At 32.8% G+C, this 50,087-nt stretch carries 47 protein-coding genes; 44 read left to right on the top strand and 3 right to left on the bottom strand.

What is annotated here, in order from left to right; translation table 11 throughout:
• The first annotated feature begins 200 nt into the window (after positions 1-200).
• The 5 genes from CWS20_RS25590 (at position 201) to CWS20_RS25570 (ending at position 8,026) form a co-directional block, all read left to right on the top strand.
• Positions 201-1,052, top strand: a complete 852-nt coding sequence (locus tag CWS20_RS25590) for a heteromeric transposase endonuclease subunit TnsA (RefSeq protein ID WP_066192396.1) — start codon at positions 201-203, stop codon at positions 1,050-1,052.
• The gene (locus CWS20_RS25585) at positions 1,043-3,202 is read left to right on the top strand and encodes a TnsB C-terminal domain-containing protein (RefSeq protein ID WP_066192397.1); all 2,160 of its coding nucleotides are present in this window, start codon (positions 1,043-1,045) and stop codon (positions 3,200-3,202) included. Before CWS20_RS25590 ends, CWS20_RS25585 begins: the two co-directional genes overlap by 10 nt.
• Positions 3,195-4,841, top strand: coding sequence for an ATP-binding protein (locus CWS20_RS25580; RefSeq protein WP_066192398.1), 1,647 nt, complete (start codon positions 3,195-3,197; stop codon positions 4,839-4,841). Before CWS20_RS25585 ends, CWS20_RS25580 begins: the two co-directional genes overlap by 8 nt.
• A gap of 6 nt (positions 4,842-4,847) precedes the next feature.
• Entirely contained in the window at positions 4,848-6,746 is a 1,899-nt protein-coding gene (locus CWS20_RS25575; RefSeq protein ID WP_066192400.1) for a TnsD family Tn7-like transposition protein, read from the top strand.
• Positions 6,747-6,874: 128 nt separating this feature from the next.
• Positions 6,875-8,026 (top strand): phospholipase D-like domain-containing protein, encoded by a 1,152-nt coding sequence (locus tag CWS20_RS25570; RefSeq protein ID WP_066192403.1) that lies wholly within the window; start codon positions 6,875-6,877, stop codon positions 8,024-8,026.
• A gap of 196 nt (positions 8,027-8,222) precedes the next feature.
• Here CWS20_RS25570 and CWS20_RS25565 read toward each other — a convergent pair whose 3' ends face one another.
• Entirely contained in the window at positions 8,223-8,639 is a 417-nt protein-coding gene (locus CWS20_RS25565) for a very short patch repair endonuclease (protein ID WP_276328342.1), read from the bottom strand.
• A gap of 199 nt (positions 8,640-8,838) precedes the next feature.
• Here CWS20_RS25565 and CWS20_RS25560 point away from each other — a divergent pair, with 199 nt between their 5' ends.
• Positions 8,839-9,939 carry a DNA cytosine methyltransferase gene (locus CWS20_RS25560; RefSeq protein ID WP_066192408.1) on the top strand — a complete coding sequence of 367 codons (1,101 nt, stop codon included), beginning with the start codon at positions 8,839-8,841 and terminating at the stop codon, positions 9,937-9,939.
• 69 nt (positions 9,940-10,008) lie between these two features.
• Here CWS20_RS25560 and CWS20_RS25555 read toward each other — a convergent pair whose 3' ends face one another.
• Positions 10,009-10,803 (bottom strand): hypothetical protein, encoded by a 795-nt coding sequence (locus CWS20_RS25555; protein ID WP_066192410.1) that lies wholly within the window; start codon positions 10,801-10,803, stop codon positions 10,009-10,011.
• Between the two features lie 139 nt (positions 10,804-10,942).
• On the opposite strand from CWS20_RS25555, the gene CWS20_RS25550 reads away from it, so the two are divergent.
• Positions 10,943-11,692 (top strand): uracil-DNA glycosylase family protein, encoded by a 750-nt coding sequence (locus tag CWS20_RS25550; protein WP_066192412.1) that lies wholly within the window; start codon positions 10,943-10,945, stop codon positions 11,690-11,692.
• A 67-nt stretch (positions 11,693-11,759) separates the two neighbouring features.
• Here the strand turns inward: CWS20_RS25550 and CWS20_RS25545 are convergent, their stop codons facing one another.
• A complete protein-coding gene (locus tag CWS20_RS25545; RefSeq protein ID WP_066192414.1) occupies positions 11,760-12,992 on the bottom strand; it encodes a hypothetical protein in 1,233 nt (410 codons plus the stop codon).
• Positions 12,993-13,120: 128 nt separating this feature from the next.
• Here CWS20_RS25545 and CWS20_RS25540 point away from each other — a divergent pair, with 128 nt between their 5' ends.
• The 37 genes from CWS20_RS25540 to CWS20_RS25355 all read left to right on the top strand — a co-directional run bounded on the left by CWS20_RS25540 (position 13,121) and on the right by CWS20_RS25355 (position 49,488).
• Positions 13,121-13,639, top strand: coding sequence for a hypothetical protein (locus CWS20_RS25540; protein ID WP_066192415.1), 519 nt, complete (start codon positions 13,121-13,123; stop codon positions 13,637-13,639).
• Between the two features lie 109 nt (positions 13,640-13,748).
• A complete protein-coding gene (locus tag CWS20_RS25535; RefSeq protein WP_066192417.1) occupies positions 13,749-14,129 on the top strand; it encodes a hypothetical protein in 381 nt (126 codons plus the stop codon).
• A gap of 321 nt (positions 14,130-14,450) precedes the next feature.
• Positions 14,451-16,280: an AAA family ATPase gene (locus tag CWS20_RS25530; RefSeq protein WP_066192419.1), complete on the top strand. Its 1,830-nt coding sequence runs from the start codon at positions 14,451-14,453 to the stop codon at positions 16,278-16,280.
• A 26-nt stretch (positions 16,281-16,306) separates the two neighbouring features.
• Entirely contained in the window at positions 16,307-17,584 is a 1,278-nt protein-coding gene (locus CWS20_RS25525) for a hypothetical protein (RefSeq protein WP_066192422.1), read from the top strand.
• Positions 17,585-17,975: 391 nt separating this feature from the next.
• Positions 17,976-19,517, top strand: coding sequence for a DNA primase family protein (locus CWS20_RS25520; RefSeq protein ID WP_066192424.1), 1,542 nt, complete (start codon positions 17,976-17,978; stop codon positions 19,515-19,517).
• Between the two features lie 436 nt (positions 19,518-19,953).
• A complete protein-coding gene (locus CWS20_RS25515) occupies positions 19,954-20,304 on the top strand; it encodes a hypothetical protein (RefSeq protein ID WP_066192428.1) in 351 nt (116 codons plus the stop codon).
• Between the two features lie 162 nt (positions 20,305-20,466).
• Positions 20,467-20,853, top strand: a complete 387-nt coding sequence (locus CWS20_RS25510) for a hypothetical protein (RefSeq protein ID WP_066192430.1) — start codon at positions 20,467-20,469, stop codon at positions 20,851-20,853.
• Between the two features lie 23 nt (positions 20,854-20,876).
• The gene (locus tag CWS20_RS25505) at positions 20,877-21,362 is read left to right on the top strand and encodes a crossover junction endodeoxyribonuclease RuvC (protein WP_066192432.1); all 486 of its coding nucleotides are present in this window, start codon (positions 20,877-20,879) and stop codon (positions 21,360-21,362) included.
• A 252-nt stretch (positions 21,363-21,614) separates the two neighbouring features.
• A complete protein-coding gene (locus CWS20_RS25500; RefSeq protein WP_241504266.1) occupies positions 21,615-22,613 on the top strand; it encodes a hypothetical protein in 999 nt (332 codons plus the stop codon).
• 5 nt (positions 22,614-22,618) lie between these two features.
• Entirely contained in the window at positions 22,619-24,142 is a 1,524-nt protein-coding gene (locus tag CWS20_RS25495; protein WP_066192434.1) for a DISARM anti-phage system protein DrmE domain-containing protein, read from the top strand.
• Positions 24,143-24,161: 19 nt separating this feature from the next.
• Positions 24,162-27,683 (top strand): helicase-related protein, encoded by a 3,522-nt coding sequence (locus CWS20_RS25490; protein ID WP_066192436.1) that lies wholly within the window; start codon positions 24,162-24,164, stop codon positions 27,681-27,683.
• Positions 27,680-29,578 (top strand): DUF1998 domain-containing protein, encoded by a 1,899-nt coding sequence (gene drmB / locus CWS20_RS25485; protein WP_066192438.1) that lies wholly within the window; start codon positions 27,680-27,682, stop codon positions 29,576-29,578. The genes CWS20_RS25490 and drmB overlap by 4 nt, the downstream gene beginning before the upstream one ends.
• A gap of 67 nt (positions 29,579-29,645) precedes the next feature.
• Entirely contained in the window at positions 29,646-29,933 is a 288-nt protein-coding gene (locus CWS20_RS25480) for a hypothetical protein (protein WP_066192440.1), read from the top strand.
• 1,070 nt (positions 29,934-31,003) lie between these two features.
• A complete protein-coding gene (locus CWS20_RS25470) occupies positions 31,004-31,231 on the top strand; it encodes a hypothetical protein (RefSeq protein ID WP_066192443.1) in 228 nt (75 codons plus the stop codon).
• Between the two features lie 150 nt (positions 31,232-31,381).
• Positions 31,382-31,609, top strand: a complete 228-nt coding sequence (locus tag CWS20_RS25465; protein ID WP_066192445.1) for a hypothetical protein — start codon at positions 31,382-31,384, stop codon at positions 31,607-31,609.
• Positions 31,610-31,716: 107 nt separating this feature from the next.
• Positions 31,717-32,040: a hypothetical protein gene (locus tag CWS20_RS25460; RefSeq protein WP_066192448.1), complete on the top strand. Its 324-nt coding sequence runs from the start codon at positions 31,717-31,719 to the stop codon at positions 32,038-32,040.
• A gap of 56 nt (positions 32,041-32,096) precedes the next feature.
• A complete protein-coding gene (locus tag CWS20_RS25455) occupies positions 32,097-32,303 on the top strand; it encodes a hypothetical protein (protein ID WP_066192450.1) in 207 nt (68 codons plus the stop codon).
• A 440-nt stretch (positions 32,304-32,743) separates the two neighbouring features.
• Positions 32,744-33,202: a hypothetical protein gene (locus CWS20_RS25450; RefSeq protein WP_066192452.1), complete on the top strand. Its 459-nt coding sequence runs from the start codon at positions 32,744-32,746 to the stop codon at positions 33,200-33,202.
• A gap of 35 nt (positions 33,203-33,237) precedes the next feature.
• Positions 33,238-33,411: a hypothetical protein gene (locus tag CWS20_RS28270; protein ID WP_157090497.1), complete on the top strand. Its 174-nt coding sequence runs from the start codon at positions 33,238-33,240 to the stop codon at positions 33,409-33,411.
• Between the two features lie 212 nt (positions 33,412-33,623).
• Positions 33,624-34,523 (top strand): tyrosine-type recombinase/integrase, encoded by a 900-nt coding sequence (locus CWS20_RS25445; RefSeq protein ID WP_066192457.1) that lies wholly within the window; start codon positions 33,624-33,626, stop codon positions 34,521-34,523.
• A 1,033-nt stretch (positions 34,524-35,556) separates the two neighbouring features.
• The gene (locus tag CWS20_RS25435) at positions 35,557-36,117 is read left to right on the top strand and encodes a hypothetical protein (RefSeq protein WP_142385422.1); all 561 of its coding nucleotides are present in this window, start codon (positions 35,557-35,559) and stop codon (positions 36,115-36,117) included.
• A gap of 74 nt (positions 36,118-36,191) precedes the next feature.
• Positions 36,192-36,581 carry an AbrB/MazE/SpoVT family DNA-binding domain-containing protein gene (locus tag CWS20_RS25430; RefSeq protein ID WP_066192463.1) on the top strand — a complete coding sequence of 130 codons (390 nt, stop codon included), beginning with the start codon at positions 36,192-36,194 and terminating at the stop codon, positions 36,579-36,581.
• A 73-nt stretch (positions 36,582-36,654) separates the two neighbouring features.
• Entirely contained in the window at positions 36,655-37,005 is a 351-nt protein-coding gene (locus tag CWS20_RS25425; RefSeq protein WP_066192465.1) for a hypothetical protein, read from the top strand.
• 151 nt (positions 37,006-37,156) lie between these two features.
• On the top strand, positions 37,157-37,372 hold the full coding sequence (locus tag CWS20_RS25420; RefSeq protein ID WP_066192467.1) for a hypothetical protein: 216 nt from the start codon (positions 37,157-37,159) through the stop codon (positions 37,370-37,372).
• Positions 37,373-37,618: 246 nt separating this feature from the next.
• Positions 37,619-38,083, top strand: coding sequence for a hypothetical protein (locus CWS20_RS25415; protein WP_066192470.1), 465 nt, complete (start codon positions 37,619-37,621; stop codon positions 38,081-38,083).
• A 619-nt stretch (positions 38,084-38,702) separates the two neighbouring features.
• Positions 38,703-39,140 (top strand): hypothetical protein, encoded by a 438-nt coding sequence (locus CWS20_RS25410; RefSeq protein ID WP_066192472.1) that lies wholly within the window; start codon positions 38,703-38,705, stop codon positions 39,138-39,140.
• A gap of 70 nt (positions 39,141-39,210) precedes the next feature.
• The gene (locus tag CWS20_RS25405; protein WP_066192474.1) at positions 39,211-39,666 is read left to right on the top strand and encodes a hypothetical protein; all 456 of its coding nucleotides are present in this window, start codon (positions 39,211-39,213) and stop codon (positions 39,664-39,666) included.
• Positions 39,663-39,935 (top strand): hypothetical protein, encoded by a 273-nt coding sequence (locus CWS20_RS25400; protein WP_066192475.1) that lies wholly within the window; start codon positions 39,663-39,665, stop codon positions 39,933-39,935. Before CWS20_RS25405 ends, CWS20_RS25400 begins: the two co-directional genes overlap by 4 nt.
• Positions 39,925-40,155 (top strand): hypothetical protein, encoded by a 231-nt coding sequence (locus CWS20_RS25395; RefSeq protein ID WP_066192477.1) that lies wholly within the window; start codon positions 39,925-39,927, stop codon positions 40,153-40,155. Before CWS20_RS25400 ends, CWS20_RS25395 begins: the two co-directional genes overlap by 11 nt.
• 288 nt (positions 40,156-40,443) lie before the next feature.
• Entirely contained in the window at positions 40,444-42,291 is a 1,848-nt protein-coding gene (locus CWS20_RS25390) for an ATP-dependent nuclease (protein ID WP_066192478.1), read from the top strand.
• A gap of 5 nt (positions 42,292-42,296) precedes the next feature.
• Complete coding sequence (locus CWS20_RS25385; RefSeq protein ID WP_066192479.1) at positions 42,297-43,853, top strand: UvrD-helicase domain-containing protein; 1,557 nt, start codon at positions 42,297-42,299, stop codon at positions 43,851-43,853.
• Positions 43,850-44,551 (top strand): hypothetical protein, encoded by a 702-nt coding sequence (locus CWS20_RS25380; protein ID WP_066192482.1) that lies wholly within the window; start codon positions 43,850-43,852, stop codon positions 44,549-44,551. Before CWS20_RS25385 ends, CWS20_RS25380 begins: the two co-directional genes overlap by 4 nt.
• 399 nt (positions 44,552-44,950) lie before the next feature.
• A complete protein-coding gene (locus CWS20_RS25375; protein WP_066194186.1) occupies positions 44,951-45,514 on the top strand; it encodes a class I SAM-dependent methyltransferase in 564 nt (187 codons plus the stop codon).
• 25 nt (positions 45,515-45,539) lie between these two features.
• Positions 45,540-46,157 carry a CadD family cadmium resistance transporter gene (locus CWS20_RS25370; protein ID WP_066192484.1) on the top strand — a complete coding sequence of 206 codons (618 nt, stop codon included), beginning with the start codon at positions 45,540-45,542 and terminating at the stop codon, positions 46,155-46,157.
• A gap of 167 nt (positions 46,158-46,324) precedes the next feature.
• The gene (locus CWS20_RS25365; RefSeq protein WP_066192486.1) at positions 46,325-46,693 is read left to right on the top strand and encodes an ArsR/SmtB family transcription factor; all 369 of its coding nucleotides are present in this window, start codon (positions 46,325-46,327) and stop codon (positions 46,691-46,693) included.
• Entirely contained in the window at positions 46,686-48,815 is a 2,130-nt protein-coding gene (locus tag CWS20_RS25360) for a heavy metal translocating P-type ATPase (protein WP_066192488.1), read from the top strand. The genes CWS20_RS25365 and CWS20_RS25360 overlap by 8 nt, the downstream gene beginning before the upstream one ends.
• Before the next feature lie 211 nt (positions 48,816-49,026).
• Positions 49,027-49,488 (top strand): putative iron-sulfur cluster-binding metallochaperone, encoded by a 462-nt coding sequence (locus CWS20_RS25355; RefSeq protein ID WP_066192490.1) that lies wholly within the window; start codon positions 49,027-49,029, stop codon positions 49,486-49,488.
• Positions 49,489-50,087: the final 599 nt, after the last annotated feature.

The following is a 50,087-nucleotide window of genomic DNA, read 5'->3' as shown; positions in this document are numbered from 1 at the left end:
AAACTTTATTCTCATTTAACATTGTTACAAAAATTATTTACGGTAAATATTTCAGTTAAGAGAAGAATGAGAATAATGTTTTCTTAAACTCATAAAAAAGATTGCTGAAGATATTGAATGTACCTAACCGGCCCGTTAGAATCGAGTTACTAAAAATTCACAAGGGCACTAAATCAATATTGCAGTGGAGGAAGTGAAATATGACTAAACGTAATCAATCATGGAATGAGAATAAATATAATCGGTTTATTAAAGAAGGACGGGGACAGGGAGCAGGTAAGGAATATAATCCATGGTTGACTATTCAGGATTTTCCTTCTATGGGGAGAGTATCACGAATACTAGGGTGGAAGAGTGGTAGGGTACATCATTTATTTTCAGATTTGCAGGCTCGCTACTTTTATATGTTGGAGTGGGAGGATACAGTTGTGGACATTCGAGAACATTTTCCCCTATTGGACATTGAAGATACTATTAAACAGAAATCAGATTTGAATTTCAAACTATTTACTGATAAAGAAAGTGGATATCCATATACACTAAGTACTAATTTCCTGATAACGATAAATAGAGCAGATGGAGTTAATTTGCATTTAGCAAGAAGCATAAAAATGGCTTCGGAACTTGAGAAGAAAAAGACATTAGAAAGATTAGAGATTGAACGCCGATATTGGATGGAAAAAGGAATAGATTGGGGAGTTGTTACTCAAAAAGAAATTTCAAATCCGCTTGCAAAAAATATTGAATGGGTGCATTCCTGCTTATATTCATATGCTGAAAGAGGTTTTACACAGGATGAACTGATTTATTTAGGCAATGCTCTAATAGAAAGATTAGTAGATGCTAAGGATTCAATTAGAAAGATTACTGCAGACTTCGACAAAGAGTTTAATTACGATTTGGGAACAGGGTTATTTGTGTTTAAGTTTTTAATTGCTTCAAAACAGATCGGGATAGATATGACTAATCAAATTGATGTTAATCTATCCAATCCAATAATTGAAGTGAAGCCACGAATTACTCATGAGGAGGCAAAAAGAAAATGCTTGTAGTGAATAGTCTAATTTCCTTTAATACGTTAGAAAATGAAAAAGTAGTAGAAAGGGTATTATGGCTTAATAAAGCACATGATTATGGATATTTTTTAGATATTCATAACACCTCTTTGCCCTATGAAAGGAATATTACAGAAGTTGAAGAAGGGCTAAACAAGGGTAGCATAGTTCTAGTTGAAAAGGATCCATTCAGTCGGCTGATAAATGAAAAGTATATTCCTGAAAAACATCTGTCCTTACGTGATAGTGCTTGGGAAATCATAAAGGATATTGTGAAGTTGGAGCCATTTATCTACCACTCAGCAGAAAGAAGAAAATTAATTCTACAAAAGTGTGAAGCCCACAATATTCACGAAAGTACAGTTATTCGTTATTTAAAGAAGTACTGGCAACGAGGTAAAATAAAAAATGCTCTTTTACCTGACTATTATTTGTGTGGAGGTAAAGGTAAGGAAAAGAAGGCAAGTGAGGTAAAGAGAGGAAGGCCTAGAAAGCATGGACAAGTAACAGGAGAAGGAATAAATATTGATGAAAATATCAAAAAAACATTTAGATCTGCTATAAACAAGCATTATTACTCATCTGCCGAAAAATCACTTACTCTTACCTACGAACTAATGTTAAAAGAGTATTTTAGTATAGATAGTAAAGTGAAAGGAAAAGTGGAAATACCAGTAATAAAATCCTACGGAGATATACCATCACTAAACCAGTTTAGGTACTGGTTTGAAAAGGAGAGAGACATTAAAAAAGAAATTAGCCTAAGAAGAGGTCGAAAAAATTATGATCAAAATCATAGAGCAATTATAGGTGAATCAACAACAGAAGCATTAGGCCCCGGTGCAGTTTATCAGATTGATGCAACAGTAGGTGATTTGTACTTGTTATCAAGATTTAATCGTGACTGGATAATTGGACGACCCGTAATTTATTCCGTAATGGATGTTTATAGCAGAATGATAGTCGGTCTTTATATTGGATTAGAAGGTCCATCATGGGCGGGTGCAATGATGGCTTTGGCTAATGCTGCTTCTGATAAAGTTAGTTTTTGTCAGGACTTCGGAATTGAGATTGAAAAACATGAGTGGCCAGTTGCACATCTTCCAGAATCGATTTTGGCTGACCGAGGGGAATTAGAGGGAAGTAAAGTGGAGCCCCTAATTAATAACTTCGGAATAAAAGTTTTAAATACACCCTCTTACAGGGCTGATTTAAAAGGAATAATTGAACAACATTTTAGATTGACCAATTCAAGAACAAAGGCTTTTCTGCCGGGGGCAGTTAAGCCTGTTAAAGAACGTGGGGATCGTGATTACCGATTAGAAGCACAATTGGATATTTACCAGTTTACTCAAGTGATTATTAAATGTGCTTTATACCATAATAATCAACATTATCTTACGAACTATCAACGTGAAGAAATGATGGTGGAGGATGGGATAGCACCTATTCCAATACAACTCTGGGAATGGGGGATAAACAACAAATCAGGAAAGTTACGTCACGTTTCAGAGGATATTGTTAAACTCAATCTTATGCCTACTGGTAAGGCTACAGTAACTGCAAAGGGAATTGCATATAAAGGATTGCTATATGGGTCAAAACAGTCATTAAAGGAAAGATGGTTTGAAAAAGCACGGAACAGAGGCACTTGGAAAATTGAAATAAGTTATGATCCGAGAAATATGGATTATTTATATTTACGAGATGAAGACGGTTTGGGATTTGATAAATGTTTTTTATTGGAACATCAACAACGGTACAAGGGAAAGGTAGTTGAAGAAATTAATAATTTACTAGAATACGAGAAACAAACAGCGAAGCAACACAAGGAGAAAACAATACAGTCAAAAGTTGATTTAAACACTGAAATCGAAGAGATTGTAAAACAGGCTAAAATGGAAACATCTCAAAAACAAACGGATGTAATTAGTAAAAGGAGCAGAATAGGTAGCATTCGGGATAACCGTGCTGTTGAAAAAATGATTCAACGCGAAGGAGAGGCCTTTGAATTAAAAAAAGTTAATATAAATAACTCTGAAGTTGTTCCTTTTTATCAGTCTGAAAGTCAAGAATTTATGGGAGATACAGGGTTTGATTTGTTGTTGAGAAAGCAGAAGGAGGCGTTAAATAAGAAAGATGAATAGAGTTATCATTCCAAATGGCAGTGATGCTGTTGTTGCTGAATACGGTGAACAGGTTATTGAGGAATATAGTGGGAATCCTTTCATTGAAGCACTTCCTTCTATACTCTCTACAGAGGTGGCCATTGAAAAAATGGCTATATATGCCGAATACAACTCAAAAGAAAGAATGCTAGATAAACATTATCGCATTCATTTGGTACAAAGATTATTCCAATGCTTTCAGCCGTTATGGATACACTTGGACTTAGAAAGTAGAATTTCCAGAGTAATTCGTCAGGGATACTTGGCAAGAAATCCTTTTCGAGCCGGGTATGCACAGGGCTTGCAGGAAGGACATCGAAATATAAAAGGATTGCAAAGTGAATTAAGCAATAACAGTGCTTTTAGAACAACTGCAGCAGGATTTACGATAATCGGTGTGAGTGGTATGGGAAAAACAACTGCTATAAATAGGATTTTGTCCTTATACCCTCAAGTTATCGTTCACAAAGACTATAACGGAATAAATTTCAGTATGTATCAACTAGCATGGCTTAAACTCGATTGTCCTTTTGATTCTTCCTTGAGAGGACTAGCCTTGGAATTTTTTCGAAAGGTCGACGATTTGTTGGGAACAGAGTATCACAAAAAATTTGGGCTTGGTAGAAAAACAATAAATGATATGTTAGTGATTATGTCTCAAATAGCGAGAAACACGGGGCTGGGTGTTTTAGTTATAGACGAGATTCAACATTTAAGCAAAGCCAAAAGTGGTGGGGATCAAAAAATGCTGAATTTTTTTGTGACATTAGTCAATACAATTGGAGTTCCAGTTATATTAGTAGGAACACCTGCAGGCTTGTCTATTTTGCAAAGTGAATTTAGACAGGCAAGACGGGGAAGTGGTCAAGGAGATATGATTTGGGATAGATTAAAAAACAACCAAAACTGGGAGTTATTGATTAATGCGCTTTGGGGTTATCAATGGACCAAGAAACAGATTCCTTTTACAGGTGATTTTAAAAATATCTTGTATGAGGAAAGCCAAGGTATTATTGATATCGCGGTAAAACTTTACGCTATGGGTCAAATTGATGCCATTATGACAGGTAGGGAAGAAATAACACCAGAAACCATTAGTCAAGTGGCTAATAAGCATTTACAACTTGTTAAACCAATGATTCAGGCTTTGAAGTCGGGCAACATAAGTAAGATTGCAAAGTTTGAGGATATCAGTACATTGGACTTAGATTTTTTAGGATTTATGGAAAGAGAAAGGGCTTCTATCGATTTGCAAATGAAAATGGAGGCCATGAAAAGGACGCAAATGAAGAAAGAACAGGAAATGAGGATATCCATAAAAGATAAAGTAATCTTGAAATTGATAGAATTAGATTTTGAGCCGAGAGAGGTACAAAGGGTTATAGAGGAAATTATTGAGGACCAAGGAAATTTAGATATCAATGAACTGGTTGTGAAAGCCATTCAGCGTATATCTGCTTTAAATAAACCAAAGAAGAAGCAAAAGGAAATTTCTGAAGAGAATGATATAAGAATGTTAGTGATTGAAGGACGGAAGGAAAATAGGACAGCCTACGAGGTGCTTGGTAATAATGGTCATATCAAAAGTCATGACAGTGATTTTGGCCAGACAGGATAAAATGAAATGATAACCTTTTTCCCTGTACCTTATAAAGACGAGTTATTGTACAGTGTTCTGGCAAGATATCATATTCGGAGTGGAAACGTCAGTATTAAAGCCACACAACAGGATATATACGGGACTGATAGTATTACCGCAATAATGGACTTGCCTTCTCATATTAACCGTTTAATGGGTAATCTTCCTCTGGAAAATCATTATACACCCGATTATTTAATCACAAATCATACTCTGTATCCATTCTACTCTGCTTTCCTGCCTTTTGAACATGCTTCTAAAGTTAAAGAATCTATGATTGGTGATACTGGAGGCAGTATATATAATAGGATTGGTTTAATGGCAAGTTCAGTAAAATTTAATCAGTACTTTAAATTTTGCCCTAAATGCGCTGAAGAAGAGATGTGTAATCTTGGGGAATTGTATTGGCATAGAATACATCAAATTCCGGGGGTCCTTATTTGTCCAGAGCATAACACTCCGCTATATGATAGCCAAGTCCCTGTTAGGGGTTATAACAAACATGATTATAGATTAGCCGCTCCCGAATTTTGTAAAATATGTACCTCAGAAAAATATTACTCTGATAAAATCATGGAAAAGGCAATCAATATAACAGATGATGTTAAATTTCTGTTAAGTAATATGGTGGAAAGTAAGTCGTTAGATTGGTTTAAAGAGCAGTATTTAAGTAGGTTAAAAGAACTTGGTTTTGCAAATGTAAACGGTAGGATAAGAAAGAAAGAATTGCTATGTGCCTTTTTAGACTTTTATGGTCATGATTTATTGGAAAATATGCAATCAGATATCAATAATAATAACAATTGGCTGAATGATATGCTACTTAGAAATAATAGAACTACCCACCCCATAAGACATCTTTTATTTATGCAGTTCCTTGGAATTTCCGTTTCAGATCTTTTTAATAAAAAAATAGACTATAAACCTTTTGGAGAGAAGCCATGGCCATGTTTAAATCCTGCTGCTAGTCATTATATGAGCCCTGTTATAACCGACATAGAATTAAAGTATGGAACGGATAGTAAAAGTCCCATAGGGATATTTAAGTGCGGTTGCGGCTTTATTTACCTCAGAACAGGACCAGATCACGAGGATAAAGACAGATACCGAAAAACAAAGATTAAGCAATTTGGACCTATATGGGAAGATAAACTAAAACAACTCACTAACCAAAGATTCAGTTTGAGGGAAACTGCAAGACAATTGGGAGTAGACCCAGCCACTGTAAAAAAATATGCAAAAAAACTAGGATTACAAACATATTGGGTGAAGAAAAGTAAAATAATAGAGAAAAATATAAACACGGTTAAGCAAAATTCTACTGTAAAGAAGGTAGGAAGTTACAGAGGAGAATGGCTTAATATAAGAAAACAGTATCCGCTCAGCAGTAAGACAGAATTACGCCAACTTAACAATAGAGTGTTTACTTGGTTGTACCGAAACGATAGGAAATGGTTGAATCAAAACTCTCCAAAATTAAAATCAAAAGTCAATTATAATAATAGGGTTGACTGGGAGCGTCGGGACGAGGAAATTTACAAAAATGTAAGGAGTGCTGTCGATGACATGTTATCCATCGGGAAGCCTTTACGTCTTACTATTAGTTCAGTAGGTAGTAGAATTGCAATGAGACCATTATTGGAAAAACATCTTGATAAAATGCCAAAGACTAAAGCGTTTTTGAATGAGAAAACTGAGAGTACTAATGACTTTCAAATTAGAAGGCTACATTGGGCTGTACAAGAGTTAAAACAAGACGGACAGGATTTAACATTATGGAGACTATACCGTAAGGCAGGTATTAGAGCCAAGTTTCAGATGGAACTTCAAGAAGATGCATTAAAATTAATTGTTGAGAAGGGTAACTGCACGCTCCAACGGTAATAACGTTATACACACAGTAAATTGTGTACTATGTAAAAGTAGAGAGTATAATCTCTGCTTTTTTTTTTGGTCCTTAAATTTTCTTTAACTATTTGATACGATGGTAGTTAGAAAAAGGGGGGAATAAATTGTTTTATGATAATCAAAAAACTAAACAACGCCAAGAGTATATAAGAACATTACAGGCAGTAGGATCTTTATCTAACTTATTCTCTGATAGTGATATTCCTAACTTATATTACAGGGCTGCTGAAAATATTTTTTGTAGATCATTTGATGCAAGAAATTTGTCTCGAAGTGATATTACGTTTGATGCTATTAAAGAAGGCTTAGGTATAGCATTAAAAACCTTTCAACACCGCAACGGTAAATGTGTTGAGAAAATAGCAGAATTTAACGATGCACTTGAAAAATTTGCAGGTCGTTCAGACGAAGAGATAATGCATATTATCTCAAATTTAAGAAATGATCGTATTCAACTTGCATTAGATATGACTGATGCAACTAGTATGATTTACCATCTTGTAACTAGAAAAAATGGTTCTTTTGAAATTCATGAAGAAGAATTGAAATTTATTAATATTAATAAATTAAAAATTGATAAAAAACAGACAACTAAAAAAACAATTTGGTTTTCTGATGGAAGCCACGAATATAAATTTTCAAAATCTAAAAGTACTTTATATAAAAGATTTATAACAAATAAACCATTAGATACTTTTACTGTTGATATCTTAGAAGATCCTTTTTCTTTCCTATTAAGTGAAGAAGCAAAAACTCTTTATCTATCACACGAAGGTTTCGAGGAAAGTTACCCTTCAGTTATCTTACCTCTTTATTCTGCAAAAACTGGTAATGTGGAAGAAAAGAGTGGTTTAAATCAATGGAATGCAGGTGGAAGAGATCGGCATAAGAACGAAGTTTATATTCCTATTCCTTCATGGATTCATAGGGAATTTGAGGGATTCTTCCCATACGATCCTGAAACTGGTGATAAAGAACCGTTTACATTGTTATTACCAAATGGTGAGGAATTAAATGCAAAAATTTGCCAAGGTGGAGGAAAAGGCTTTATGTCTAAGCCAAACAAGGCTTTAGGGAAATGGCTGCTCCGTCATATTTTAAAAATCCCATCCAGAACTTTAGTTACAAAAAAGCATTTAGAAGATGCAGGTATAGATTCAGTTGTAGTTACAAAATTGGATGAATATAAGTTCCAGATTGATTTTGCGGAAACAGGAACATATCAAGAATTTGAAGAAAATAATAAAAAGTATTAACATTTGTTAATGAATAGGCACTTTAGGGCGCAACCAAAAGCATTACGACTTGCTAAATTAACTTATGTCTTATTAAGAACTTGAGTAGACTCTGTAAAAGTAACTAAACTAAACTCAAGTTCAAAATTAATTTTGCAAAGGCCTATGCAGATTTTAGGAGACAAATTTAAAAAATATGTTATCTAGCGGCGGGAATTTAAGAAAGTTTTCTTGCCGCTTGTATTGTACCAACTATTTTGTCCAATACAGAATTTATATCTTCTTTTATCTCATGTTCCCATATTCTCAATATTCGCCACCCATTCTCAATGTAATACTTTGTTACCTCCATATCTCTCTTCTGATTTCCTTCAAGTTTCTTTCCCCAATATGTTTCATTGCTTTTCGGGAGGTTACCGTGTATGGGGCATACATGCCAAAAACATGAATCTATAAAAACCACCACTTTATACTTCTTAATTGCAATGTCGGGTTTTCCGAACAATTCCTTGACATTTTTTCGGAACCTTATTCCTCTTTTCCAAAGTGCCTTCGTAACCAAATCTTCTAGTTTAGATTTTGACTTAATTGCCTGCATATTTTTTCTTCTTTGCTCTTTAGTCAAATTATCCACTAATAATCACACTTTCATTGTTCTGTATTATATAAATTTCCAAGACCGAAGTATATTAAACCATTTATAGTTTCCAATAAATATTTCTACAAAAATAAACTTGGGGGCAGCCAGATTCGACAACTTATGATAAAATAAGTTATTATAACTCATTATCGAGAACGTACATTCGCATAATGAAATAATAGGAGGCTAAAAAATGCCATATACAGTTTCATCACTTTTTGCAGGTATAGGTGGAATTGACAAAGGTTTTGAACAAGCAGGCGCAAACATTATTTGGGCAAATGAAATGGATAAGAATGCTTGCATCACATATAGAGCAAATTTTGAACATGAATTAAAAGAAGAAGATATTCGTAATGTTCATGCAGATGAAATGCCGGATACAGATATTATTACTGCTGGTTGGCCATGTGTTGCGTTCTCTGTTGCAGGTAATAGGCACGGTATGAAGTACCAATGTCATGATTGCGAACATGAACATAGTGTTACTTATGAAGAGTATATTAACGATGCAGTCTGCCCGGAGTGTGGAGGGCATACTGAAGCAAAAGATCCGCGCGGTACACTGTTCTTCGATGTAATTCGTTTTATTCGTACTAAAGAGCCTAGAGCAATCTTCTTGGAAAATGTGAAGAACTTAAAAGGACATGATAAAGGAAATACATTTAGAGTTATCGAGCAAATGTTGCGGGAAAGTGGATATCACATTGACAGTAGAGTAATGAATACTATGGAATATGGAAATATTCCGCAAAACCGTGAAAGAATATTTATAGTAGGCTTTAGAAGTGAAGAGGCTTTAAATAATTTTGTTTGGCCTGACAGAATTCCGTTAACTAGAACAATTGATGATATTCTTGATCGTAATGAACAGCAAGATCCTGCTTATTATTATACAGGGACTAGCCAGTATTACACTATGATTCAGGAGGCAATGACTAGCAGGGATACTGTATATCAACTTCGAAGAGTGTATATAAGAGAAAATCAAAGTAATGTATGTCCGACTCTTACTGCGAATATGGGTACTGGAGGGCATAACGTACCTTTAATTATTGACGATTGGGGCTATCGCAAACTAACTCCAAAAGAGGCGCTTCGGTTTCAGGGTTTTCCAGTTGATGAAGACTATGTAATTCCAGAAGGCATGGCAAACAGTCACCTATATAAACAGGCTGGAAATGCTGTGAGTGTACCGGTTATCCGACGAATCGCAGAAAATTTTATAGCAGCGCTAAATACTGTATATGATAGAACTGAAGTTGATGAAAATGAAAATGCAGTGGCAATATAAATGATTTATATAGGCTTTGTGCTTCTTTATTGTTAAGAAGTAAGACGGGGAAACGAGCCCCGTCTTTTTTTATTCCAATGCTCTAAGTCTTTCAATTAAACCATCAATATGATGTAGATTTCCAGCCTGCATATAATAGTTATCTGCATCCATTCTGTTATTACGCCCCATTCTATTGAGATATGCACCTTGAGGTATAAAATAGTTTCTTTCAATAAGTTGAACCAAATTATTTCTAGTCATATAACCGGGAATATCATAGGTGAATTCTTGTGCCAATATTAATTCTTTAAGTGTATTTCTATCGCAAGTATCGTTGAAATACAATCTATTTCCTCTCAAAATGTCTGCAGCATAGGGTTCTAATCTTACTAAAACAAAATAATGGTAAAGTTCATTATCTGTATTTAAGTTCGGAATGTATAATCCTTCTTCGTTCCAATCTTCAGCCTCAAGTAACAATAACTGTCCAAAAGACTTCGTGGATTTTACGGCAATCTTCCTTCCCATATACTCAAAATCACTAGAATCCCAAACGCCTTCATCATACATTTCAAGATCAGGCATTGGTACTAATAATCCGTTATCATTAAATACTTCCCAGAGAGCAAACTCGGCTAGTTTTCCCTGAAAAGTATCTGCGAATATTTCTCCATTTCTTCTTCTGTTATTTCCTCCTGTTCTATGATTTCGGTGGTGTCCTTCACGGCCAAAACTCATACCATAAGCAAAGTCAAAAACTTCTTCAATAATCTCATGACTAAAGGTATTTATAGGTGCAAATGGTCTTCTATTAGTAAAGGAATAAACATCTTTATACCTGCGATCCTCCGGATCATATTCCCTAGTTCTTTGTAACCGCATGAAAATCCCCTCCAATTTAATAGAATTTTAGATTCTACTCTATTTTATGATGGTTGATGGTAAAATTTCCATATAAAAAGGTATTTTTAGGGAAAGATACTAAATCTATATTCATATATATTTAGGAGGGTATTAGGGAATGGGGGAGAACATTATAGAAATTTTACGGAAACTATCACATATTCATGCGAAATATGATGTGTATAGTGAAAATCAAATAAAGGGTAATGTAAAAGAAAGTATTATTGAGGATATTAGATTAATCCCAAGACTAAAATATCTAGCAAATTACTATGATACTTATTTTGATGAATATCAGAAACAAATAGAGGGAAACTGGAATAACAATACCTTTAAAGGAGATAGTATCGCACGTAGCACTGATCTGCCGTTTATAGGAAGTGATGTTTTAGAGAGTGGGACTGCAAATTACTTGTTTGTCTTTAAAGGTTCATTGCAGAGTATAGAGAAACTAAGTATGACTGTTCTATCGTGTTTTTGGATATTTAATAACAATTTACAATACCAGAACATATTTAATAAATACTGGCCCTCACAAAATTATAACTTATTGTTAGAAAATCTGGGTATAACTCCTGAAATTGCAAAAAAATCTTATGTAACAGATTTTGCTAGAATTCCAAACAATAAAGGTACAAGAGACACAAAAAAGTGCAGGGCATTATTATTAGATGAAATTGAGATATTAAAACCGAATTTGGTTATTCTGGTCGGTGCGGAGCCAAGAAATGTATTTATAAGCGAACTTGAACGAAATCCAGATAAATTTATAACAGTACCCTTTTCATTAAAAGGTGTTCCAAAAAAGACACAAGAAGAGGGGCCGTTAATGTATGAAGATCTTCGTAGCAGATATTCAGGACAATAGTACAACTAGGAAACTACAAGTGGAGCCACAAAATAAATAAGGCTAAAGAGGAAGTTTATTTTCCTCTTTATGCCTTATAAACAGATACTACTTCATTATCTTCTACAGATAGATAAAGTTTTTCAGGTGGTTCAGGTAAACTCTTCTTAATAAAATTGTTTGATATACTGTTTACCTTACTAATCTCCTTTCTTATACTTCTCTGTTTCTCTAACATATAATTGTCTGTAGTAAATCTTGTTTTGAATTCTGATGAGTAGGAATCTAATTCGACTAAAAATTGGCTTTTACTCTCTTCAAATAATTTGATTAATTGATTTGCATTTCCGATAGAATGCTCAATAACTGCCTGTGAATCACCGTAAAGTTCCATTAATTTTATACAACCAGTTACATTCATAAAATATAAGTTTAGTAGATTCTCATAATCGATGTATTCCGAAACTATTTTATTTAAATTAGTTAATTGCTCCTTAGTTTGCCACATCCAAACCTTTTTCTTAAGGACTGACACTTGATTAGTAACATCATCTAAGTCCTTCATGATGGAGTAGATAGAGGATATGTTTTCACGATAGATACTTTCTAATTGAGCCATTACCCTCTCACTAATCTCGTTATTTTGATAAATGGTATATGCTCTTTTGAGGTAGTCATATGTTCCTTTGGCCTGTCCGTAATATTCATTTTTTCTCATTGAGATTAATCGGTCTAAGGATAAGTGAATTTTTTCTAATTCTTTTCTTATTTCTTGTAAATGTTCTTGAGAAACAACAACCGTTAGTGTGTTCATGGCAAGTGCTTTTAATTGTGCAGGATTATATTTTTGGACTTTTAGGTTCCCATGTTCAATGATTCTTCCTCGCTCATTAACAGCCATTGCACGCTGGTAACCTTCCTTATTTACAGAGTCCATAAGTTTAGTTGTACCTTTTTTCAATTCCTCCTGTATTGTTTCAGAGAAAACAACTTCATAGACTTCTTTACCTTTTGATAAATGTGGTGTATTTGATTTGACCATTCTTAATAAATCATTAGAGTATTCCTTTAATTTATTATTTGGCTCAATTATTTTTCCGGATTTTAAAACGGAGGGATCCGTTTTATTAACCAATAATGGAAAATCAATGTTCAATAGTTCTTCTTTTTGTGGAGTAACTTCATTTTTTATGATGTGTTCTTGGCCATTTTTTTCACAATCATATTCGGATATATTCTTTCTTCCCTTTTTTAATAGATAAAAAGTAATAGCAGCAACAGGGATTACTAATAAAAAAATTAACAAATAAGATTCATTCATTAAGAAACCCACTTTCCAAATATTTCTTATAAATATTATACTATATTGGTAGATTCATTTTATAACATTAAAAATATTTCCAGAATTTTAATAAAGGATAGAAATGATATAAGGCTGGTGTTATTTAAATGCAGATAGATCAAATACTTTTTAATCTTTCACAGCAGAAACCATTTTTTAAATCGGAGAAAGAATTTCAAAACTACCTAGGAGATGAAATTAAGAAAAATGGTTTCGTTTGTGAGAAAAGTAGTAATTATCTAGGACAGAAGGTTGATATTTTGGTAAAAGATTCAAGGTTTAATGTTTTATATGCAATACAACTTCGTCATAAAACTGCATTACTATCTATGGAAGGCGGGTTAATAAGGTTAAAAAATCACGGCGCACAAGATCAAGCAAGATATGATTTTATAAAGGATATAAAGTCATTGGAAAACATTAAAAAAGGAAATACGGTTGTTAAGGGTTATTCCATCCTTCTAACAAATGATAGTAAGTACTGGGAACTCCCTGCAAAATCAAATAGTGTAGATGAAGACTTCTTAATTTACGAAGGAAAGATATTGTATGGAAAATTAGAATGGTCCCCTCTTGCCTCTGTAGGTACTAAATATAAAAGAGAAGATAAGTTAGAGTTATTATAACAATATGAATGCAGATGGGGGACATATTCAAAAATTGGTGAACAACAAAATAACGTATTTAAACATTTAGTTTTGGAAATATGACCGTTTATAAAACGAGGGGATAATTATGGAGGAATTGGTTACTTCATTACAAGAGGTTATTTATAATATTGAGCAATTTAACAAGGATTTATTGGAAGAAACAGATATACTTACACAACTAACACAGTTTAAGCATTGGTATTATATACCTGCAAATAATTCTTTTGGTCCTAGTAAATACATTGGTTATAAGGATATGAACACTACAAAATATGCTAGGGGAGAGAATAAAACCGGAGTAGATACAGAGAAGATACTAAAACAATGGTTTATTAAGTTGCCATCAGAATCAAAGAAGAGTCAAGTACTCATGGAGGAATTGTCAGAATTACTAGGTTTATATGGTAAGAGGATAAGAAGTAATGCTTTTATTCACGTATTAAAGAATGGGATTACTTGTCCTTAATATTTTTCGTTATAGGGAATATGAAATATTAGGAAAGGGGTGCATAAAAAGCACTCCTTTTATTATTGATTTAATTTTAACCTAGTCCTTAAAATATCACACAAAAATTGGGCTTTATTACCGCCTATAATCAAAGTAAATGTGAAGAGTATATCTAGTTATTAAATTAAAGCGAAATCACAATTCATGAAGGAAACCAGTTGTTAATTTCTTTTAAGCAAAAGGTCCTATAAATTGATTAAATTGTTTGATAGAATTTAATTGGTAGAATTAGGGACAATCAATGAACAAACTACAAGAGATGTATAGGAGGATAATGAAGTGCCGGATTATAGAGAAGAAAATACCCCGCTATCACTTTTTGAGGATGAGGAGGAAATTGAGGTTAGCGTACCAAGAGATTCACCTCATACTATACCTGATATAGATGATGTATTTGAGGATGATATAGAACAATTGCCTTTGTCTGATGATGAACTAGAAGAACTTGTGTTTTATAGTATTAAAACCGGCAATCCAACAACTGTAGAGGATATTTCTAATTTAGAAAATCCAATTGAAGTACTTCAGTTAAACAGATTTAGAGAAGAACTAGAAGTCAACCAAACAATCTTTATCGTGTTTGGAGGAGATAGAGGGAGACCAGAAGTAACATGGGAAACTGGATTAATTGGTATTGGTCATATAAATAGAGCACCATATGATATTGGTTATGAAGGAAGGAACTTTAAACTCGAAATTAATGTAGATCTTCTTTTAGAAGAGAATATTAAAAAAGACGATTTAGTGCCTTATATAACTACATACAATTTACCCGGAATTTCTCCAATGACTAAGGGAGAACCGAATCAAGCGTTAAGTGCTATATATGGAGAACAGGCAGTAGGGTTAGTTAGAGCAATATTGGATAATTATCCTGATGCGGAGGAAGACCTTACAGATATTTTTGGAGAAAGATTTATGCTTAATGTTAAAGATGAAATACGTTATCTTGTTGAGCAAACAATGTCATTTGAGGATAGACAGCACCAATTCGAAGGTGACGAAGACGAGAACGCCGAAGATGGTGAGCAACCTCCTGCTCCAAGAACGTACAGCAATATTTATAATCCAGATATAAATATTATTAAAGGTTCTCTAGAAATGGATACCCAGCCTATTGAGTATTTCAAAAATTACATTAACATTAACAAGAACATTATTTTAACTGGACCTCCGGGTACTGGGAAAACAACTATTGCTGAGAGAGCAGCAGAAGAAGGAGTAAGAACAAATTTTATTGATGGATTTATTTTAAGTACAGCAACTGATGATTGGAGCACATTTGATACTATTGGCGGTTATATGCCTGATCCAAATGAATCAGGAAAACTTAGATTTAACGAAGGAATCGTATTAAAAAGTATCAAGGAAAATAAATGGCTCATCATTGATGAAATTAACAGAGCAGATATAGATAAGGCATTTGGTCAGTTATTCACTGTTTTATCTGGAAAAGATGTTGAATTGCCCTTCGAATCTAATGGCCAAACAATCAAAATTAAACACCATGCAAGAAGTGATTCATTTTTTGATTCTTTAACCTGTACCTATTTTATAGGGATGAATTGGAGAATTATAGGTACTATGAATACATTTGATAAGAACAGTCTATTTGCATTTTCTTATGCATTTATGCGTAGATTTGCATTTATCGAAATTCCAATTCCTAATTTAACATTCTACTCTAGGTTAATAAATGCAACGAATCTCTCACAGGTGAATAAAGACTTTGTATATAAATTAGTTGAAGTTACACCAAAGCCTTTAGGACCTGCAATAATAATCGAACTTATGGATTATATTAATATTGCAAATAATTCCGGTAGGATTGAAGCAATTTGTGGAACAGTTATACCTCAGTATGAAGGATTAGAACATAATGATATCCATGAACTGTATGAACAAATTGGTTCATACTTATCAATACTGGAAAGAGAAACATTTAAAAGGTTTGTAGGTGACTTTTTTGATCTGCCAAGTAATTTCTTTAGAAATATTGATAGACGGCTAACATCTTTGGAGAGTGACGAAAGTGACGAAGAAGATGAAACTGATTTACAAGATGAACTGCATGTAGAGAGAGAAATTGAAGATGAATCAATTGAATAGGAAACTATTTAAAGCAGGTAGTGTAAATGATTACTAATAAAAACGATTGTTGGTCGTCAAAAAATCATACTCAAATATTAGAGCAAACTAATAAGCATTTATGGAGATTTATCCAAAATAATTCTGCAATCGCTTCAGCAGAAGATGTATTTTTAAGCCTGACAAATGTATCAAAAAGTAATTTGCAGAAGTTGAGTAATATATATTTTATTCTTGATGAAGAAGTTGAAGAGTTTATAGAAATAACTGCTCCTTCCATTTTAAAACGCCTTTCAAAGACATCCCAAACAGAACACAAAGTCTTGAGAGGGAATGTTAAAGGAAAAATAAACTGGAGTAAAACAATATCAGAACGAAATGCTTCAGGGGGAGATCCATCTATATTTGTATGCAGTCAACGGTCTTCAGTATTTGATTTGCCGGAAAATAGACTATTACTTTATTTATTGCGAAGGATTATGTTTATCTGTAATTCTTTATCAAATTCTGATTTTGAGAAAGACGAAACAAATCTTGAGGAACTTGAGAACAAAGAGAAATGGATTAATACAGTGTTACGAATTGGACATAAGACAAAAAAATTACTTAAAAATCCATTTATAAGAAAAATCGGGGATATGCATGATATAAATCAAAAAACAATAATCCAAGCAGAAAAAGCCAGAGGACAAATGTATTCCCATTTGGCAAAAGTTGCTCAAGTTTATTATTTTATGAATATTAACCCGGTTAGATATCTTGATACAGTATTAAAGGGGAAGACTTTAGAGCCTCTAAATAAGGATACTTTGTATGAAATTGCAGTTATGTTTAAACTACTTGAAGTTATAAGAGATAATGGCGGGGTTGAGAAACGAATTGGACTTATAGGCGGCGGCTCATCCCTTGTCAGCAGGTTTACGGCAGGCCTTAAGGAAATCAAAATATATTTCCAAGGTATTCCAAAGGAAATTGCTTTAAAAAGCATATATGGCCCTTTAATGAACTTATATGGTCTTAGCGATAAACTTAGAAGACCTGATATGGTTTTAGAAGTGTTTGAGGGCAATAAGAAGAGTTTTTATATCATCGAAGTAAAAAGGTCAGATAAAAGGACATATTTGGTCGATGGTGCATACAAATTATTTGGATATTTAAAAGACTTTGAGGCAGTTAAAAATCCAAATGTTAATTTGTATGGGGTCTTGGTCGGTTGGACAAATATAAAAGAACTTGGAACAGTTGAGGAAAGTGAAATATATTTATCGTCTTGGGGCAATTTAGAAGATATCTTAGATTTTATTTTAAAAAAAGAATTGGAGTAATACCCCGAAAAACTATTTAAGGCCCATTAGGGTCTTTTTTTATGGTCTTCTGAGATATTTACACTTATGTCATCCCATGCTTAATGTGTCTTTTTATTCGTGATATAAGTATTAATAGAGCACGAACAATTACCTAAAAAGTGCTAATGAGAATAACTTTAACCCAAAATATTAGTTATTTTCATTTACCTCTTACTGAAAAGTAGGTGGTAAAGGCAAGGTTGGAAAAATCGAGGATCTTGGTTCCCGGTATAAAGGAAGGAGGGTGCTTTATTAAATTTATTGTGATCGAATGTAACAAGGAGGAATGTAAAATCTAATTATATAGCACAAATATACAATCTGGGTTTTACTCCAATCCCTTGTTTTATTGGGAAAAGGAGGAGATTAAATGAAAAATGAAAATGAAAGTAAAAAAATAAAAGGACCTATCATTAATTATTCACTTACAAAAGAGTTAAATCAAAAAGAAGAGCAGTTAGAAAATGGGGTTTTACAAGAAATTCCTGATAAAGAAATTGCTAATATGCCAGTATGGAAGGAAGTTATAACGGATGATAAAGGAAATCAGTATATTGCTCCTAAGGGTTATGAACTATCCTCAAACAATGACGGAGAAGTGGATTTTATTGCTCCATTCCTTAAAGAAGGAAAGTTTGGTAAGTATGTACACAGGGGATACCTAGCAGAATATCTAATTAAAAATGTACCCTCAGCATACTCAACTGGAGTCTTATTTCTATACGACAATGGCGTATACAGACCCATTAAGGAAAATGAAGATAAGGGGATTGTAAAGGCATTGCTTACCCCGCAATACTCTTCAATGGATGCAATAAATGACGGAACTAAACAATGGAGAATTGACGAGCGAATTAACAAGTTCCCTGAAGAATTTAATAATAATCCATATCTACTGAACTTAAAAAATGGAATATTAAATATTGAAGATAATGACAACTGGGTTTTCACTGAAGGACATTCGCCAGAGTATTTATCTACAATACAAATCCAAGCAAATTATAACAAAGATGCTAAAGGAGAGAACTTTAAGAAGTTTCTATCTACCTCTGTTCCTAACCCGGAAGTCCAAATGCTTTTACAGGAAATGGTGGGTTACTGTTTAACCTCTTTTACAAAGTCTAAGCAAATGATTTTTATATTAACGGGAAAAGGCGATAGTGGTAAATCGACTTTTATTAATGCCACCCTTGAAGGTCTTTTAAATGATAATGCTAAAAGCCATGTTCCCTTACAGGATTTAGACGGGAATGAGTACAATCAAGCAAAATTGTATGGAAAGATAGTAAATATTTTTGCGGATTTACCGGATAAATCTGTAAAAGAAATTGGTTACTTGAAGGCTGCTACTGGTAATGATCCTATTCCTGCGAGAAGAATTTATGAAGCACCTTTTGAATTTAAAAATAAGGCGAAGTTTGTTTTTTCCAGCAATAGTCTCCCTGCAAATTTTTCTAAAGATTCAACAGATGCTTTTTATAATCGTTTGACACTTATTCCATTCAATGAAACGATTACGAAAAAGAATCCTGATTTAAGTAAAGCGTTAGAAAAAGAATTGGACTTTATCCTTCTGTGGGCGTTAGAGGGTTTACATCGTGTCATAAAGAATAAATGGAAGTTTACAACTAATGAAATGAGCGAGGGACTGAAAGCAGAGTACAAGAAATACAGTAACCCAGTAATGGCTTTTGTAGAAGATTATTGTGAACTGGGCGAGGAGAATGAAACCGCTCGTGCTATTCTTTTTGCTGAATGGGAGAAATTCTGTAAACAAAATGGACATATTTCGGGTAGTCAAACTAAGTTCAACAAAAATATTGAGAACCTTTACGGTGATAAAGTAAAAAAGAGTCAAATGAACAACCCTAAAAGAACTAAATCGTGGAAAGGTATTCGTATAGTAACCTAAATACATCTAAATATTTTCAGAAAAACTTTGAGACGGGAAAAAACCGTCTCTTTTATATTCCTTAAAGGGTTTGAACCATTAAGAACTGCTTTTGAACCATTTATGAACCGATTCTTCCCAATGAATACTAGGCATGAGCCATTTGAACCAGTTATGTTTCAGAATAAAAAGTAGTTTTAACTAGAGCATTTTATAGAGTATTTAGAAAGGTTTTATTTTGTTTAGAAACAAAAATATCTTTAAAGTAGCGAAAAATAGGTTCAATTGGCTCAATCCAATAATATCAAGGGGTGACTGGTTCAACGCCGGTTCTACTTTGGTTCGTTTTCGGCTCAATGCTGGTTCAATTTTCATTTTGAGAAAAAAGGATGAAACGTACGTTTGTTTAATTGAATATATGTAAATATTTTACTAAGGAATAGGGAGGGAAAAACAAATGATAAAGGGAAAAGACAAAAAGAATAGCCCGGATTATGTAAAAGCCTTTCATAATGATTATGTTATTACTATAGGCAGGCATCCCCGCTTCAACTGGGTTACTCATACGGATAAAGATTATATGTATTTCTTATATATCACCCGTACAGAGAAGAACTTTGTCAGTAAAAATTCAGCACATGTTGGGAATTTCAATATTTTATGTCACCAACAAACATTCTACGATTATCACCATTTAATGTTAGTCATTGAACCGATATTAAGTGAATATATCTTGGAAAGCGAGAAAATCTTTAAGATTTGTATGCTCGTGCAAGAATTAGAATACCAAAGTGAACCAGCACAATAAAGAAGCCAGTGGAGAATAACAGTAGGGAATATCCTACTGTCTTTTTTTTATAAAATAAAGGTTTTGTCTTCTAGAAAAAGAAATGACAAATATAAACTATTAAAATACACAAGGGAAAGAGATCAATCTGGCAGAACCTAAAAAATGAAAGGGGGAGAAAATATGAAGGATTATAGTATTAAAGATTTAATCTACATAAATGAACTATTTGAAAGTTCAGTATGTGTTCGTTTTATTACACTAAATAGATTTGTTCAACTGGAATTTACTGACGAAGAAGGTATTGTGCATCCATATACAGTAACTAAAAGAGAGTTTGTTCAGATAAAAAGAAACTTCTATATTGAGGAATTAAACGAAATCATTGAGTACGGATTGGAAGAGGGTGTATCAATGTACACAAAGATAGATTCTTCAAATGAAGGTTTTCCAATAGAGGTAATCTTTATGGAGGGAGATGTAGTTTGTAAACAGTTTCGTTGTAACTTTGAGGAATTAGGTTTTGTTTATAAAGCATTAAAAAAGCAAAGGGGAGTGAGTAAGGACTAGTGTAAATGAAAGGGGGGGATTTAATGCATACAATCATGGGTATAGATGCTTCTCTATCCTCTACAGGTGTTGCAATTACATCATACAATAAAGAAATACTTTTCCTGCAAACAATTAAGACCACGGTTAACTCCTCAATTAAAGAGAGAATTCTCATAGTTCATAAGGAAATCGAAAGCCTAATTGATAGATTCAAAGTTCACTTAATTCTTATTGAAAATAACTACAGTGGAGGTAGTAAAGAGGTTAATTGGATTATCGGAATAATATATCTTATAGCAGCAAAAAATTGGATAGATATTAAAACATATGCCCCCGCTTCAATAAAAAAGGCAGTTACAGGAAACGGAAAGGCTAGCAAAAAAGAGATGAAACCTGCTATTCATAGAATCTTTGGAGAAATAAAATCAAATGAACATGTAAGAGATGCTTTAGGAATAATACATTGTTATTTCGAAAAGGAAAGAGAGGAGAGATTAATAGGTAAAGCCACCGAAGCAAACAGTTAAACATTGTGTTTGCTTCTTTTTCTTTGGAAAAAACTCTAAAGAATATGTCCAGCCTACATCAAAGATTCCCTGCCAAAGGGTACATTTGTGTGTAATAAGTAAGTTAGGAAGTTGTTTTCCAGAATAATTTGTTTTTAATATGTCTAATGTACTAAAAAATATGTCGGAATAGGAGTAAAATTGGAAAAGGTCAAATTTATTTGTCAAATGATGTGATAAAATTACTAGTATAAGATAATGAGGAATCTGGTTATGAAAGTGGTGAATGGAATGACCATTAAGAATTTAAAAGTTCTTAGCAGAAAGGGTCCCATAGATATACCTGATTGGATCAATTTTGCATTCGAATTAGGCGCTTATATAAATGACCATGGAATTAAGTATAAAAAATCTATTAACATTATACTATCTCTTCCCAGCGAACAATTCTTTTCATTATTTATTGCAATGGGAATAGCAGATAAAACATTTTCTAAGAATAAACAAATGCGGTCTATAAGAAAAACAGTTATTAATTTAGAAAAAGGTAGCCGAATTATTTATCAGGATGAACAATCTGCGAGAAAAGCATCAGTTATCTCGGTAGAACCTAGCCCTGTTTTTGAAAACGAAATGATACTGAAGATAAAAGACGGAAAGATTGAAAGAGGAATTCCTGAAAGGTATTGGATTGATAGAGTTATTCTTTTAGACGAAGAATTTGATGAAATTAAGAGAACACGAAAGGTAAGTAAGAAGCAACAAGTTGGTTTAGATAATAGCAGATTGTTGAGGGCTTTGTATACATCTGGCCAATTAAATAAAGTTGAGTTTTATCCGGGAGACTCATTTTACTTGGTCGGAAATGCTGGTCAAATTAATGATTTTATGGGTAATGAAATTTTTATTTATGAGGGTGTAAAGGGAACGATAAAAGACTTCCTTTATTTTGATAACAGTAATAGTTACACAAACGGGAAATTTTTTTCATCTCAAATGAAGCGAAATGATGTAGAAATTAACGATGAAGTTCCAGTTATTTATTCAGACCTATTTAGTTTTATTAAACAAGACAAGCAATTCACTAATAACCCTAAAATGATTTTATCAAGCAGAACTGACAACGAAAATCGGCTGCATGAGGTGAAGGAAGAATTACGAAGAGAATTATTGCAGAGTGACCACAAAATAGTTACTGAGGAAATTGTTGAATATTTAAAGTCTACTGGAGTTCAAATACCACTTGGAATTGAATTCCTTGCTTGGAGGTGATGACTATGAACTTTAATAATTTAATAGACTTATATAGTTTGGGTCATAAGACTGTTTTATTTAAGCATGTGGAAAGCAATGAATTATTGCCTTTTGCCAATAGCATTGAAAAGTTCAGATTAGAGATTCAAAATAGATATGAGAATGACGATCATCTGGTAGAAGTTCTGAACCTTCTTAAGAAAGTGTTTTTTAAGTTGGCAAGCAGTTTACTTCCGTATAATAAGGTGATCAATAAGGATACTGAAGATCAGATCATCTCAAAGTTTATTCAGATTAAAAAAAGTTATCCCGAACTATTCACAAAAGTTGTAATTCAAATAGCAAAGTCATTTAAGGAAGTGCTAGAAAGTACAAATAATAGTTTGTATGATTACCTATGCAATTATATTAACAGCAGGGCGGAAACAGGCTTAAAAGTAGCAATTGTTACAAAAAGGGCAATAACAATTGAGGAAAGATTTTTAATCATAGATGGGTTGAAATCATTCTTAAAGGAAAGTTTTTTTACAGAGAACAGTTTTAGAAAAGATATTGAAACCTTTGATGAAGTTGTTTTTGTAGGTAATCCCGCTTATTTTGGAGAGTATGTTAAAAATACTTTTAAAGGTAAGACCGTTGCTTTTATATCTTATGATATTTTTACCAATTCCATAAGTCCCAACAAGATCTTTGAGGATATAGACAAGAAAGGTGTATATAGCACAATATTTCAAAATGTTTCTTTTGGGGAGCCGATACAAAAGAAAAGTAATATTACCTTAGAACAAGCAGAGTTGTTAAATACAGCAGTAAGCAAGTTCCTAGAGGAACAGAAAAATACATTAGAGGTAAACTCTCAAGATGCTGTTGAAGCAAGCATAGTTTATCTGGAGAATGACCGCTTCTTGTTTGCACCAAAAGATTCAAAAATCCGTGTTTTTTCCCCTAATGAAAAAAGTAATTTTATCAAGCAACTTAATTTTAAGGATATAGAAGAAGATGACTTTATTGTAATTAGAAATGATAGAGATACCAGATTAATTGCGGAAGTTGCTGATCATGATGTTCTTAAGAAAAACGCTGAAAAATATCGCCTTCTTCAAAATGAATGGAAGGATAAATTACGCTTTAACGTAAAGAAAAAAGGAATTAGAAAAGTAAGTGAAATTTTGATTAACAAATACAATATTAACACTGCTTCTATGGCATCTTTAAGGTCATGGTGTAATGAGGATTCAATTTGCCCGACTGAACTTCCGAAAATACTGAAGGCATTAAAGTATGATGAAGAAATGATAAAAGAAACATACAATACTATGAAGATTATTCAACTTGCCCATAGAAAAGCAGGAAGAATTATTTCTAATAAATTAATGAGTGAACTTTCAAATGATATCTTAAAGGAGTTACAAGAAAAAGGCTACTACACGTTTATGTCAAAAGAATTTAATGGGGCTTCTTTTAATATTGAAAGAATTGTATCAATAGATCGCTCAAGACATTTAATAGCACCATACAACCTTATGAAGCCAATGAATATAGATTAGTAGGGAAGGGGTAATGGCTATGGCTATCTCATTAGATAAATCATTAAATAATCGGCAAAAAGTAATGGATAATGTCAAAGAAGAAATAATTGGACCCGGTCAAATTAGAGATCACTATATAAAATTTAATCATATCGGCACTTCGATATTTGAATCAAGGGATGAATTGTACAAACCTTATTATTGGGAAGTTGGCGGAATTAAAGAGGAGATTCTCCAAAGAGAAACACCTACTCAAAGATATGTAAGCGGCCATTTGTTTCCATTAGGTACAAGTGAAAGTGACGAAGTTGCCCTTGAAACCCCAATTGGTGAAGAACCTAATGAAATTCAAGAAGACGATAAAATAGATAAATTGTTTGAGCGTAAAGAAGGTATAGAAACAACTGAAGACGATGGAGAAGTAGAATTATTTCCACAAAAAAATGACTTTATGCCTTCAACTATGGGGTTAACATTTTGTGTTAATAAAGATCTCCCTCAATTAAAAGTTAGAATAGAAGGTGGAACATATACACCTCACAATGTAAAAGTTAAGGGTGAAAGTAATAGTTTTCAATGGTGGCTGAGGGAAACTGTAGAAGGAATATGGGAGTTACCTTTAAACGAACTTATTAACCATAAACAAATGGAAAAACAAACTGAAATGAAAAATAAAAAAGGGGAGAAAATCTCCCATTATCATATTCAATTTCAGGCTCGACTTCGTGAAGTTAAGGATAAATATATAATCACCATTAGTGTTACAAACCGTTCATCAGTTCCGAAGTTTAATAGACAACAATTAATATTGTTTCAAGCAACAATGAGTATAAGTGCGCCAGATGAGCACTGTTTTTCTGTTTATCCAAAACAGTATGAGATGAAAAAGTTGTTGAGTGATGAAGAGGCTTCTACCGAACTTCTATATCGAAACGAAGGAGTATATGCTTTCGGTCATGGGTGTGCTGCAGACTGGGAGCAAAATTCTAAGAACGTCCAACAATTGTCGACCACTTTTATGCCAGAATATGAAGCACTAAGTATGACTCCAAACGTTTTTGTAAATCAAGATGGGAAAAAGGTTGAACTAGAAATTAAAATGAGTGATCTTGCTGGTCTTTCTAGTAATGAATCCCCTGAAAAAATATTAAAGCCTTTAATAGATGGTTATAGGGAATGGATAGAGAATAAAACAACAGAGGTTGAGGATGTCCCAGAACTATTACAATCGATTGCTGAAAAGCATTTAGAACTATGTAAAGAAAGTCTGGATAGAATGGAAAAGGGTCTTAAATTGCTAAAGGATCCACAATTATTAGAAGCATTTCGTTTAGCGAATACGGCAATACTTCTTCAACAGGTAAATGGTAAAGATAGACGTTTTGGACGTGTAGAAGATAAACAAATTATTTTTAATAAACCTTTTAAAGAAAGTATTAATGATGAAAATAAACTTAAGAACGCTAGTAATACTTGGAGGGCATTCCAGATTGCTTTTATATTAATGTCAATTGAGTCATTAGTTGATGAAAAGTGCGATTCAAGAGAAATTGTTGATTTAATTTGGTTCCCTACTGGTGGAGGTAAAACGGAAGCGTACTTAGGTGTTGCAGCCTTTCAAATGATTCTGAGGCGCTTGAAAAATAATATGGATGCTGGTGTAGATGTTATGATGCGATACACATTGAGACTTCTAACTGCTGACCAGTTCCAACGATCATCAAGACTAATGTGTGCCTTAGAGTACTTAAGAAGAAAAAATACTTTAAAACTTGGAGAAATTCCTTTTTCTATTGGTATTTGGGTTGGATCAGATACGACTCCAAATACTAACGTGAAGGCAAAAACGCAACTAAGTAAACTTCAAAAAAATGATAAAGATGCTAACCAATTTGTTGTAAATAGTTGTCCTTGGTGCGGAGCAAATTTAGGTTACTACGATCAAAAAGGAAGCAAGACAAAGTACTACTTCGGATACAAAATAAACAATGATAAATTGGTTGTTCATTGCCCGGATAAGAATTGCGACTTCCATGAAGAATTACCAATTTATATTGTAGATGATACGATATATGAGAAACGTCCAACTTTCTTAATTGGAACAGTTGATAAGTTTGTTCAATTAGTATGGAAGCCAAAGGCTAGAGCGTTGTTTGGATTAGACTCAAACGGAGATAGGTTTATTAGTCCGCCATCGTTAATAGTGCAAGATGAGTTACATTTAATATCTGGGCCACTTGGAACATTAACAGGTCTTTTTGAGACATTAATAGAAGAATTATGTTTGAAAAATGTAGACGGAAAAGTAGTAAAACCAAAAATAATAGCAGCAACGGCAACAATTAAACAATTTGAGGAACAAGCCCTTGCTTTATTTGGAAGAAAAAATTCAAGATTGTTTCCTAGTCCGGGACTTGAAAATGAAGATTCCTTTTTTGCAACTCCAGCAATAAATAAGGAAACAGGCAAGCCAATGCCGGGAAGGAAATATGTGGGGGTTTATACTACAACCGTTCGTATTATGATGTCACAGGTAATGGCATTTTCATCTATTCTTCAATCAACAGCCGAAATTAATGAGCAGGAAAGGGATCCTTACTGGACCTTGCTTTCATTCTATAATACTTTACGGGAATTAGGCGGCGGTCTGACATTAACTCAAACAGATATACCACAATATTCAAATTCAATGGCAATGAGAAAGGGACTTCAAAAGGATATAAGGTATATAAATAATGTTCTTGAGTTAACATCTAGAAAGCAAAGCCATGAAATCTCAAAAACTATTGATGATTTGAAACTAGAATATAAACCTAATAAAGAGCAAAAAGACATGAATTCTACTATTGATTTATGTCTTGCATCTAACATTATTGAGGTTGGAGTAGATATCGATCGTTTATCGGTAATGGCCATAGTAGGACAGCCAAAAATGACAGCACAATATATTCAGGTTAGTGGTCGTGTTGGACGTCGCTGGTGGGAGAGACCGGGATTAATATTTACTTTATATTCTAATACAAAATCGAGAGATAAATCTCATTTTGAACATTTTAGGGAATACCATCAAAAACTATATGCACAAGTAGAACCTACAAGTGTTACTCCTTTTTCAGATTCATGTTTAGATAGAGGTTTGCATGCAGTTGTTGTAGGGTTTTTGAGACAAGCATTAAATGATGATATTGCCAGAACTCCTGATTGGAAAGAAATTCAGAAGAACCTAAATAAAAAGATAGTCCCGTTTTACAATCGTTTACTAGAAAGAGCAGAACTTGTTGATCCAGAACAAATTGAAGAATTAAAAAGCAGGTTTAGGGTGATATTGAAACGACTTGAAAAAGGAAATTATACAGCATGGCAAGTTGATCCAAAGGTAAATGGTTATATGTATTCCGCAGGAACTACGATTCCTCATGCATTAAAAGTAAATGCCGAATCGATGATTAATTCAATGAGAAATGTAGATTCAGAATGCAGGGGGCTTATTGCAACAATATATAACTCTAGTGATGAGAATAGCGAAAGTGAAAGTGGTTGGGAGGCTTTATTTTCATGAAAGATTTACCTTTAAGAAGAGGACAACTTGTTACAACATTTGGACCGGGTGCTCTTGTTATTAGTCCCGAAGGGGAATCAGCAATGATTGGCGCCCTTGATAAATGGTATCATAACAAAAATGAATATCGTATTGAAGCATTTGATGAATATGAAATACAAGAACCTAGATTAAGATCTTTATTAAAGGTAAAACAATTACTGATGCCTCCAGATTTTAGACCAAGTTATCAATATAAAAATGCAGGAGGCGCGATAACTCAAACAAATACGGATTTGTATATTCCATTGTTACGATTCCCTACTTGGCACTATTGCCCCAAATGCAAAACATTACATCAAACTTCTATGTCATCAAGAACAAGTTGGCTAGATTGTAAAGAATGTAAAAAACAAATGAAGATGATTCAAGTACCATTTGTAATGGTATGTAATCATGGTCACATATCTGATTTTCCATGGAGAGAATGGGTTCACGGAGATGAGAATACCTCTTGTGATGGGCAAATGAAACTTCTTTCAACAGGAGGGGCAACTCTCGATTCTCTCAAGGTTAAGTGCACTTGTAATAAAGAAAGACCACTTAAAGGAATAATGTCTAGAAAAACTACTTCTGATTTGGATGAGGATCGAGTAAGTGAGTTAAGTAAAATGCTAAATAAAAATGAAAAAAAGTTATATCAATGTCCCGGTCATAAACCATGGTATGGTTCTGAAAATGATAAAGATAGTTGCACTTCTTATCCAATAGCAGTATTAAAAAATTCTATAAATGTGTATTATCCTAATACTATAAGTGCAATTCATTTACCGGGGGAAAATCCTGAAGTAGAAAAACTTATAGATATGTTTGAAAAAAATGGAGTTACCTCATCTTGGCTGGATACGGCTGATAATATGGATGGGAAAATTAAGACGGTGAAAAAATTATGTCCTCCAGAAATCCAAGAATATAAGCATTCGGATATTGAACTTGCTATCTTATACGTTGAGGGTGGAATAGAGGAAGAGCAAACTCCTGAAAGAGTAAGTACTAGGAATGCAGAAAAGGAATTAAGGAAAAGGGAATTTCAAACCTTAACAAAAGAAATTGATACAAAAAATCTCAAGGTAAAAAAAGAATGGATTTGCGATGATGTTACTGAAGAAGATACCACTACTTTCTTTAGTATGATAAATAGAGTGACAAAATTAAAAGAAACAATTGCTTTAACGGGATTTAAAAGACTAACAACCAATGATGAAGAGGTTGCACAGAACCAAATAACAAAGGGGAAACATTTGTTATTTAAAGACCCAAATCTACCGGAAAATAATTGGCTGCCGGCTTATAAGGTTTATGGAGAAGGCATTTTCTTTACTATCAATTTCGAAAAATTGCAGTCATGGGAACAAAGAAGCGATGTCCAACATTATTTCAATAAGTTGCTTACTCGTGCTGAGAAAAGAGGGACACATGTTGATGAGGATATTCTAAAGCCAAGAAATGTTCTTCTTCATACACTGTCACACATTATTATTGATGAGTTGGCTTTAACATGTGGCTATAATTCGGCTTCTATTCGTGAACGGCTATATCTAAATGAAGAGCAATGCGGGATATTAATCTATACATCTTCAGGTGATATAGATGGCACATTTGGAGGTCTTGTAAGAATGGGGAGACAAAAGAATTTCTTCCCAGTGGTCAATAAAGCAATTGATAAAGCACGATGGTGCAGTTCTGACCCTGTATGTTCGGAAATTGGAAAATCCTCAGGTCAAGGTGTTAATAATCTAAATGGGGCTGCATGCCATAGTTGTTCTTATCTGCCTGAAACTTCATGTGAATTAGGAAATCTCTTTTTAGATAGAACTTTACTAATTGATCCAAAATTAGGTTTCTTTAATAATTAACTAATGTAGTTAACTAAGAGCCAGAAATAAATTCTGGCTCTTAGTTTATTGAAAAGAGGAATGGATTATGAGAGAAGAAGAGTGTGCTAAATTTCTAATCAATGACAATCAAATAAACAGCAAGGATAAGGCAGTTAGATCTAGAATTAGTAAGGCAAGACTTGTTGAAGATAGGTTTAATGTTAATCTGGACCAGATTGTAAAAGATGATAAAGAAGTTTATGGTTTGCTGAAGCGAATTAAAGACGAACTTAATGATAGTAATGGGGCTATTCAAAATTCAGTAAGAAAGTATTATATGTTTGTAAATAAGACTGCATTTCCAACATTATCAAAATATGAAAAAACAATCTAATATCTAGATAGTTTTATAGAACGCTAAGATCAAATGATTTTAGCGTTTTTTGTTTGTCTGGTCCTGACTAGAATAAAATAGCGCGTTATACTTATTATCAAAATAGAATCATTGAGGTAATGAAATCATGGAAAAATTATTTTGTTCGAAAACGGAAAGAGTATATATATATATTTATCAATTTGCATTAATGACTCTTTTAATTTTAATATCAGCAAAGTTGTCTTTAGATTATTTTGATTTTGGATTTATCCTATATGCGATCATTTCGTACCTAATAATGTTTACGGGTGCAATTATATATCAAAAGATGTATATATCTATTTATAGGGCTGTTACCAGAACCAAAGGAGTGCCTATTGTATTAAAATATCTATTGATGACTTTAATATTAATAGTTTCTATTGTAACGGGATTCATAATGTTTTTTTACGAAAGAAGTCTATATGCTAGTATGTATGTTCCAGCATTCCTTTTTACCGGAGCATTAATTTGGGACACATGTGTAAATCAAATGATTGAAATCATAGAAGAAAGAGACAAAAGGGATATTAAATTCATAATAAATCATAAAAATTAAATCCCTTCTTTATTGGGGGGGCAAGTATATAAATAAAAATATAATTATAACTAATACATTTAATAAACCTATTAAACTTTTTAAAGGAGGCTGATCGTTGCCTCCTTTTATTTATGAATATATATTGGTGAAACTAAATGAATATTAATCATTAGAATTAATATTTTCGCTTTTATTAGAATAATTTCCAACGAAAAAAATCAGAAAAAGGGATGAAAAAAATCCCCGAAAAAAATCCATACAATAGGAAATGAATAAAATATATTTATCAATAAAAAAGGAGAAAATTATAGAGAGTACGTGGTGGCTAAAATATATTTATTTTAAGCGAAAATGGCTTAAAACTCCTATAATTAGGCTGATTCAGGGTAATTTAAAATTGAAAAAATAATATAAATTTTCGGATCGGAAATGGCCAGAATTTTAAAGGTTTACTTCTAGAAAAGTTTAATAGATAAATAATTGAATTAAAACTGAAAGGAGAGTACTCATGATTGCTTGGATACATTTTACAGAAGGGATAAATCTTATAGGGACAGGACCGTTACTTGCACTGTATTTAATTATTTTTGGGGGGATTTTTCTAATTAGTGTAAATGCTTTGGCTGAATATGCATTTAAAGAAAATATCAAAAGTTTGATTATATCAAAGTATATCTTTAACTATTGTGTGCTTTTTCTTCTCGTAGGAAGTATTATTTTGAGTTTTTGTATTTAGAAGAAAGGGGCAATTAAAATTGTCAAACAATAAAGAGAAAAAGGATAGAGATGGTTTGAAATTATTAATTAGTTTTGGATTTTTATTTTTATCATATTGGTTGTATGATTTGGCAAAATCAGCCTTGTGAAATAATTGGAGGGGGTTATAATGAACTTTAGATATCCAAAACAAAGAAATTATTTAATTTTAGTTGCAGACAATTACTATTCACTTAGTTTAGATGTAAATAGCATTTTTGATGAAATATTATTATTAAAGGAAAGGAAGATGGTTATTAATTGGCTGCATTCCTTAAATAACGAAAATGCTGTTCGTCTTGTCCAAAAGCCTAGAATAACTCTTAAATGCAAATTAGTTCCTCTGATTGTTAAATGACAGGATAAAATTCCTGTTATTTTTTTTGTGAGAAATATTTACCTTTTACCTTGAAGATGATTAGATGCGCGGTATAATCTTCATCATCAAATACTTGAGGTGATTACTTGAAGGGATATCTTGGATTTATTACGGATAAAAATGATCATGAGAGTTATACAGAGAGTATGAACAACTATGCCAAAAGAGTTAATAAAAATATAGATGTTGTATTCGTAAAGGACAATAAATTTATCGAACAACTTATTATAGAAAACCATGAAAAATATTGTAGAGTGCTCTTTTATAACTATGATGAATTTAGTAACATCAAACAGTTGCAATACATTTTTATGCTCTGCCAATCCTATAATTTAGAACTCTCAATTATTAAACAAGATATCCACTCTGATGTTGCTGTAGAGTTGTCTTATCTATTGCAAATAATATAATAGAAATAAAGGATTTTTAATGATATGTAAATAGAAATAATGATTGGAGAGAAAATATGATCTGTGAATGTGGTGGAGTTTTAAATGTAATAAGAGTAGAAGAATATCCGTTAGATGTAAAGGATAAAATTAACTATGCTCGTCTTTGTGATGTTGAATGTCTAAAGTGCGGAAATATTAAATACAGTCAACCTTTTGATTGGGGCAAAACTTTAAACCCAGTTAGGAAACTTGAAGTATCGAATAAAAATGAAATTGATTAATCGTTAAGTTGAATTAAGTTTGAAGATTAACTTTTGAGTCATTTAATCCGATGAAGTAATTAAAGGAATATTGTTCAAGTTTGCAACCTATAGAACAAAAAAGGAAAAATAAAATTTATTTCACATTAACCCATTTAAAATAAAGGAAATAACTCTTTCAGGTGGAACTAAAATGATATTAGGATTCCCCTTAATTCCTAATGTTTTTTGGTGTGTAGTAAGATAGTCTTTTTATGTTTACTTCCTTTTTAATGAAGTTACTTACTGAAAGACCAGACATAAACTTTGTCTGGTCTTTTCTTGTGGTTTTTTTATTTCGCGTAATGTTCAGAATAGATTCGTCACAATTATGTTCTAACATACTTACCTCGTCTTTTTCTTAATATGCTATAACATTTGTAAGCCTAGTAAATAGGCAAAATGAAAGGAGAGGATGAGGAATGAAATCACTATTAAAAGAAGATATGGATAATTTATTTAATGTAGGTGTAGGAAGTCAATTCGATTTCGTTGGTTGTTATATGGGTGAAAAGGGAAGTTATCTCATTGATCGAACTGATGGCCAAACTTACACTGATGATTTTCAGGCAGAGAGTATGGATGAAGCAATTAAACTACTTTTTGAAAAGGTTGAAGAGATGATCGATGAAGTTCAGATTAGATTATCTAATTATTATTCTGAAATGAATGAAGGTTATCCTGATGAAAGTTTTGAAGAAGAATTAAAAGAAAAATTGGATAATGCAGCCCTAACAGCACTTTATAAAATTCAAAGATATGATTTGAAATCTTTTTTTAGTGAGAATGAGTTGCAACTAGCAGAATTAATGCACAGGAAGTTAGTAGAAAGATACGAACTAAAAGAAGTGAAAGATATAGATTTTAATTACTATAAATAAGATTTTTTAATGTCTAAACAGTGGAGGTGATTAAATTGAATATGTTATCAAATGCAGACATTGAAGCATTAAAGAGCATGTATCAGCAAGCGCATTATAAAAGTGCAAGTCTCAATAGTGATGGTACATATAATTTATATTTGAATTTCGGTTATGGGTGTGACGAATACAGAGTAACTGAGGAACAATTAAATTATATTCAACATTAAACGGTGTAATAAAACAGGAGAAAATCGAGGAATCCATGGAAATGTGCTGGCAAAGGGTTCCAGACGCGCTATAATACGACCAACAACAAGTTTGTCAGATAATATGTCTTATGCGACGAAACCTATAGCATAGCCTATATTTTTTCGTCGCATAACATAAATATTATTTATTCAATATTTGTCGTATAACATTGCGCAGGAGGGTACCCATAATGGAAATTGTTTCAGTTACCTTTTCTCAATCAATTAATGAGTTTAGAAACTATTTGATTGAATCGAACAGAAGTAAGAATACTATTAAAAGTTATGTTCAAGATTTACTCATTTTAGAGAATTGGTTGTTTTCCAGACATGCTGATCCAATTATGGTGGAGGCAATTACGAAAACTGATATAAAAGATTTCGAGCGTGAAATAAAAACAACTTCCACATTATCTCCAGCGACTGTTAACCGAAAACTAGTATCCGTAAAAAAATGGGCTACTTATTTATTTGAATCGAAATTTTCTCCGGTTAACTTGGGTCAAGAGATTTCAATTATGAAGGTTCAAAAACAGAATACCATTCGTTGGTTAACGAGACAAGAAGTAGGCCGTTTATTACATGCAGTACAATTAACAAAACATAAAAATTTTCAAAAAGGGTTATTACATGAAACACTTATCATTCTTCTAGTGAATCTTGGGTTACGAATTGAGGAAGCATGCTCCTTAACAAAGAATTCAATTTCGTTTCGTAATAATTTAGTAAATGTGTTGGGTAAGGGATCAAAGCATAGAGTCGTACCCCTAACCGAAAAAACAAAGGCACACATACTTCTTTGGTTGGAAAATAGGGAGAAAGATTCCGATTATATTTTAGTTAGCAGCAAAAGCAGTCAATTAAGTACCAGAGCCGCTCAGCATATATTAAAAAAGTATAGCACTCAAATTGGTATAGAGATTACTCCACATTCTTTAAGACACACCTACTGCAAGCAGTTAGCAGATAGTGGAGTTGGGCTCCAATCCATAGCAGATTTAGCAGGTCATAGTTCGATGGATACTACTCGAATTTATGTTACTCCATCTATTAAAGAACTGCAGAACGCCCTTAAGAAAACAGAATTTTAATTGACCTAAACTATTGAGAATGAGAAATATGTAAAAGATGTTTATTCCTCTACTTATACGCGTTATAATGAGGGTGTAATATACTAATATATGAATATACGCAAAGGAGAGGCTACCTAGGAGCCTCTCCTTTTTTTCGTTTGCGGAAATAATTATCAATACGCGCTAAAATATTCTTAAAAGAAAAACACTACGTTCGTAACATTGGATTGGAGAGGATTGAATGTATTATTTAGATTACGTATCCAGTTATTTCTGTATTGCAGGTTTTCTATGGTTATTGATGATCCTGGGAATTAAGTTTCTACCGAACGTTTTAAAACAGGGAAAAGAAAATGCTGCCAAATGCCAAGAAAAACTGCTGTTAATTAGTATTCCTTTATCCTTGATAATAGGGTATTCAGTTTTTCACTTCTTTAATTTATACGAATATATGATGGTTGTTTAAGATTCTAATATATTTTATATAGTAGAATTTATTGTTAGGGTTGTACCCTTTTAGAAAAAATTAGATAAAAACCCAACTTGGCCCTTTACATCCAATAATTATTGTGATAACATTTAATCAAGTTATTATTATACATGATTTAGTTTAGTGTAGTTTAATTTTAAATTTTAGATTTTAATATATTATAAATAAATCTCTTTCTTTTTATCACTTTAGAGGGAAGAGAACAAAAGATATACTAATATACTTAATTTAATATGATGATGAGTTTGTGATTCACTATGGATTCTTACTCATAATCGTTGTGCATGAGTATGCCTTTGTTGGCTTATGCTTTAATTTTCCATGCATACTTTGAGTCTATTAGTTATATATCTTTGTTCTTTTCAATTTGTGATAAAGAGGAGGAGATTTTTTTGTGCGGATTTTTCTAATGTCTTCAAGTTTAAGACTAAACAATTGAATAAGATAATTAAATTCTATGGGGGTTGGGTGCTAAAGGTATTAATCTAATGATTAAAGACGGAATATTCCGAATATTAGAGGGTCCGAAGGCAAGTTTTCAATTAGAGTGAAGGGTTTTCTATGTTATTCGAATTAAATTACTTGATATCTAAGGAGGAAATTTTTATGAAAAATAATGGAGTTTATAAGATTGGTTATATGGTTCACTTAAGTATTGAAAGGGATGACAGCATAGACCTAGATTTGAAACACCGTGTATTAGAAGACTTGTTAGAAAGTGTTAAAGGGTTAAGTGTTGCCAATTACCATTCTTATAAGAGTAATCCACTAGTTGCTCAGTATTTTATCAGTATATTAAGAAAGCAAGGCATCGACACGATTGCTGTGCAGGATCGTTCAATCTTTAAGAAGGATATCATCAATCTGTTTATCGAAGAGGGGTTTGATTTCATTTTGATTGAAGTTAACAGCAGCAAAACAAAATACCGAATTGAGGAGATTACTAACAAACAATTAAGGTCTGATCTTCACAATGTAGTCAGAACCAGTAAAGTTAAATGGGAAAATCTCGGATTTAAATATAGAAAGGCACTAAACAGTTATGAAAAATTGGCAAAAATTTCTAATGAATTAATAGATGAATACGAATCTACTACTGGTATTAACGTATCCGCCTATTAGGGTTCGTTATTGAAGGAAACCGTTTCTGATTTAGTGGAAAGTGACTATAAAACTATACAAGGAGATGATTGTTTATGAAAAACGTAACATTTTTTACATTATTACCAGAGACAATTTTAGGGAGAACAAGGAATTCTGCTGAGGAATTTTTTGAGTACTGTATGATGGCGGATATATTTGCTCAGAGCAACAACCTCAATATTGTTAATGGTTGTGGAATTTCAAACCTTGGAGATGTTAATATGCGAAAAAAATATTTTTCGAGACTTAAAAGAAGATCAACTGTATTAATAATATCTCCTGTACATGTTGCAAACCCTGTAATTCTAAATTTATTCATCGGTAAGGAGGTAACCTTCAGGGTGATTGAAGGTGATTATCTTATAAAACCAAAAAATTTAAAAGAATTTTTTTTAGAAGAATTAAAATCATCGCCAGAAGAGAGTGCAGTTAATTCGAACTGAAAAATTGCTATGTTTGAAAAATAGAGGTAAGTGGACAATCAGCAAGCAAAAATATGAATAGGGGTGTTATGAAATGATGCAACTTGAAAAATTGATATCAGAAGGAAATGCACAAATAGTGGAGGAGACAGAAGAAACAAAAGGACCAAAAAAATTTATTTTAATTGACTGCGATCCACTGGCTCCTAGACCAAATCGGGTTCTTGAAGAGGTCTTAAAAGGTACAGGTATAACTAGTGAAAAAGAGCCGATGTTTAAGGTTTTTGGAGCATGGAAATGGGATTATAGTGACGTTGATGATGAAACTTGGGATAAGGTTATTGAAACAATTGAAGAAAGGTTAGATTTAGCCTATGAAAATGGGTGGGCAAGAAGGGTAAGTTGGATGCCTACGAGTAAAAAATACCGACAAAGCATCAAATAAGGATATAGTCCACTAGGGGGCAGATAGTAACGGGCATTTGCCTAAATTAAATATGGAGTTTAACTATCGTGCCCCAACACTAAATCCTAATTATAATTCGGCTTAAGTTTTATTACTATAAGCAAAATGAACAAGATAAGGAGGAGATAAAATGGTAAAGGTAATTGATTATGATGAACAAGGTAATGTAAGAGTAACTAGAGTTTTTAACGGTGAGATAAAAGAAGAAAAAATCTATCGTAAAGAAGATATTGAAGTTATAAGCGAAGAGGATTTTGAAATTCCTATCAAGAGGATTAGTCTCAAAAACTCTACTAAAAGTGAAACCAAGGATCTATTTGATTCACTTATCGAAGAGGATTTATAACGGAGGTTTGGCCAGAACCTTCGTTATATTTAAAAGTGGCAGGGAATGAATAATTCAAGGCGTGAAAGATTACAAGACTTAGAAAAGGAATTGAGTGTCATTCGTTCATTAATTGATAGATTTTGGCCTGAAAGTCAGAACAACAATATTATCTAGCAAACATTGAGCGCAAAATTGCTAAACAAATTCGTTTTTTGAGAATCATTAATGATCATTAAGATAATGAAATGTCAGGGGGAGAATTAGATGTTCACATTGGATGAAACGAAAGAATTAAGAGAGATGTTTCCTGATAGCAATGATGTACTTACTGATGAGGAATTTAAAGTAATGGGGTGGTATATTTATTCTCTTTGGAAAAAGAACGATTTCAAAAATAAAGAGATCATCTACCGTAAGGAAACAGGAGATATTTTCAACTACTTCTTTGAATATGATAATCAACTCTTCATGCTGTCGGATGAGTCAATTTACTGGGGGCAAGGTGAAATTAGTATAAGAAAAGTATGTGATACCACTTGTGAGATAAGCAAGAACTATCTTAAGAAGTTTATAAGGAATGTAGAATGGATCAACCAATATGACTACTTTGAAGGTAAAGAGGACGAATTTGACTTTGAGTTGCACGGAGATGGTCATGAACATCATGTTGAAATGGCTTATGGTCTCATTGAAATTTTAAGAAATAAGGGCTATAAAATTTCAGATTAGAATTATTTGAAATTAAAAGCAGCCATATGACTAGAGTCTTGCAGACACTTAGAAGGGATATTGTTTGATAATTAGAGTGGGGATAAAATCAGAGCCACATATGTGGCGCCCTTCAAAAAGGAGGTATTTTAGTGATAAATAATGAGGAAAACAAATTCCATATTGGAGAAATAACTGCAAGTTTTGGTGTGAATATTGCAGGGATAGATGTTTGGCATAATCAGGGCTGATTAGTCTACGTACTAGCAGAAGTTTTTGATGAAGATTCTAACTTTATATTGTGGTACGTCATAATGCAACCTGATAGCAAAGTAGTTCAGAGGGTAAATTCTGACTACGTCAATATTAAAAGCCGTGGAATCACTCCAAGATTTCCACATTTTATAGAAGAGTAGTATCGATAGGTGTTTACTTGTCAGAGCATTTCAATATGAAAATAAGGGAGAGATTTGTAATGAGTTGTAATATGGCTTTTATCGTTTCATCTTCTAAAGAAGGTGAAAAATCTGCTGTGAAGCATTGGCCTTGCTATTACGTTTCTCACTCTTTTAATTGTATCTTCACTAAACTCAAGTGTAGAACGTTGGACAAAAGCAAATGAAAAACGGGAGGTAAAAAAATGATAAAACCACGGTTCAAAAGTGAAAAAACTGCAAAGATAGCCTTGCTAATTGGAAAAATCGTCACAATGATGTTCATAACCGTTCTAACTTACCCACTCGTACTTTTTTTAGGCGAGTTTAAAATGACACAAGAAACTTGGCTTTTATACATCGGGGGCACGGCTGCGGGAGTTCTGTCAGGGAAATTAAAACTACATGGAGGGGTAAATAAAAGAATGACCCGATGGATTATATTCTTGTCATGTTTAACCATCATGCTTGTGGTTAATATTCTAATGAACATCGATGACAAAGCGCTTATCACAATTTTAGGATTACTTGTAGGAATTCCAACTTATGCAAGTCTTAAATACCATTTTAGTGATCTTGAAAAGGAAGTAAAGAATTATTTTAAAAAGAAAGATTATAGAAGGTATAGGATATTTCGAATCTGAACTAGAATCGGTGAAAGAATAATTTTTTAACTATGTCGAACTTCAAAAAAACTATTAGGAGCGTGTTAACATGAAAGAAGTTAGAGCACTATCTGTATTGATTAGAAAGAACAATAATGAACATGAGGTTCAAGAGGAGTTTAGTGAACATAAGCATGAACTGATTAAATTTTCGGAAGAGAAGGACCTTGCCATTAGTAAGTTTGATATTTTCTCTAAACCAATGCAAGAACTTATCTATTACTATAAGCCTCTGGATATGACGGAATATGTTACATCTTTAAGGTTTAATGAAACTATACTTACTTTCGGTCCAATTATCTTAAATGTGTTTAGTTTACAGGCACTTGAAAGAATGTCTATGAAAAATATTGACTTCATATTTGCTTTCTATGGCGAAAATAATTCAATGATAATGAAAGAGATGACAGCGAGAGAGTATGTGAAGTTAAGGAAAAGGAATAAAATCCCGAACCTTTGCTACTTCCCAATTAGTTTAGCAACTGATGAGGGGGTGGCAATTTGAAAACAAAATATGGTAGACCAATTATAAAAATCGATTGGTCAGGTCCAGAGGGAAATGTCTATCATGTAATGTGGAAAGCAGAAGCAATGCTTGAATATTTAGAGGAATTTGATAAGTGTGAGGAACTGAATTATCGGTTTAAACATGATGGTTTGAAAAGTTATGAGGAAGTTCTTGATTTAGTCAATGAGTACGTAACAATTGAAAATATGGACGCCTATTATTCTCTTAGAGCCCAACTTGATGGGGAGGAGAATTATGATGAGTAAATTGTATTTAAAATTGGTTCCAATGGAAGACAAGCGTATGGAGTTTAGTGTTAATTTTCATCGGGTTTCAGAATTATGTTGTGAATTGCAATTAGTTGATAGGAGGGTAACTGATATCATAAGGAAAATTACAAATGAACTATCTGGTATAAATATTAGAACTGACGAAGACGCAGACCGTGCTATGAAAGTATTGAGGAAATATGTGGTATTTGAATAGAGAAGAGGTAGGGAGATAAACTCCTTGCCTTTTTTGTTGTTTAGAAACAGCACATGCATTAAAAGGGGCGACTAGGCATAGATGGTTTTATATTTCTTATAATGTCTAAAGTTTGGGCTAGATTAAGAAGGAGAACGAATTATTAACAATGTGATTTTAAATATTTGGGTGTTTTTGCTTGTTATTTATACTACAGACTCTTCCTACTATTATTTTATAGAGGTTGTCTACTTATTTATGCTAATGTTAAATGGTGGATATTTTTAATGCTATTGGAGGATTATCAAAGTGTATATTTCTAATATCTCAATCAAAAATTATCGGAATTTTGGGAACGAACCCTTTAAGACTAAGTTAAAAAAGTTTACGACTATAATTGGTGAAAACAACATTGGTAAAACTAATTTACTAGAATCAATTGGTCTCATTTTAAGTCAGGATATTACAATGTTTAGAAAACGAATGTTGCAGTTGGACGATATAAACTATAAAACTAGAATCAAATTCAAGGAGGATGTATTAGATACAACGATAACTCCTGAAAATGTTAAATTTCCAGAGGTAGAAGTTCAACTCACATTTGAGGAGATGGATACTAAACAATTATCAGTTGTTGGTGATTGGTTTTCTGACAACTCTATGAATAAGGCTAAACTGACGTATTTGTTTAGACCTTCTAACGGCTTTAATTGTAAAGATTGGGTTGAACAACAAAGAGAATATATACAAAAGTTAAAAGAAGAAAATAAAGATTGGCAAGAAGAGAAACTTTTAAATTTTATTGAATTTCCAATAAAAAAATATCAATATCTCATTTACGGTGGAAATGACAGTACTAATCGTGCTGATCCTTATTTTCTTGGAATGTTGAAACTAGAACTACTGGATGCCCTTCGTGATGCAAAAAGGGAGTTAATTGCTAACGGTGATTACAAATTGTTATTTAGGGTTCTACACCAAAATGACGCAACAGCCTATGAAGACATAAAGGGAGTTCTGAGCAATCTTGATGAAAAAATTAAAGATAACGAACAACTGAAAAATATAAGAAAGACCTTGATAGAACAATTAGAAAAGATATCATTGCAAGAAACAACAGGCAGTAATAATGTTGATTTTCACTTTTCATCATTAGAAACAGGAGAAATTCTAAAAAAGTTAAGCCTAATCTATGGTCAAGAGCCAATCAGCATTGAAAGAAATGGATTGGGAAGAAATAACCTTTTATATATATCCTTAATCCTTTCCCGATTGGCACCAGATGATAATATTGATACTTGTTTCCGAATTGTAGGTATCGAAGAGCCTGAAGCACATTTGCACCCGCATTTACAAAGGCACCTTGCTGGCAATATACAATCAATAAACGAAAAAAGAGAAGATTTGCAGATTATATTAACTTCGCATTCTACCCATATAACAAGTGCTTTAAACATGGACAATATGGTAGTTTTATTTAATGAAAGTGGTAAAGTAAAAGAACATTTTTTACTTGATGGGTTTGGGAATGATAAAAAGGGGAAGGTTCACCGGCATTATCTTGAGAAGTATCTAGATGCTACAAAGTCTAGTATGTTCTATGCGCGAAAGATCATTTTGGTAGAAGGAATTGCGGAAGAAATTATTGTACCTGTGCTTTACCAATTGTTTTCTAAAAAATCAATAGAAAGTATAGGCTGCAACATAGTTAATGTAAACGGGGTTGCTTTTAAGCACTTCTTAGAGATTATAAAAAATGGTTATTTTATTAAATGTGCAGTGCTTACAGATGGAGATGTTGGAAAGAAGACGGAAAATCGTGCGGATAATCTAAAAAAAGAATATGAAACTACAAATAGCCCTATAAAAGTTGAAGTGAACAAAGAGACATTTGAAAAGGAATTAATAAGTGCTAACAAAAGTGGTAAAGGGAAAGAATTATTATTAAATGCACTGAAAGCAACTAGACCTATAAACGGGCCAAAATACATTGCGGAAATTGGGGACAAGGATATTGATACAAATACTTTCTTTGATTTAATAGAGGATTATAAATCAGAATTCGCTTTTAATCTTTGTGATGAACTCAAGAAAAAAGACGTAGAATTTGAGATTCCAACTTATATTAAAAACGCATTTGAGTTTATAAAGGGGTAAAGGATATGGCCAAAAAATTAAAACCTACACTAGTTATCGCAGGACCCGGTGCTGGAAAAACTCATTATATAATTGAAAAGGTGATTAATAAAGTACCATTACTGGAGCCCCATCGATTTCTTGCTGTAATTACGTACACTAACTCGGCAACTAATGAAATTAGGGAACGCTTGAATGAAAAAACGGTTATTCCTCCAAATGTCTTTATTGGAACTATTCATAGTTTTTTAGTTCGTTTTATACTTAAACCATTTGGGGTGGTTCAAGGTGTTTTACCAGAGCAAGTTGTTTATAAAGATGTGAGTATAAAGGCCAATGATAGAAAAGAAGAAAACATTATTAAGAGTAATATTGTTAAAAAGGGAATAGTACCTTATGAAAAGATTGTGTCATTATCTAGTAATTTATTAAAAGAAAACAAAAAGATTAGAGAACTTGTTTCTCAAAGGCTACAATTTTTATTTGTGGATGAATTTCAAGATGCAAACTCAGGACAATTCAATATATTTGAAGAGATAAGGAAAGCATCAGAGACAGAAATGTATTTTGTAGGCGATCCAGAGCAAAGTATCATGACTTTTCAAAATCAAGGTAATCAGATCCAGAGTTTAGATAAGCGGCCAATATATAAGGCCATTAACAGTGGAACTATTAATAAGGAATATCTAGATAGTAATAATAGGTCAAGTTCAACCATTATTAATTTTATCAATAACTTCCATACCTCAATCATTCAACAAAAAACTAATAAGGAGAATCATACAAATAATAAAGTGACTTTCATTGCTGACACTTATGATTTACGGGAGATTATTAATTCATTTAATTCTCTATGCAATGATAGAACCGTATGTGAAAATAACCCATTAACAAGATTCTTTTTGGGTTACCGACGCAGCACATTTAAGACAGTTGAAAATGAATATGGATTGATTCAAAAAGATGGTAGCGATTCTAATTCAATACAGTTATTGAAAGAATGTTCAACATTCATCTGTGAAATTTTAAATAGAAGCAGGACAAGTATTATGGAGGACTTGGAAATAGATGATCTAGCGTATAGACAACTCTGCTTTAAATTAGTAGAAAGCATTAAAACAAATCCATTTATAAATAGTAGTGAGTTAATCTCGTTGTTAAAAACAAACTTCAAATGCGATCCGTATAAGTCTGTTCATAAAAAAGTACAACATAATCCAGACCATATTGCAGAAGGATTTATTAACAAGATTAATCTCGAACTCCAATACTTTAGTAGTATTAAAGAAATTAAAGATTATCATCTTACCATTCACAAATCGAAGGGATTACAGGCTGATGCGGTTCTAGTAATTGCAAAGAGTAAAAATGAGTTAAAAAAATGGTTAGAAGTGGACAAGCAATTGAGGTTTGAGGATAAGCAAGATACTTGTAGAATTGGGTATGTAGCATTTAGTAGAGCAAAAGAATTTTTATGTATTGCTTGTTTAGAAGAAATTGATGATGAATTAAAAAAGAACTTAACCCTCTTAAATGTAGATATGATTCCAGCAATGGGGGAAAAGGAGAAGCAACCAATATGAGCCTTATACAAGAAGGTATAAATTTTCTAAATGAAAATAATGGAGCATTAACAGTATTGATAAATATTTTATTGGTCTCTATTACGGGGGTATATGTCTATTTAACGGCAAGTCTCTCCAAGGCATCAAATAAAACAATCGAGCATTCTTATAATGAATATAAAGATAGAAAATACAAGGAAGAGACTGTAAAAAAGAACCTTATTTACTTAGTTAATAGTGAAATATACATGAATTCATTTATATATGTTTTTTCCCAGTACTATCTGCAAAATGGAGAGCACATAAATTTAAAGGAAAAACTAAGACATTATTTCATTAGTGGTGGGTTTTCGATTGATAAGACTTCAAGGGGGCATATAGTAGTTCACACAAGAATGGATACTTGGAAAGAAATTAATGCGCAATGCGCACAATATTTTTCCAATTCCCTTATGCAGGAATTGACTGGATATTATACGGGAGTTGAACACTCTAAAATTTATTCTGTTAATGGAATGTCAAACCAGAATTTTATTGAATTCTGTAGAGGTCAACTTATCTCTACATATAAATGCTTGGAGTTACTAAAACAAGAAGACCCGGACTTGCGAATTGGTGAAGAATATAGCATTGATGGAAAGGTTCTTTCGGTAAATAAGGAAACAGGTACTCTTATTGAAATGAATAAGCATTTGGAACAAGCAGTTTCAAAATAAAATGTAGTAGAGTTGTAACGTTACTTTCGGTGGGTAAATATCCGAAATCAAAGCATTTAAATGGAAATTGAATACCAATATGTTTCTGGCATTTAAATGATGTAGGTTTTGGCAGTATGTTTATGTTTATAAATCATTTTGAATCATTTCTCAATACATTAACGTATAAACACTTATATTTATACATATTTGTAAGGCAGTGCTTTTTGTATTAACCGAGGATAATTTAACAAAGTTGGTATTAGAATTGGGACTTTTCCAATTCTTTTTTTATGTAAATTTTGTAATTTTATTCAAATGCATATTTGAATAATAAGATGAATTTGATATAATACATTCAAATGAATGTTTGAATAAAGGGGTGATTGTTATGGAATTAAATAAATCGAATTTCATTTGATGAATAATCCAATAAGGAAATGGCTTCAAAAGAACATTGAGTTTAAAACCTTTAAAGAGTTTTTAGATAAGAATAATCTTTCTTTGGAGGGAAAAGTAGTATTAGATGCTGGGTGTGGATCAGGATATAGTACAAAGTTAATTCAAGAATTTAGTCCTGCTGAATTGATAGGGTTCGATATTATGCCATCACAAATTGAAAAGGCAAAACAAGCATATCCCGAATTAAATTTCTTTGTTGGCAGCGTGTTAGAAACACATTTAGACTCCGATAAGTTTGATGCTGTTTTTGTTTTCGGAATACTGCATCATATTCCTCAATGGAAAGATGCTATTACAGAACTTTATCGAGTGTTAAAGTCTGGAGGGGTACTTTTAGTCGAAGATTTGAATAAAGATGCTTCTCATTTTTTTGCCACTTATTTTAAATTAGATCATCCGCCAGAAGCCTACTTTACTTGGGATGAATTTACAAATCATCTTGAGGAAACAGGGTTCGATATTTTAGAACAAAAAAGAATTATTTCAAAGGGAGTCGGGTCTTTCCTTTGTTTAAAAAATTAAAAATTGAAATTTTGGAGGTAAATAAATGATAACAACGATACTTACAGCCGCAACTATTTATGTAGCGACAGGGATTGATTATCTTGTTATTTTAATTCTATTGTTTTCGCAAATAAAAAAAGGACAGGAAATACATATTTGGATAGGAAAGTATGTTGGAACGATAATTGTTATAGGAGCAAGTCTTTTAGTTTCTTTAGGTGTTGCCAACTTGATCCCTCAACAATGGGTTATAGGACTTCTTGGACTTTTACCAATTTATTTAGGAATAAAAATATGGATTAAAGGAGAACAAGATGAAGATGAAAGCAACATTTTGTCCTTATTTTCCTCAGGTAGGTTTAATCAATTTTTTCTAACGGTCACTTTTATTGTATTGTCTTCCAGTGCGGATGACTTTTCCATTTATGTACCGTATTTCACAACATTAAATGGGACTGAAATCATTGTCTCTATTATTGTCTTTTTAATAATGATTGGGGTTTTACTCTACGTGGGCTATCGTTTAGCACACTTGGAATTCGTATCGGAAAAAATAGAAAAGTATGAACGTTGGATTGTTCCAATTGTCTTTATAGGATTAGGAATTTATATTATGTATGAAAATGGGACATTCAATGCCTTGTTCTCATTCCTATTTTAACAAACAGGTAATTGGGTTGAATCAGACGAAAGTAGTTAAGAAAAAGTGCTTGGATTTTTTATCCAAGCATTTTTGGTTTGATTTCATTCAAATAAATGTTTGAATAACGATAAAAAAGGGTTATAATATATTCAAATGAATATTTGAATGAAAAGGGAGTGAAACTAATGGGTAAGAAGGATACTTGTGAAATTTATTGTTATGACGAAGAAAAAGTTAATCGAATACAAGGCGAATTAGAAAAAGAGGATATGTCTAGTGTTGCCTTATTATTTAAAGCACTTGCAGATGAAAACAGAGCAAAAATATCCTTTGCTTTATGTCAAGATGACGAACTATGTGTGTGTGATGTCGCCAATATTATAGGTTCTACCGTTGCAACAGCATCTCATCACCTACGAACTCTTCATAAACAAGGGATTGTAAAATACCGAAAAGAAGGCAAATTAGCGTTTTACTCACTAGATGATGACCACATCAAGCAATTAATCACTATTGCATTAGCACATAAAAAAGAGGTGAAAGTCAATGTCTAATCAACAACCCAAATTAACTGAAGAAGAAATGAAAGCATATCGTGTTCAAGGATTTACTTGTGTAAATTGTGCAGCCATTTTTGAAAATAATGTAAAAGAATTGCCCGGTGTTGATGATGCGAAAGTAAATTTTGGAGCATCTAAAGTGTATGTGAAAGGTACTGCAACGATTGAAGAACTAGAAAAAGCAGGAGCATTTGAAAATTTAAAGATTCGGGATGAAAAAGAACAGAGAGTAGAACGTGAACCATTCTGGAAGCAAAAAGAAAATATTAAGGTCTATATTTCTGCGATATTACTGTTGATTAGTTGGTTTTTAGGGGCGCAATACGGAGAAGAGCATATTCTTCCAACTATTGGTTATGCAGCATCCATTTTAATTGGTGGATATTCGCTGTTTATTAAAGGTCTTAAAAATTTAAGCAGATTACAATTTGATATGAATACACTAATGACGATTGCCATTATAGGTGCTGCAATCATTGGTGAATGGGGTGAAGGTGCAACTGTTGTTATCCTATTTGCGATTAGTGAAGCATTAGAGCGCTATTCAATGGATAAGGCTCGTCAATCCATTGAATCATTGATGGATATTGCTCCAAAAGAAGCATTAGTCCGTCGTGGGAATGAAGAAATGATAATCCACGTTGATGATGTTCAAGTTGGAGACATTATGATTGTAAAACCGGGTCAAAAGTTAGCAATGGATGGAGTAGTTATCAAAGGAACTTCAACATTAAATCAGGCTGCGATTACTGGGGAAAGTGTTCCGGTAACAAAAACAATTGATGATGAAGTGTTTGCGGGAACATTAAATGAAGAAGGATTGCTCGAAGTTAAAGTAACCAAACGAGTGGAAGATACTACTCTTTCAAAAATTATTCATCTTGTAGAAGAAGCACAAGCAGAACGAGCACCTTCTCAAGCATTTGTCGATAAATTTGCGAAATACTATACACCATCTATTATGATTTTGGCCCTTTTAATCGCTGTTATACCTCCATTATTTGGTGGAGATTGGAGTGAATGGATTTATCAAGGGTTGGCAGTTTTAGTTGTTGGTTGTCCGTGTGCTTTAGTTGTTTCCACGCCGGTATCGATTGTTACTGCTATTGGAAATGCAGCGAAAAATGGTGTTTTAATTAAAGGTGGTATTCATTTAGAAGAAGCAGGAGCCCTTAAAGCCATTGCTTTTGATAAAACAGGAACATTAACAAAAGGAATTCCTACTGTAACAGACATCGTGACATATGGTGACGATAAAAACGAATTGCTTGCAGTTACAGCAGCCATTGAAAAAGGATCACAACATCCACTTGCTTCAGCCATTATAAGAAAAGCAGAAGAAAACGGCTTGAACTTTAATGGAATGTCGGTAGAAGACTTTCAATCAATTACGGGTAAAGGTGTAAAAGCAAGAGTAAATAATGAAATGTATTATGTCGGAAGTCCAAATTTGTTTGAAGAATTGCATCAAACAATTGAAAGTACCATTCTAGAGAAAATTACTCGTATGCAAATAGAAGGAAAAACGGTGATGGTTTTGGGAACGGATAAAGAAATCCTTTCGCTAATTGCCGTAGCAGATGAAATGAGAGAAACATCAAAAGAAGTCATCAACAAATTGAATCATATGGGAATTGAAACAGTAATGCTGACTGGTGACAATAAACGAACAGCAGAAGCCATTGGGAAACAGGTTGGTGTTTCAGATATTAAAGCCGATTTACTTCCAGAAGATAAATTAAACTTTATTAAAGAACTTCGTGGAAAGCATCAAAGTGTGGCAATGGTAGGAGATGGTGTAAATGATGCACCAGCACTTGCGGCTTCAACGGTCGGTGTAGCGATGGGTGGTGCTGGAACTGATACAGCACTAGAAACAGCCGATATTGCATTAATGTCTGATGATTTAAGCAAGTTGCCATATACCATTAAATTAAGTCGTAAGGCATTAACCATTATCAAGCAAAACATTACCTTCTCTTTAGCCATTAAATTAGTGGCATTACTATTAGTTATGCCCGGCTGGTTGACCCTATGGATTGCTATATTTGCCGATATGGGCGCAACATTGCTTGTTACATTAAACAGTTTAAGATTACTAAAGGTTAAAGAATAAAAATAAGGTTTCATAGCAAGGGAAAATTTTAGTTCCCTTGCTTTTTTGCCTAGTGTAATTCTTATTAAACTAAAGGGTGCGTTGATCCAACAATGATTTACGCTCTTTTTGTTGAAGTTATTACTATAGGGCGGTTTAGTTCAATAAAAATCCCTACATGAATGTCCTATTATTGAAACATTAATGAATCGTAAATAAAGGTGGGAGAACGATGGATTGTTGTAGTAGTAAGGTTAATGAAGTGGTAACGGAAAATAATGGTGCTTGCCCAACTTGTAATAAAAAAGCAAAAAACGTAAAGTTGATTACACTAAAATCATTACTTAAACCGACTGCATTAGAAACTTTAAATGCGAATGTAAATCACTATTTCTGTTTAAGTAAAGAGTGTGATGTAGTTTATTTTGATGCTGATAATAAGAAATATCTTACATCTGACATAAAGGTAGCAGTACATCAAAAAGATGACTATGTAATAACACCTATTTGCTATTGCTTTGACTGGACAAAAGAGAAAATTAAGAAATATGTAAAACAAGAACTTTCTCCTAATCCAATTGAACATATTCGAGAAAACATAAAGGAAAACCGATGTGGTTGTGAGGTAAACAATCCACAAGGAAGTTGCTGTTTGGGTAATGTTACAAAGTATATAAAAAGTATTAAAAGTTAATTTGGATCTTCAACTAACGTCCCTTATATATAGTATCCTTTTCAAAGCACTGATATGGTGCACCCTTTATACTACATGTAACCATAGAAAAGCGTTTAAGGACTTGACTTGGAGACTCTGTGGGTATGATTTGTCTTGAAAGGCTGAAGCACTTGTGTTTCAGTAGGCAAACCAGCCTATCATACCCACCCCTCCAAGTAAAGCCCTATCGTTGTTTACGTTGAAAACTATTATTATTTACTAAATATAATAAGTAAAAATAGTTAGTAAATAGGCTGTTTTTATATCTTTATTTACGTTGAAAAAGGTCAAATACCATACTACATATAAGGGTGCGTTACTTCAATAAGGAATAAAAATAAAGAGCCTAAATACACTACTTTCGTATTTTGGCTCTTTTTACATTCATAAAAGATAATGCCATTTATAGCATTTTTTAATTCCCAAATACATACCAAAGCGCTCCTTTCTTTTTTATATTGGTTTCAATAGAAAGAAGGGGGATTATGCTTACTCAATTAGTGATAGTCTATATTATTTCTGTCGTTTCTTTTTCTACAAATTGTACACATATAAATATGTTGAATCAGAATAAAGTT

The sequence above is a fragment of the Cytobacillus horneckiae genome (assembly GCF_002835735.1).
Classification (GTDB): domain Bacteria; phylum Bacillota; class Bacilli; order Bacillales; family Cytobacillaceae; genus Cytobacillus; species Cytobacillus horneckiae.
This window is presented reverse-complemented; position numbering and strand designations above follow the sequence as displayed.

What these genes read in the sequence shown, in the direction of transcription:
- CWS20_RS25575 (WP_066192400.1), top strand. Translation starts at nt 4,848, where the DNA reads ATGATAACCTTTTTCCCTGTACCTTATAAAGACGAGTTATTGTACAGT.
- CWS20_RS25370 (WP_066192484.1), top strand. Translation starts at nt 45,540, where the DNA reads ATGATAACAACGATACTTACAGCCGCAACTATTTATGTAGCGACAGGG.
- CWS20_RS25535 (WP_066192417.1), top strand. Translation starts at nt 13,749, where the DNA reads ATGGAGGAATTGGTTACTTCATTACAAGAGGTTATTTATAATATTGAG.
- CWS20_RS25510 (WP_066192430.1), top strand. Translation starts at nt 20,467, where the DNA reads ATGAAGGATTATAGTATTAAAGATTTAATCTACATAAATGAACTATTT.
- CWS20_RS25550 (WP_066192412.1), top strand. Translation starts at nt 10,943, where the DNA reads ATGGGGGAGAACATTATAGAAATTTTACGGAAACTATCACATATTCAT.
- CWS20_RS25490 (WP_066192436.1), top strand. Translation starts at nt 24,162, where the DNA reads ATGGCTATCTCATTAGATAAATCATTAAATAATCGGCAAAAAGTAATG.
- CWS20_RS25545 (WP_066192414.1), bottom strand. Translation starts at nt 12,992, where the DNA reads ATGAATGAATCTTATTTGTTAATTTTTTTATTAGTAATCCCTGTTGCT.
- CWS20_RS25375 (WP_066194186.1), top strand. Translation starts at nt 44,951, where the DNA reads ATGAATAATCCAATAAGGAAATGGCTTCAAAAGAACATTGAGTTTAAA.
- CWS20_RS25435 (WP_142385422.1), top strand. Translation starts at nt 35,557, where the DNA reads ATGTTATTCGAATTAAATTACTTGATATCTAAGGAGGAAATTTTTATG.
- CWS20_RS25555 (WP_066192410.1), bottom strand. Translation starts at nt 10,803, where the DNA reads ATGCGGTTACAAAGAACTAGGGAATATGATCCGGAGGATCGCAGGTAT.
- CWS20_RS25590 (WP_066192396.1), top strand. Translation starts at nt 201, where the DNA reads ATGACTAAACGTAATCAATCATGGAATGAGAATAAATATAATCGGTTT.
- CWS20_RS25360 (WP_066192488.1), top strand. Translation starts at nt 46,686, where the DNA reads ATGTCTAATCAACAACCCAAATTAACTGAAGAAGAAATGAAAGCATAT.
- CWS20_RS25425 (WP_066192465.1), top strand. Translation starts at nt 36,655, where the DNA reads ATGATGCAACTTGAAAAATTGATATCAGAAGGAAATGCACAAATAGTG.
- CWS20_RS25405 (WP_066192474.1), top strand. Translation starts at nt 39,211, where the DNA reads ATGAAAGAAGTTAGAGCACTATCTGTATTGATTAGAAAGAACAATAAT.
- CWS20_RS25445 (WP_066192457.1), top strand. Translation starts at nt 33,624, where the DNA reads ATGGAAATTGTTTCAGTTACCTTTTCTCAATCAATTAATGAGTTTAGA.
- CWS20_RS25560 (WP_066192408.1), top strand. Translation starts at nt 8,839, where the DNA reads ATGCCATATACAGTTTCATCACTTTTTGCAGGTATAGGTGGAATTGAC.
- CWS20_RS25365 (WP_066192486.1), top strand. Translation starts at nt 46,325, where the DNA reads ATGGGTAAGAAGGATACTTGTGAAATTTATTGTTATGACGAAGAAAAA.
- CWS20_RS25480 (WP_066192440.1), top strand. Translation starts at nt 29,646, where the DNA reads ATGAGAGAAGAAGAGTGTGCTAAATTTCTAATCAATGACAATCAAATA.
- CWS20_RS25470 (WP_066192443.1), top strand. Translation starts at nt 31,004, where the DNA reads ATGATTGCTTGGATACATTTTACAGAAGGGATAAATCTTATAGGGACA.
- CWS20_RS25355 (WP_066192490.1), top strand. Translation starts at nt 49,027, where the DNA reads ATGGATTGTTGTAGTAGTAAGGTTAATGAAGTGGTAACGGAAAATAAT.
- CWS20_RS25395 (WP_066192477.1), top strand. Translation starts at nt 39,925, where the DNA reads ATGATGAGTAAATTGTATTTAAAATTGGTTCCAATGGAAGACAAGCGT.
- CWS20_RS25465 (WP_066192445.1), top strand. Translation starts at nt 31,382, where the DNA reads ATGAACTTTAGATATCCAAAACAAAGAAATTATTTAATTTTAGTTGCA.
- CWS20_RS25520 (WP_066192424.1), top strand. Translation starts at nt 17,976, where the DNA reads ATGAAAAATGAAAATGAAAGTAAAAAAATAAAAGGACCTATCATTAAT.
- CWS20_RS25525 (WP_066192422.1), top strand. Translation starts at nt 16,307, where the DNA reads ATGATTACTAATAAAAACGATTGTTGGTCGTCAAAAAATCATACTCAA.
- CWS20_RS25385 (WP_066192479.1), top strand. Translation starts at nt 42,297, where the DNA reads ATGGCCAAAAAATTAAAACCTACACTAGTTATCGCAGGACCCGGTGCT.
- CWS20_RS25380 (WP_066192482.1), top strand. Translation starts at nt 43,850, where the DNA reads ATGAGCCTTATACAAGAAGGTATAAATTTTCTAAATGAAAATAATGGA.
- CWS20_RS25495 (WP_066192434.1), top strand. Translation starts at nt 22,619, where the DNA reads ATGAACTTTAATAATTTAATAGACTTATATAGTTTGGGTCATAAGACT.
- CWS20_RS25515 (WP_066192428.1), top strand. Translation starts at nt 19,954, where the DNA reads ATGATAAAGGGAAAAGACAAAAAGAATAGCCCGGATTATGTAAAAGCC.
- CWS20_RS25415 (WP_066192470.1), top strand. Translation starts at nt 37,619, where the DNA reads ATGTTCACATTGGATGAAACGAAAGAATTAAGAGAGATGTTTCCTGAT.
- CWS20_RS25505 (WP_066192432.1), top strand. Translation starts at nt 20,877, where the DNA reads ATGCATACAATCATGGGTATAGATGCTTCTCTATCCTCTACAGGTGTT.
- CWS20_RS25585 (WP_066192397.1), top strand. Translation starts at nt 1,043, where the DNA reads ATGCTTGTAGTGAATAGTCTAATTTCCTTTAATACGTTAGAAAATGAA.
- CWS20_RS25540 (WP_066192415.1), top strand. Translation starts at nt 13,121, where the DNA reads ATGCAGATAGATCAAATACTTTTTAATCTTTCACAGCAGAAACCATTT.
- CWS20_RS25410 (WP_066192472.1), top strand. Translation starts at nt 38,703, where the DNA reads ATGATAAAACCACGGTTCAAAAGTGAAAAAACTGCAAAGATAGCCTTG.
- CWS20_RS25450 (WP_066192452.1), top strand. Translation starts at nt 32,744, where the DNA reads ATGAAATCACTATTAAAAGAAGATATGGATAATTTATTTAATGTAGGT.
- CWS20_RS25420 (WP_066192467.1), top strand. Translation starts at nt 37,157, where the DNA reads ATGGTAAAGGTAATTGATTATGATGAACAAGGTAATGTAAGAGTAACT.
- CWS20_RS25500 (WP_241504266.1), top strand. Translation starts at nt 21,615, where the DNA reads ATGAAAGTGGTGAATGGAATGACCATTAAGAATTTAAAAGTTCTTAGC.
- CWS20_RS25430 (WP_066192463.1), top strand. Translation starts at nt 36,192, where the DNA reads ATGAAAAACGTAACATTTTTTACATTATTACCAGAGACAATTTTAGGG.
- drmB (WP_066192438.1), top strand. Translation starts at nt 27,680, where the DNA reads ATGAAAGATTTACCTTTAAGAAGAGGACAACTTGTTACAACATTTGGA.
- CWS20_RS25580 (WP_066192398.1), top strand. Translation starts at nt 3,195, where the DNA reads ATGAATAGAGTTATCATTCCAAATGGCAGTGATGCTGTTGTTGCTGAA.
- CWS20_RS25455 (WP_066192450.1), top strand. Translation starts at nt 32,097, where the DNA reads ATGATCTGTGAATGTGGTGGAGTTTTAAATGTAATAAGAGTAGAAGAA.